The organism is Streptomyces sp. CC228A (assembly GCF_021390935.1).
Taxonomy (GTDB): Bacteria; Actinomycetota; Actinomycetes; order Streptomycetales; family Streptomycetaceae; genus Streptomyces.
Genome location: NZ_JAJPUI010000011.1, coordinates 1 through 54,140 on the forward strand (window position 1 = coordinate 1; position 54,140 = coordinate 54,140).

Here is a 54,140-nt window from a genome sequence, read left to right on the forward strand (position 1 = left end):
CTGGAGCTCCGCAGCGAGCGCGGCCGGGTCGGTGAGCGCCCCGTCACCTGCGGGCGGGCGCAGCCAGTGCGGCCCCGGCGGGACCGTCACGGTCGGCGCGGGGGCCGACAGCCACGTCCCGGCGCTCAGGCATTCCGTCCCGTCCACGGCCCATGTGCCGCGGGTGCCTGGCGGCACGAGGAAGTACAGGACCGCGCCGTGGGGGTCGTGGATCACGGGGCCCGTGATGCGGGCCAGCTCGATGCCGGCGCCCAGCTCGCGCGGGACCTTCACGGCGTCCCACGAGGTGCCGACGGGGAGGACGACGACGGCGGCCTGGGCGAGCCAGCGTGACGCGCGGTCAGGGTCGGGGTCGGCCTGGGCGAGCCAGGCGGTTGGTGAAACGGACACGGCACGATCCCCTCTCGGTGAGTGAGGGAATCGTGCCGGACGGTAGTGGGGCCGTTCGCCCCAAAGTGGGGGGATGATTCTTCCGGGAACGGCTTGACAGGGTGTCAGACGCCAGCCCAGCGGGCGAACCCTGCGAGGGTGTCGTCCTGGCTGCGGTCCAGACGCACCAGCGCCGCCGCCGTCGATCGCACCGTCGGGTGGAAGCGAACGTGGTTCGGGGACAGCTCGCGCGCCTTCACCAGGTTCCTGTGCGCGCCGACACGGTCCCCTTCCGCCAGCCGCGCAGCAGCGACATCGATGTGGTGGTGGCTGGCTCGCTCCGCCACGATCCCGGCTGGCAGCTCCCACTCGTCCCGGTCCTGCTCGGCTCCCCACTCCCGCAGCCGGGCGAGGGCCTGCTCGGTGTCCCCCATATCGATCATCGCGGCCACTTCGTGGATCCGAACGTTCGTCGGACCGAACGACATCTCGTAATGCGTCGTGTCCCGCCGCAGCCACTCCGCGTTGACCCGTGCCTGCGCGAGCCGCTGCTGCGCTTGCTCCGGCCGGCCGTCGCGGGCCTCCAGCACGGCCAGCTTCAGCAGGACCGCGCCCTGCACCGCCATGTACGCCGGCGGCAGCGACCGCTCTGGAGCCATGCGCTCAATCTCGCCCTCCAGCGCCTCCAGCACTCGCCGTGCTGATCCGTAGGCGCCCATGCGCACCATGGCGCCGGCCTTCAGGTAGGCGCCCGTCGTCTTCAGCATGGGGTCCGCGGTATGGCCTGCGGCCCAGCGGAAGCGCTCGATCGCGGTGAGGCTGAGGTCGTGGTAGCCCAGCTTGTGGGCCAGGCTGTTCGTGGCACGGTAGCCGCGAGCGAGCCACCAGTACGCCTGCGCCTGCTCGCGCGAGTCACGGGCCTCAAGGGCGGTATGCGTCAGCTCGGATAGAAGCCCCGGCAGCAGCGGCCCCATGGCCACGTACTTGCCGTCCTGACGCATCTGGGAGATGTGATCCATCTCGGCGGCCAGGACGGCCAGTGGGCGGGGCTCCAACAGGAGATCGTCCGGGTTGTCGTAGGTGAGGAGTACGCGCCTCAGATCGGGGATGACTGCCTGGATCTGCTCGGCGGTTTCGGCTCCGTTCCAGTAGGGCTGCCCGGTCAGTCGGTCGGGGCCCACGTTGAGTGCGCGGGCGATCTGGGCGATCACGCCGGGAGCCGGGTTACGTTCTCCGCTCTCGTACTTCCCCAGCGCTCCCGGGCTCATGTGGATTTTCCCGGCGAGCTGCCGGACGGTCATCTGCCTGATCTTGCGGACTTCGCGGATGCGCTGTCCGATGTGCTCTGAATTGCTCATCGTGCCCCCATCGCGGTGCGGACTGCCAGAGTAGGACGCGGCAGAGATCGTCCGACAGGGGTGTTGACAGCAGGCTCCTGCCCCCGGGCATGACGAAATCGCCCCCTGCCCTCCCAAAGGAGAGCAGGGGGCGAAGCGAATCCCCGCGAGAGCGGGGAGCAGTCGGGACTCAGCGCATCAGCCGAGGTCATCGACGGGTCATCCCCGCGCGTGCGGGGAGCAGCGCTCCGTTGCCGGGGCCAAATCGACGGTAGCACTGAAGGTGGCGGTGATGTGACGCCTTGACACTTTGCCGCACGTGCGGCAAGGTTATGGGTGTCAGGGACCACCGCCCACCAGGGAGACACCATGACCACCGAGATCTACGCCCAGACCCACGGCCGCACCATCGCCACCTACGACCTCCTCGACGACATCCAGGAGGCCCACAACCTCAGCCGCCAGGACGCCCACAACGCCATCCACGCCATGCTCGACGACCTCATCGCCGCCGACGGCGAGGGCATCATCCTCCACCGCCGCCCCGCCCGCCCCGAGCTCGACGCCTACAACCCCAGCGACCTCGACCGCGACCACTGGCTCGTCATCTCCGACGAGACCGCCCAGGAGATCCGCGACGCCCTGGCCGCCACCTATGCCTGAGCTGTGGACCATCGACCAGGTCAGCGAGTACCTCGGCATCAAGCCGGCCAGCGCCCGGCGCCAGCTCGGCCGGTGGGGCATCGGCCCGGCCGAGTTCCGCCCGCACCCGGTCAGCCGTCGCGCACAGGCCCTGTACCCGGCCGACGACGTCCAGTCCGCCCACCGCGGCCGCCCCGGGCAGGGCGCACGATCCGGCCAGGCACCGACATGACGAAACCGCCCCCACTCTCCCCATGAGGGGAGGGCAGGGGGCGGAATCACACCGCTCGCGCGGGCAACAGGTCACGCAGGCCGGCCCCTCGTGTGCACCGCACGTCCTGTCGCGGCAGTCCGGGTCACCTCCGCTCGCGCGGAGAGGGCCGACCGAGGACCACTCCACGCCTAATCGGCCTCCTCGGGGCAGAGTCGGGCGGTGCGGATGTCCACGCGGTCCACGGCGTCCCGCAGGCTCGCCCCGGAGTTGGGGTTCAGCTCGTGCTCGACCGCGGTGAGGCGCTGCTCGATCCCGCCCAGCCGCTCCATCACCCCCGGCCGGGCCGGGACCCCGGGTCGCGGCGGCGTGCCGGACCAGTCGTCGATCACCTCGTTCAGGCGGCCGGCGAGACGGCGGGCGCCCGCGACCGACCGCCACGCCATCGTCGCCGCCCCGCCCAGCACCGTCGCCGCACCACCCCACACCAGCAGGAAATCCACCGCGGGTATCCCGGTTGGGGACGGCGTCACGAGCGGTCCCCGAGGTAGATGTTGCGGCGGATCGCCTCGCGCAGCTCCTCAGCGAACGTGTCCGCGTTGAGGTGCACGCGCATAGTCCCCGCGGGCGGCGGCGCCTCGTAGGACGGCGGCCGGGCCCAGCCCAGCAGCACCCCCGCCGCCAGCCGCAGCGGTTCCCACTCCAGCCGTTCGGCCAGCTGCTCGGCGAGGCGGAGCAGCAGGTAGTAGGCCGCGGTCACCGCGGCCATCACGCCGCCGGCCACCGCCACCGAGTCGACCTCGATACCGAGCGCCTCGGTCACGGTCACTACCCAGCCCACCAGCAGCGGGACCAGGGTGCGAAGTGCGGATGCGAGCAGATTCATGATGGTCATCCCTCCGGCCAGTACAGGCCCTCGATCGTGCGATGCGACACAGACACCCCGTCCACCTCGGCAAGCGCCTGGACCTTCAGGTACTGGCCGCGGGGCAGTCGGCCGGAAGCCGACACCTGCCCTGTCACCTCCCCCGCGCGCTGCGGCAGATCCACCGCCAGCCGCCGGTACCGGCGCCGCGTCGCGATGTCGACGTGGCTGAACATGAGCCGCGGCCGGGCGCCCGCCGGCACCCCGGACAGCTCCACCGTGGCCGTGACCGCGTACACGCACGGCCCCCGCAGAATCACCGTGTCCTCCGCGGCCGGCAGCTCCAGCCACTCACCCCCAGGCAGTACGGGGCCGCCCGGCAGGGACTCCAGCAGCACAGCGGGTACGGGCATCAGGTCCTCCTCGACAGGGGCGGGATCCGGCGGCAGGCCCGCGACGGGTGTGGGGTCAGCCGGCCGCGGGGCCCCGGCCCGCACCCACGCGTACAGCGGCTCCCCGGGGCACGAGGTGGGGTGGCCGTCGCGGTGGCCGAGGACCTCGTCGCCCGCGGCGCCCTCGCGGCGCAGGTAGTCGATGGCGTCCCGCAGCCCGCGCAGCATCGCGTCGGGCGGCTTGGTGAGGCCGGAGGAGCCGAGCAGCGCGCACACCGCGTAGTGCGCGCGGTTGAGGTCCGCGCTGCCGTTGGCGCCGCTACGGCGGTGCGCGCCCCGCCCCTCGAACACCGCGCCGTGCTCGCACACCAGCAGGTTGTACGCCACGTCCACGTAGTTCTCGGCGGTGTTCGCCAGATGCGCGGACCGCACCTGCCGCACGTAGGCCGCGCACCCATCGTGCGTCCGGGAGGTGTAGGCCGTGCCGAGGTAGTGGACCTTCACCCCCCGCGTCGACGCGAGGTACGCCGCGGGACTGGTCGGGGGAAGCCCCAGATCTTGGCGGGAGACGAAGTCCATGAGGCCCTCCTTGGGCATCAGGAAGCCCCGGCGCCAGGCGGCGGCGGGGCGGTCGGCAGGGTGACGATCAGGCGGGCATGAGGACCTTGAGGGCCTCCACAATCCGGCGCGCCAGGTAGGCGTGGCCGTCGTCGGTCGGGTGGACCCCGTCCCCACCGACGTACGAGGATGCGTTCTCCGTGGTGATCCACTCGCCCTGGGAATCCAGCAGCACGCCCGTCGCGCTGTAGACCTCCCCGGTGATCGGCGAGATGAACGGCACCCCCGCGGCCAGCGCCGCCGCCTTCAGCGTCGCGTCCGTGCTCCGCAGCGTCCCCGGGTCCGGCGGGCTCCCGACCGGCGACCAGCAGCCGATCACGACCACCTCACCACCCGGCACCACCTCGCCGAGCAGCTGCCCGTACAGCGCCTCCGCCGCGGTACCGATCGCACCCTGGTCGCCGCCGGAGTCGTTGTAGCCGCCCCACACGATGAGCCGGTCGAAGCTGTACGGCGCGATGTCCCCGGCGACCCGGTTCGCGAACGTCGTGTAGCTGCCGGGGGTGATGTAGCCGGTGCCGCCCCGGGCCTGGTCCCACACGTCCGTGCAGCCCAGCAGCCGCCCAGCCCGGTAGACCCAGGTGCCGATGCCCGCGCCGGTGTTCTCCGACGAGCCGTCGCTGATGCTGTCCCCGAGGACCCCGAGCCGGCCGCCCTGCGAGGTCGGCCGCCACGCCGTCGCGCCCGGCTCCAGGTAGAGGCCACCGAACGGCATCGTCGTGAAGTCGAACCGGATGCGCCGCGGGGTGGCGCTTGCGAACGCGACCTTCAGCACGTGGCGGGATCCCGCGGAGCTTGCCCCGGTGAGCTGTGCGAGATCGGTGACCTTCCGCCCATCGACGGTGAGCCGGTACTTCGTGGCGGACGAGATGTACTTAAACATGATCTCGAACTCGGCCGCGTCGGTGGCGAACTCGACCGCCCAGTTCGACTGTCCGGACGAGTACGTGTTGGGGTACCTCGAAGTCGGCAGGTACAGCGTCGTGTCCGGGAACGCCGCCCCGAACTCGAAGTCGCCCGCGCCCAGGTAGAGGAACGGGCCCGTGTCCGGCGGCAACAGCGCCTGCGCCGACGCGATCGTCGAGGTCGACTGCTGCGTCACCGTGATGGTCGGCGCCTCCGCCGACACCGCGTCCGCCAGCAGCGGATCCGGCAGGTCCCGGCGCCGCCACCCCGCCCCCCACCGCACCCCCGCCGCCTGGAGCGAGTCCGCCAACAGCAGCATCCCGTCCGACGCCACACCCACCCGGGCCGCCGTCGCCGCCGCCGTACCGACCAAGATGTCGCCCTTCGCGGCGATCGTGGTCTTGTCGAGCAGACTGCCCTGGAGGGCGGTGATGCCGGACTCCACGTCCGTCAGGTCCTCGCCGATGTCCGTGGCGACGCTGCGGCGCCGCGGCCCGGCACCCCCGTTGGCGTCCAGGTACAGCGACCGCACCCCGTCCGGGCCCATGAACTCGGGCACCGCGCCCTCGGTATCGGCGGTGAGGGTCACGATCGGTGTGACCCCGTCGACCTCGGTGAGGTCGGTGTACTGCGTCCCGCCGGACGACGCGTTCCAGCAGGTCACTACGGTGCCGGGTTCGAGTGTCGCCACGTCGTCGGTACCGCGGGAGATCACGTAGTCGGCGATGCCGCCGAACCGATGCCTAGCCACAGATCGTCACCTCTCAGTACCGCAGGTAGGTCATGGTCAGGCTCAACGTGATGTCCGGACTGACATCCGCGGACAGGCAGTTCACCCACATGCCGCCGTCGGTCAGCACCTCCACCCGGCCCGAGGCGCCGTTGGAGAACTGGCACGCGTAGTAGTGGTTGCGGGCGATCGGCCGGAGCGTCGCGGGCACCTGAGCCAGCAGCGACGCCGCATCGTCCCGCCGCAGGTAGGCGAGTTTGCGGATCTTCGAGATGCGCAGCGTCACCGTGTTGCCGATCCTCCGGCCGACCGCACTGCCCTGGTCCTGCCACGACGAGTAGCCGGCACCCAGCGCCACCTCGCCCGTGTCCTCGTAGGTCAGCACCCACGACGCGCCCGTCCACCCGTACCAGCGGCCCGTGTCCGTCTCGTAGATCTGGTCGCCGCGCCGCGGGTTCGGCGGCCGAGTCGACGACGTGCACGGCCGCGACCGGCCGCCGACGTACTGCTCACCCCGCGACACCGTCACCGACGCCGCAGCATCCGGCACCGTGACCTGCGCGAGGGGGATCTCGTACTCGCCCGACGAGCCCGTGTCCTGCGTCAGCGCCGGAGCCCCGGACCCAGGCGTGCCCTGCACGACGACTGCGCGCACGTCCCACGTCGCCCGGTCCAGCTGCAGCACCACCCGGTCCACCCGCGTCGACCCGCTGGAGTTGGAGGCGATGGCGAGGGTGTCATCGACCGCCCCCGAGTACCAGGCGTGGCCGCGCACCGACGCGTACACCCCCGAGCGCACCACCACCTGCAGGCCGACCCCGGCCGACACGACCGCAGTATCCGCCGGCGAGCCGTCCACCCCATCGTCCGAGAAGCGGGCGGCGATCCGCTCGTACTCGGCGTCGGTGACGTTCCTGCTGCTGTGATTCGGGGACGGCCAGGAGTCCTGAGCCATGATCTACCTCGCTTCCAGGCGGCCGAGCCTGCGGCCCAGCTCGCGTACCAGCCGCACCATCTGCGGGTCGGATGTGGCCTCCGGCGACCCCACCAGCGACGACACGTACTCGCCGCTGTTCGGCGTGGCCTGCAGGTGAATCGATCGGACCAGGTCCGTGACCTCCAGCCCGGACCGCAGCTCGACCGTCACCCGGTCGCCCAGGTCGAAGTCGACGCCGGCCCGCAGGTCGGGGGTGTCGACGGTGACGGTGGCGAGCTCGACGGGGGCGGCGCCCTCCGCCAGTGCGGCGGTGCCCTCCTGGGTGAGCTCGCCGTTGGTGTCGTCGTCGGCGGAGGCGCTGATGAGCTTCTCCACGCGCCACCAGGCGGACGCCGCGGCCGAGTCGTCGACCTCCACGTAGGTGCGGGGGGTGGCCTGATCGGAGCCCGTGACCAGCGCGTGGGTGACCGTCGGCGCGCTCTGCTTGTAGGTGACGGCGCGCAGGTTGCCCAGGCCCCTGCTGAACCGGGCGGTCGCCGTGAGGTCGGCCGGCTGGTACACCTCGAACTCCACCTCGGTGGCGGTCTGGCGGGTGTGGAAGCCGAGGCCGCCGCCATCGATCGCGACCCTGCGGCAGGTTTCCAGCAGGCCCTCGAAACGGGTGCTCACCGAGGTCGTCGTGCCGACACCTGCCGCGGCCGCGAGCGCGAGGTTCGGGATCTGCCGGGCCGTCAACGCGCCCGGCCCGCAGTTCTCGCTGATCAGGGTGCGGATGATGGTCTCGGCGTTGGTGCTGGTGATCTGCCGGTGGGTGTCCGGCTGCGCCGACCACGCCGCCGCCGGGTCCGGCCACGTCAGATACCCGGCCGGGCGGACAAGGTCGTCGCTGAAGTACAGGGTGACCTCGCCGGGGTCAGCGCCGACCGTCCAGGTGTAGTCCTGCGGGATCTCCAGCGGCCCGGCACACCAGATCGTGCCGTCCCGGATCACGACGAGCCGGGCGCCGGGCTGGAGCTGCTCCATGACCGCGTCGTCCGCGGGCAGGGTCACCGACCCGGACGCGGGCTCGTTGAACCGCCGGGTGACGTCCACGCTCGTCCAGCTGGCCAGCGGGTCGCCTTGGACGGCGAGATCCTCGTCGGTGATCAGGAGCTGTATCGCCACCAGGGCCTCCCCTCGTCAGGCGGTCTCGTAGCGGGGGTTGAACGAGAGGTCCACGGCCGAGCCAGTCCCGGCGCCGTCGAGCTGGAACACCACGTCGTTGTCGCCGGGGTCCAGTGGCCACAGCACCGCGGACGGCCAGTTCAGGGCGCCCACCCAGTTCGCGGTGCCGCCCTCGGTGACGGTGGTGACGGTGACGGTGCCGCCGGTCAGGCCGGTTGGAGTGACAGTCACCTCCGGCACGTCCACGCCGAGGTACTGCCCAGCGAACGACAGGGTCACAGCCGCGGGCAGGGGCCCGCCGGACACCGTCACGTCCCCCGGCTCGACGTTGGGCAGGGCCTCCAGCGCGGCCTGCACGGTCGCGGCGTCCGCGTCGTAGGCGATGCTGCCCGTCGTCTTCCCATCGAACTGAATCGTGACGCTGCCCGCGGACGCGGCGCCCAGGTCGACCGTCTGCACCTCCGCCGTGAGCTTCCGTACCCGCGGCGGGTCAGTGGTCACGACGACCTGCTCCGTCGCCAGCAGCGACCCCGACACCAGCGACGGATCCAGCACGAACTCGTCGCCCGTGTCGCTGCGGGTGAACGTCACCAGCGAGGCGGGTCCGGTGATCGTCCATTCCGGCCACACCTGCTCATCACCCGGATTGGTCACCGTCGTGGCGCCGAGGACCTGCGAGGAGGACACCGACGGGTACGGCTGCAGGTAGTCCTCGCCGCTGCCGGACTCGCGGTGCACCACCCGCGGCGTCGGGTCGTACCAGAACGGGTCCTCGCAGTACAGGGTGATGATCGCGCTGTCGTAGGTGCTGCTGGACGCGTTACGGCTGCCCTGCCCGTCGAAGCCGTCCTGGTAGTACACGTCGATACGGCGGCGGCCACCGTCAGGGCGGGCGATCTCCAGGACCCCGGGCCCCTCGCGCAGGGTGCGCGCGAAGGCTCGCGCAAGCGACCGCCACCGGTCCACGAACTCCAGGTGCGTGTCCCCGTAGACGTGCAGGGGCCACACGATCGCCCGGGACAGGGGCTGCGCGTGACGCAGCCGCGACCCGCCCCGGGGGTGCGGGTCCGTCGTCAGTTCCCTGGGCGCCGCGCCCAGCCCCGACACCCCGTCAGCCAGGGTGTACCAGCCCAGCTGCCGGGAGGTCAGCGGCCACACCCCGCCGGCGGGGTCGTAGTAGGTGGCGGAGATGTAGCCGATGCTCGGCACGAGGACCGGGGGCTGCTCGACCACCCCGGCCGAGGTGATGATGGGCATCTATCGCGGCCTCCCCACCCTGGCGCGGGCCTCCTCCTGCCGCTGCAGCAGCCGCAGATCGGAGGCGTCGATGACGGATTTGCGGGGGTACACGTTGTAGGTGACCTGGGGGCCCGGCGGTGCCCCACCCGTGGTCGCTGCCGCGGGCTGGGCGGGGAACATGCGGGCCGGCAGCGGCGCCGACATCTGGTTGAGCGAGTCGAACAGATGCATCCCGTACCGGCGCACGGCGGCCGCGCGGATCACGAACTCACCGTTCGACAGCATCGCGGGGATGCTGTCGGACGTGCTGCTGCCTGCCCCGAAGACAGCGCCGCCGCCCGGGAAGCCCTGCACGACCCCGCCGGCGGCGTAGCGGCGGACGGGCCCGCCACCCGCCTTGAACTGGAAACCGCCTGTGGGCGAGTGCCCCCGGTCCCCGGTGATGCGGTAGTGCGTGGTCACGGTGATCTGCCTGTCCCGCAGCTTGTTCAGCTCCCGCCACAGGGCCTGGGCGTTCGCCACCGCGGTGCCGGTCGGCGCCGTCACCTTCACGTTCTTGCTGCCGGGGATGGCCTTGACCTCGTAGCCTGCTGCCCGCAGGGACGCGATCGCGTCCTTGGTCGGCGCCTTGATCACGACCGTTTTGCCGGGCTGGAGGTGCGCCACCTCCATGAAGAGCCGGTCCACCTCCTGGGCAGCCTTGACCGCGCCGGGCGCCGATACGTGCGTCCGCGCGGAGTCCGGCAGCCGGGCGTAGGCCGCGGTCAGCTCGTCGATCTGCTCCTCGGTGAACCCGGCCTGCGCCATCGTCTTGCGCAGGGACGCGACGTTCGCGGCCAGCACGGCGTTGCCGGCCTCGACCGATCCGGTCTCCTCCGCCACCGCCTCGGCATGCGACATCGCGGCCTTCGCCGCGTCGAGGTAGGCGCCCTTGACCTGGCGGCCCTTCTCCGTCGTGACATCGAGGCTCTTGCCGTTCTCCTTCACGGTCTCGGTGAGCTGGTCGAGGCTGCTCTCGAACCCGATCTGCGCCTCGGCCGAGGCGATCGCCACGCCGCTGAGGGCCTTGAGTTCGTCGGACAGTTTCTCGGCCTCGGACCGCTCGTCCGCCATCGCGTCCGCGGTGATCAGCGAGGCGTCAGCCAGCTCGCCCTGGCTGCCGGCCGTGAGCTTGTTCTGCGTGTCGACGGCGGTGAGCGCTTCGGCGTACTTCGGCAGTAGGGTCCGCAGCTTCTCCGTGGAGGTTCCGTTTGCCTCTGCCTGCTCCGCCATCGACTTGAACGCCTTGGCGGCCTCTTTCGTGGCGCCGGACTGCACCAGCGAGGCGAGCGCATCGTCCAGGGCCGTGACCTTCTGCCGGGCGGCCTCCAGGCTGGGCCCGCCCTCGGCCATGGGGTCGAACGTGGACATGAAGTCCTCGACGCGGTCGAGCATGCCCGGGTGGGCAATGCGGGCGACCGCCTCACCGAACCCGTCCAGATCCTTGCCGAACGTCGCCGTGAGTTCGCCAGCAGCCTTGCCCTTCTGGGCCAGGTCCACCAGAGAGTTGGCCATCTTCGTGACGTTGGGCGGGCCCTTCTCGAACGCTCCCACCACCGTGTCCACGCCCCACGCCACGGCGCTGAGCGCCCCCAGCACCAGGCCGAGTCGGCCCAGGGTCAGCAGGGCAGAGCGGGTCGCCGCCGCGGTGACGCCGAGCGCGACGAGCTCGCGGCGTACCAGCATCAGGCGCGGCAGGAGCAGCAGGATGGAGGCGCCGACGAGGCCGAGCACGCCGACGATGCCGGTCATCATGCCGACCGTCTGCTGCACGGACGGCGGCAGCCCGTTGTAGGCGTTCACCAGCCGGGTGACCCACTGCACCATGTCCCGAAGGGCCGCGTTCGCCGCGGTCCCGGACTCGATCAGCGCCCCCTCCAGCGCGCTCTGCAACAGCTGCAGGTCGCCCAGCAGGTGGTTCATCTTGGTCTGGGCGACCGCGGCCGCGTACCCCTGGTCGTCGACCGCGTCCGTGTAGGTGCGCACGCCTTCGGCGCCGTGCTTGTAGAGGATGCCCGCGGCGCGTACCGCGTCGGAGCCGAAGATCACGCCCATGGCGGCGTTGCGGGCCTCCGGGGTCAGACCGCTGAACGCGGTCTTCATCCGCTGGGCGACCTCTTCGAGGCCGACGAAGTTTCCGTTCGCGTCGTAGGCACTGAACCCGAGCCGGTCCATGGTGGCCTGGGCCTCTTTGGACTGCGGTGTGAGCCGCTGCAACATCACCTTGAACGACGTGCCGGCGTCGGAGCCCTTCAGGCCCTCGGACGCGAACAGTGCCATCGCGCCGGTGGTGTCCTCCAAGGTCAGGCCCGTCATTGCCGCGACCTGCGCCGTCATCTTGAAGGACAGGCCGAGCTGGTGCACGTCCGTCGCGGACTTGTTGGCGGCAGCGGCCAGCACGTCGGCGATGTGACCGACATCGCGGCCCTTCAGCCCGAACACCGTCATCGTCGTCGCGGAGATCTCCGCGGCCTCGGACAGGTCGATCTGCGCCGCCGCCGCGAGGTTGAGGGCGCCCTTCAGTGCGCCGCCGGTGATGTCTGCGACCTTGATGCCGGCCTTCGCCAGCTCGAACTCCGCCTCCGCCGCCTGGGTGGCGCTGTACGCCGTGGTGCGGCCCGCCTCCAGGGCCGCGGCGCGCAGGCCGGCCATCTCCCCGGCCGACGCCTGCGTGACCGCCGCGACCTGCGCCATGGCCTTCTCGAACCTGGCGGATGCGGCCACGGCGAAACCGAACGCGGCGATCAGCCCGACGGAGGTGTTGCGGATGGCGGTGAGGGTGGTCTTCTGGTTCTGGGCGACCCGGTTCATGGAGGCGCCCGCCTCCCGCATCCGGGTGCGGATGTCGGTGGACGTGCGGGCCGCAGCCCGGGACGCATCCCGCATCCCGGCCCGGAATGCGGTGATGTCCGCGAAGAGGGTCACGCTGACGGTACGGACAGCCACGGGTCACCCCCTTCTGACGTGGACGTGCAGGCCGCGTGTGTCGCCGCCGTCCTTCTCGAACCGGCCGACGGCGGCCGCTGCGGTGGCGCAGGAGTGGCAGCGGATCACTTCCGCCCGCCAGGTCCCTTCGCTGTCGGGGTCGGTGGCTTCGCCCCAGGGCTGGCGGCAGTCGGGGCAGCGGTCCGCTTCGACGGTGTGCAGGGCGTAGGCCCATGCCCGGTCGTCCTCCAGCCACAGCGGCTCACCGGGGCCGGGCATCGGCCGGCCGAGGAAGATCGAGCGGGGCACGCCCCAGGCCCGCGCGGTCTCTACCTCTCGGCGGTGCGGGAGGCGAGGATCGCGGAGGCGTGCAGCGAGAAAGGGACGCTGGTGGCCTCCCCGTTGACCTGCCAGGCAGCGTCCATGAGCGCCTGCCGCTGCCCCATGTTGAGGGCCTCGAACAGCTCGTCCACGTCGTCCTGGGTCATGACCGGATCGACGGCGGAGGCGGCGACGAGGGCGGGAGCGAGCGTGTCGGGGTCCCACGCGTCGCCGTCGGTCTTGCCGGGGTGGGCTGCGACGAGGTCGCTCCACGCCTGCGCGCCCAGCGCCCGGAACGTGAACTCCACCTCGGCGTCCTTCATGCGCTCGCGGGCGGCCGCGATCTGCTCGGCGATCGCCAGCCCCGGGTGCTCGTCGGCGATGCTGTCCGCACGCCACTCCGACACCGCGGCCAGCTGAGCTTCGAGCCGATCGACGTCGGCTGCCAGGTCGCCCGCCAGGCACACCCGGACGGTGAGCTCACGCGGCCGGGCCTTGGCGAGGATGTCCTTGATGTCGGGCATCAGGCAGCCACCACCGCGCGCGTGTCCGGCTCGCTGGTGAGCTTCATCGGCGACATGAACTTCGCGACCTCGTTCGCCGCGGGCGGGGTCTGCTGCGGCTCACCGCACTCCACCGGGTACACCTCGCACTCCTGCGACGCCGCCCACGCCGTGGTGTACGGCAGGATCCGCCGCACCACGAGGTAGCCGGTCGCCTGGTAGGTGAGCGTCGTCCACGGCAGGTCGTCGCCCGCGGTGTCGCCCCGCTTGAACGTCAGCTCGATGGAGAACGCGCGGCGGCCGGCGCGGTTGGTGGTGAACGTCGAGGCCAGGCTGGAGTTGTCGACGTCCGCGGTCTCCGGGCTGATGGTCAGCCCGTCCGGGGTGATCCGCTCGGTGAAGTCGGTGCCGGCGTCGAGCTCGGCCACGGTCGGTGCGGAGATGGACGAGATGGTGGTGACCCAGTACACCCGGGTCTTGCCGTCGACGATCACGTCGGACATGGCGTGCCTCCTTCAGGGCATAAGGAAAGCCCCGGCCAGAGGCGGGGCATACGGGGATCGCGCGGCAGGTCAGATGCGCAGGGCGGCGACCGTGACGCTGGTGACGGAGCTGTAGGAGACGCTCGCCAGACCCGAATCCGCGGGGTCGCCGTACAGGTCCGCGGGGATGGGGATCATCTGCTCGTCCGAGGCGTCCACCGTCACGGCCCGGTCCGCGATCGCCAGCCCCGACACGGTGCCCGGCGTCGCGATGGTCACCGTGATCGGGGAGGCGTCCGCGTTGATGACGTGGAGGAAGGTGGTACGGCCGGGCTTGAGCTTGTCGCCGGCCACGTCGGCGGCCGCGTAGGTGGGGCTGAGCCCGCCCGCGCCGATGGTCTGCACGGTCAGTGTGGCCACAGGGTCCTCCTAGGACGTGGACCGGATCATGTACTGAATCGGGACGAAGTACAGCGGCGGGGACACGTCGTCGTCGCGGACGATCGGCGGCCCGCCGAGCTCCTCGGGCCGCCACGCCTGCCGCCCATCCACGGAGAGCCCCGCATGCAGGGCCGACCTCACCTTGTCGGCCACCCACAGGCAGCGCTCCTCCGTCGGCCCGACGGCGGTGACCTGCATCAGGCCCTCGTAATTGGTGCGCTGGTCGGCGAGGGACTCCGGCCGGCTCCGCCCGGGCGACATGTACACCACCGCGTACATCTGCGTCGCCGGCGCCGGATCCGGCGCCCGCCCGGCCCCGACGGTGAGCCCGATGTCCTCCAGGGCCGCCACCACCGCGTCCCGGTGCGGCAGGACGGCCGGGCTGCTCACCCGCGCCCCATCTGCGCGCCGATCGCGGCCACGTGCGCCATGAACGCGGCCTGCTCGGCAGCCAGCGCCCGCGCCCCGTCCATGTGCGGCGGGTTCTTCACCGACCCGAACTCCAGCAGGTTTCCCAGCGCCCCCTGCGGTCGGGTCTTGTCGGGGCCGATCTCTGCCGAGGCGCCGCCCGGGTGCGGCCGCATGTCGTAGGAGACGCTCGCCGGGTACAGGCGCGCGTGCCGCCCCGCGGTCGCCCGAGCGTTGGCCTGCCAGCCGCGCTTGACGTTCAGCGCGCCCCGGTTGACCACGGCGACCGCCTGCGCCTGCGCCCGCACCGCGTTCGTGCGGAACACAGCCGCGAGCGCGTCAAGTTGCCGAGTGTTCGCGTTGATCATGCTGATCTGTCCTCCGCAGTGATCCGCCACGCCGTGGCCGTGCCGCTGTACTGGACGCCCGTCACCCACAGCCGCAGCCCCACCAGCCGGGGGTCCTCGGACGCCGTCACGTCGACCACGTCACCGGGCCGAGGACGCTCGCCCGTCGCAGGCAGCAACGTGGAGAACGGCACCGTGACCCGGTACTGGCGCGTCACAACCTCCTGCTCGCCGGCCTGCACGTCGCTGTCCGCGAGCTGCGCCGCCCGCACCCGCGCCACCCCGGTGTAGAACGTCACCTCGGGCGGCCCCGCCACAACCTGCCCGGTGGTCCGGTCGAATACCTCGTCGCCCGGCCGGTACAGCGTGATCGTGTCGAGCATCAGCGCCTCGGCGGCACGCCGCCCCGCAGCCAGGGCAGACTGGAGCGTCATGCCTCCTCCTCCGTAGCCGGGGCACCAGGCGTGATGCTGAAGACCACGCCGAGCGTGGACCTCAGCGTGCGCGCTTCCTCCTGCGTCAGGTACAGCTCCCCGGCGGACCGGGACGAGTCGATCGTGTAGCTGTAGTCGTCGATGGCTTCCGTGCGCAGCCCGGACGGATTGCGCAGGACGCGCAGCACCATCGCGCAGCACACGCCGACCGCCACGGGCGGTGGCGCCAAGGGGTCCAGGTAGGGGAAGCGGGCCAGGATGATGGCTGTCGCGTCGGTCAGCAGCGCCGGCGCCTTGGCCTCCTCGTCCGTGGTGAGGTCTCGGCCGAGGAGGCGGGCCCGCAGATCCTCCACGGTCGCGAAGTCGGCCATGCCGCCACCTCCTACTCGTCTCGGCCGCCAGAGCGCCGCCTGGGCGCCTTCTTCGGGGCCGCGTCAGGCGCGGGCGGCGGGGTGGTCTCGGTGATGCCGTAGTCGGGGTGCTGCCGGGCGAAGTCCCGCAGCGCCCGAGCGTCAGCCGCGTCGACCTCGGCCACGCCGTCGGTGAACCGGACGGCGTGGCCGATGCGGAGATGCGGGTAGCGGCCGCAGGTGAAGGTCGCCATCCTCAGCCTCAGTTCGTGGTCAGGTTGGTGATCTTGCCGTGGGCGCGCTCGTTGCCGTACTTCAGGCCGACCTCCCCGTACAGCTGCACCTTCTCCTTCGCGCCGGTCTTGGCCAGCGGCTCCGCGAAGAAGTGCCCCTTGCCGGGGATCTCCTGGTAGACCGGCATGCACTGCTCCAGCGACACCACGGCGACCTCGTCGGTCGGCATGTGCCGGTTCAGCATCAGGTTCAGCCGCCCGAAGTCCGTCTCGATCGTCTGGACCCGGACGCCCGCCATGTTGCGGGACTCCTCGCGGTAGTTCTTCTGCGTGATGAAGATGTCGGTGAGCTGCCGCTTCTGGAAGGCGTTGCAGATCAGGGTCGCGGTCTCAGACTCCTGGATGCCGCCGTTCTCCCACACCGTCTGCAGCAGGTTCAGGACGTACGCCTCGGTCAGGGCGTCCGCGGCGCCTCCGCCGGCGTCGGCGGCGATGACGTTGGTGGTGATCGCGGCGAGGATGCCGCGGGTCTGCCGGGCGGTCGTGTTGTCGACCGGCTTCTGGTAGGTGCCCTGGATGAAGGAGTACTCGATGTCCCGGACCATCTGCTTGAGCATCTGCTCGGTCTGCCAGTCCAGCTCGTTGAGCACCGGGTTGCGCTCGGCGTTGTTGATGCCGGCCTTCGCCTGGGTCGCGGCAAGCTTGGTGTAGGAGACACCCACGGTCTCCTGGTGGATCTGAACGATGTTGGAGACGTTCGCGCGGACGCGCTCCTCCTCGGTGGGGGCGTCGGCACCCTCCAGGCGGGTGTTCTGCCCGGCCGCCCGCAGGTCGTAGCTCTGCCACTCGAACTCGATGGCGTCGGTCTGCCCGCCCCCCGTCAGCCCGCCGATCGCCGAGAAGAACGGGGTGTCCGACGGGGTGAGCTGGTAGAGGATGCCGGTGTAGTTGGGCAGGTTGTACGTCGTGCCCAGCGTGGTGATCCCAGCCATGGGAACTCCTTACGGTCTCGGGGGCTCGGCCGTACGCCTGCCCTCGCTGATCAGGTGGTGGTCTTGCCCGCGTCGGCGAGCTTGCTGTTCTGCAGCCGCAGCACCGTGCGCCAGTCGCCCTTGGCCTGCGCGGCCGCGATCTGCTCGTCCACGCCGCCAGGCGTGCCGTTCGGCCGCGGGCCCTGGGAGGGGTCCGGGCGGGGTGTGCGAGGCCCGGTGCCCCGCGCCCAGTGCGGCTTGCGCTCCAGCAGCGCGGCCAGGTCGGCGCGGATCGCATCGGCGTCGATGACGCCGGAGTCGTCCACGTACTTCGCCGGGTCCAGAGCGCCCACGGCGTCCTCCGGATCGGCGAAGGTACCGGCGGCCAGCGCCTCGACCTTGGCGGCCACGGCCGCGCGGGTGGCCCTGGCGGCGCGCTCCTCGGCCGCCTGAGCAGCCTCCGTGAGCCGCTGGGCCTCGGTCTTCTCGCGGTCCTCGAACTCCTTCAGGCGCGCGGCATGCTCGGCCCGCTCCTTCTCCGCCGCCCGGGCGCGGGCCTTCCACTCCGCCAGCGCCTTCTCCCCGGCCGGGCCGAGGGGCTTGTCCTCCGGAAGGTCGCCGCTCGGGCCCGCCGGAGTGCCAGGCGGCTGCGGCGGGTCGCCGGCAGGGTTCGGCGGCGGGTCTGCCGCCGGCGGGGCCGCGGGGTTCGGGGTCGGTTCGTCGGGTGTGCTCATCAGGTGCTCCCGTTGCAGGAGGTGGGGACCGCGGGCGTTGCGCCCGGGTCAGGTCAGGTAGCCGAAGCGGCGCAGCATGCGGATCGCGTCCTCGCGGTCGTCGGCCAGTCGGTAGATCTCTTCCGGCATCAGCCGCGGGGCCCGTAGCCGGAACGCGGCTCGGGTGGTCTGCCCGGCGGCCACGGCCCGGGCGCGTTCCAGCCGGAAGAACTCGCCACGGCGGGTGGTGCCCTCGCGTGTCGCGCTCACGCGGCGCCCGTAGGCGTCGGCGGTGTACATGCCGCGGCGGGCGTTGACCACGCTGGAGATGTCCGCGCCGTCCCGGATAGCCTGCGCCCCGGCACGGGTGAAGATCCGGTCCTGCTCGGCCCGCGACAGGCCGCTGAAATAGGCACGCGCGTCGGTGACCAGGCCCGGAGCGGCCGGTACGCGCAGCCGCCCGCCGCGGCCCCGCGCCACCAGGGTCGCCGGAACGTGGATGCAGTCGCACCGCGGGTGACGGGCGAAACCGGCGTTCCACCCGAACTCCTTGCCCGACAGAATGGCGCAGCGCGCACAGCACGGCGCCGCAGCGACCCGGATGTAGCCGCGGATCGTCCGGTTCCCCGCCATCGAGGCGCCGACCGCCGTACGCCCCGCATCCGCGACCTGCGTGGCCGTGATCCGCAGCGCCCCGGCGAGGGCGCCCCGCTGGGCGTCGCGCACCGACTGCCCCGCGGCGATCCGCAGTTTCCAGTCGATGACCGGCTGGTACAGCAGCGACGACAGCGGCCGCCCGTCGGACGCCTGCCCCGCGAACGCCGCCGCGCTCACCACGCCCGACGGGCGGCTCTCGGCGCCCTCCGCCTCCAGGACCGCCGCCACATACGGATCGGCCATGCTCGCCGCCTCGAACTGCCCCGCGGCGACCGTGCCCACCAACACGGGCGCCACCGCAGTCCACGAACCGGTGATGTCCGCCGGGTCGATCCGCCTCCACAGTCGCTGCACAGCCCCCACCGCGCGCCGCACAAGGCGCTGCTGCCGCCGGTAGTGCCCCACGGCGAGGGCATCCAGGTCCGGCACGCCTCAGCCCTCCGGCGTCGGCTTGGGCCCGAACTCGGCAGCCAGGTCCCCCACCGAGCCCAGCCTCGTGAGGGCGTCGGCGTCCATCTGCCGCATCCGCTTGAGCTGCCCGGCCGTGTAGCCCAGGTCCTCGCGGGCCTGTTCCACGGGGATGATCCCGGCCTGCACCAGCTTCACCGAGGCGTCCGCCTTCTGCGCCACGGTCGGCGTGGCAGGGTCGCGCCACAGCGTTTCCAGCTGGGTCAGCTGCGGGTCCCACTCGCCGGTCTTGATGCGCATCACCAGGCGGTTCATCCGCTCATACCCGCCCGACAGCGGCACCTGCTTGCGCTCGCACCGCTTGATCAGCCGGGCCTCGCGTGACCGGATCGCGTCGGCCGAAGCGGCATCGTCCGCGACCAGGCCGAAGTAGTTCGGGGGCAGCGCGGCCAGGGCCGAGGCGACCCGCGCCAGCAGCTCGATCGTGTCGTGGAAGTTCTTCAGCTGGGCCTCGGGGAACTGGATGACGTCGGCGCCGTCCTCCTTGCGGCCCTTCGCCGTGGCCCAGATCCGGCCGGCCAGCCGGGACCAGACCGACACCGGCTGTCCCGTCTCGTCGGTGAAGTCCTCCTGGTCGAAGCCGAACGCGACCCTGCGGGGCATCGCGTGGTACTCGGCGGACACCATCATGTCCGTGGCGATCTTGCACGCCGCGTCCGAGATCGGCAGCACGTCCGCCAGCTCCGACACCCCGCCCGGCCACAGCAGCCGGCCCCGGTTCGGCAGCACCGCGACCGGAGCCTCGCCCAGCTCGTGGTCATCGCGGTCCACGACCCGCCATGTCCCGGGCGCCGCAGCCTCGTAGTGCACCGTCGCGTTCGGCCGGTACAGCGTCGCCTGCCGGTGCAGCACCGCCCCCGTGAACGGGTCCACGTCGTTCCAGCGCTTCAGCGCCGCCCGGACCTCCCGGGTAGCCGGGTCGAAGTCTGCGTACATCTGCAGCGGGGACTCGGCGGTGACCAGCGGCGTGTCCGCGTCCCGCGGGTTGCTGCCCACGGTCAGGAACGCTCGCCGCATCACCAGGGCGTCCACGTGCGCCATCTGCGACTGCTCGTCCATGCCGTTGGCCTGCCAGATCCGCCACAGCTCAGCGTCCGCCTCGTCGGCGCCCGGGTAGCGGAACCCCTCAACGTCAAGGCGCTCCTCCACCGCATCAACCACCAGCCGCGGCCAGTTGACGACGACCTGGCGGATCTGTTCGCCGATCTCGGCCAGCAGCTCCGGGTGCATGTACGCCAGCGGCTGCCCGCCTTCGTAGGACGCATTCAGGGCCTGGAGCTGCGCGAGCTCGCCGTCGTGGCAGCGGGCCAGGTAGGCCGCCCACTCGTCGTCGGTGAGATCCACCACCGTCACCTCACCTCATCACGATCATCCGGCTCGACTTCTTCGGCTTGTTCAGCCCTGCGGCCACGGCGTCGCCCGCGGCCTCATGCGTGATCACGGATGTCACCGCGCCATCGATCTTCAGCGCTGGGCCCGCCTTGCGGAGCACGTACCGGCCGCCCGGCCGCGCCGCCGCCCGCGCGTTGCGCACGTGCAGGGAGGTCTGCTCGCATCCGTCGTGCCGGAACGGGCTGTCAGCCTTCGCCACGTCCGTCAGCAGCCGCTCGCACGCGGCGTGCATCTGCACCACCCGGTTCGTGTACCAGCGCACCACCCGCTTCTCTCCGTACCGTGCGGCCCAGGCGTCCATCTCGCTCTCCCAGTACGGCGGATCACCGTAGAAGCGCACCACGTCGTAGCGGGACATCAGCTCGTCCACCGCCGCGTCCACCTCCAGGCGCGGCGTCTGCCCGTTCCAGTCGGCCGGGTCCCACATCGTCGGGAGCGACCGCGGCCCGTACACCGGAGTCCACTGGTACCCGTCGAGCGTCTCCGCCCGGATGACGGTCCAGTCGTCCATGTCCGACCCGTCGAAGCCCAGGACGATCCGGGCCCCGTCCGGCACCTTCCGGGGCTCCGCGCGGGCGTCCCACCGGTCCTGCATCATCCACGTGCCCGACCCGGCGACGATGCGGTTGCCGAAGAACCGCTCGGCCTCCGCCGGCTCCTTCTCCAGCAGCTCCGCGGCCTCGCCCTCGATGGCGTCCAAGTCGATGTGCGTCGACCCTGCGTACACGTGCCGGTGGATCTTCCTCCGCTCCGCCTTGTTCGCGTAGGACAGGCCACCCGGCGGCAGCCGGTGGAACCGGTACACGTCCCGCACCTTCGACTCCGCGGTCCGCTGGGCCACCGAGTCCTCAGTCGGGTCCCAGCCGTTCGTCGTCTCCAGCGACCGGCCCGACATGCCGGCCAGGCCCCGGCGCTGCGTCGTGGCGACCTTGGTCATCTTGTTCGTCTCGGTCCAGATGCCGGTCTCGTCCTGCACGGCGAACGTGATCGGGTTGCCGAGGCGCGACTGGGCGCTGCTGGTGACGACGTCGATCCGGCCGTCGTTCGGCAGCCGAATGAACTGCTCGCCGACCCGCATGAGCTCGCCGAGCGGCCCGTTGCGGATCATCGCCTGAAGCGGCCGGTACACGTTGTCGGTCTGGTCCTCGGACGTGGCCGTGATCTGGATCAGCGGCAGCGTCCACGGCCGGCCCATCGGCTCACCGGGCTCGTACTCGTAGCCCCAGCCGCAGCCGCAGCCGTACTGGCGGCAGTCGTAGACCTCGCCGCCCTCAGCCCAGCCAGCGAACAGCACGGGCCCAACTGCCTCCGCGGCCACCAGCGTCGCCGTCCACGGCCCCTTCCCAGACTTCTGCGGGGCCACCACCTGCGAGCGCCGATAGTGGAACGCCGTCGACAGCTGACCCACCTCAGCTGTGGGCCGGACCCGGTAGTGGTGGACGGTGCAGCGCAGCTGCCAGTCGTACATCTCAAACGGCTGCGGGCCCACGCCCAGACCGCCGACGGACTCGATCCGGCAGTGCTGCGTGATCCAGTCCGGCACCACGAACAGCGCGGGGAAGTCGACCGGCCAAGACCCGTCGTCAGCCCTTGCCACGGCGCTTCAGCCTGGCCATGTCGATGTCGCCCGTGAACAGCACCACCTCAATGCCCAGGCGCTCGTGCAGGTACTCGCTGAGAAACCGCGCCGATTCCTGGTCGACCTCGCCGATGTTGCCGAAGACCAGCAGGTCCCCTGGCTTCGCCAGCACGACGTGCCTTGTCTCGGTCACCGCGCCTCCCCCGGGACGACCTTGAACCGAGCCCGTGCCGACACCCGGCCAGCCGGTTGCCCCGTGGCAGGGGCTGGCGCCTCGTCAGCACCAGCATCGATCCGCCAGCGAGCCGCCCGCATCCCCGGGGTTGTCAGCCCCAGCGAGTCGGCCATCTGCCGCACCAGCGTGTTGAGCGTCACCGCGGCCTCCGGCTCCTCCGCCTCAGCCAGGCGCCGCACGTACAGAGCGACCTCGATGTCCTGCCCGTACCGCTCCCACATGACCGCCTGCGGCATACGCCACAGCCGAGCCCACAGCTCCGCCTCCCGGTCCGTCTGCCCGGTCAGCGGCCAGTCCGGCGCGGGCCCGGGACGGCCCTCCGCCGGCAGGATCTTCCACTCCCCGGCATCCCGCTCGCGCCGCAGCGCGCCCGGGTCGGGCGCCGGTCCGGAACGAGCTCGGGCACCACCCTTCGCCATCGTCATCATCCTCCAGCCGCGTTGCACGGCATCGAGTCGGCCATCACGTTGCGTGACGGCCTGGGGGTCTCTGAACCTGGCCGACCAGGCGCGGCCCTCCCCGGCGGTCCCCTGGGCATGATCATTGGGGGTCTCCCCCCACCCGATCATGAACTCAGAGCGACGACCGGCTGTGATCAACCACGTTCGGTGCTCTCCTGGGCTGCTGCTGCCGCCCGAATGGGGCGCGTGCGAGCCGCGGTTGGCGCGCTGGGGCTGCTGTGGTGGTGCGGTGCGGCAGCTCAACGTGGGCGGCTTCGCGCCGCGCCCTGCCGGACGGCCCGCTGAAGCCCTGTCCAAGACCCGGGGGTGTGCGGTGGTAGCTCGGGTGCCGCATGGCCGAGGGCGGGCGGGGTGCGGCCTGCTCTGCGTGCGGCTGTGCGCGGGCCCGGGTGGGGGCCGGGGGTGGGGGAGGGCGGTGGGGCTAGGTGGCCCATCCTCCGGGCTGGTTGCGTGCGGTCTCGCGGTTGTGGCACGGGGCGCATAGGCCGCGGCCGTGGCGCGGGTCGTTGGGGTCTGCGCCCTGCTCGGCCAACTCTCGCCGGGAGAGGGGATGGTGGTCTGCGTGCACGGACGGGGCCTGGTGGCACAGGACGCAGATCGGGTCGCGGGCGAGGACGCCGGCGCGGAACCGCTGCTCGTGCTGCCGGCCGTAGCCGCGTTGCCGTGCGGTTCCGCGCCGCCGTTCGGCTTCGCGCCGGTGGTCGGGGCATCGGCCGCCCTGGTTGGTGTACTCGGGGCAGCCGGGGACCGTGCAGATGGTGTAGCGGGTGCGGGAGCTCATGGGGCCTCCCGGGTGTCTAGTTGGTGGTGCCGCCGCTGATGCCGAGGCCGTCGGCGATGGTGCTGATGACGAGGAGGTCGTAGTTGTCGGCTGTGAGCCCTTCGCATTCCTTCGGCTTGCTGGTGTCGCCTTCGGGGCGGGCCTTGAGAGCGGGGGCGCAGAGGGCTGCGATCTCCTCTTGGGTCTTCGGCTGCTCGCTGCTGCTGCATCCGGTGAGTGCGGCGAGCAGCAGCACGGTGGCGGTGGTGGTGCGGGTGCGCATGGTGTCCCCCTGGGGTGGTGTGGCTGTGGGGGTCATGCTGCCGTCAGTGGTGGGGGTGTGTCTGGGGAATGGCGAAGGCCCCGACCGGGTGGGTGGTCGGGGCCCTGCGGGAAGCCTGTGCGCCTGCCGCTTTTGGGCATGGCTGTACGGGGAAATCGTGGCGCATGGATCGCTGCAGGTCAAGCGGCCTTGACGGCGCGCTGTCCTGGGCGGGATGGCTTGGCCGCGCGGAGAGCGGCTTCGATGTCTTCGATGCGGTAGACGGGGCGCTTGGGGGTGCCGCCGCAGCGGGTGAGGATGCCGCGCCGTACCCAGTCGCGGATGGTGGCCGGCTGGACCCCTGCGGCCAGGGCTGCCAGGGAGGTGGTAAGGGTGCCGCGGGGCGGGCTCAGGTACTCCATGTAGCCAGTGTGAATCACGTGTCAGCGGTGGTGCCTGTGCAGGTACGGAGGTTGTTCTACGCGGTTGGCTACGGGCGGTCTACAGGCTGCTCTGGGGTGGCTTGACCTGCATCTACACCCTCAGAAGGGGGGTCTACGAGGGTGGGGGAGAGGAGGTTGTCGATGTCGGCGGCCTTGATGCCGCTGCGGCCGGTGACATCGCCGATGCGCAGGCTCTTGTGGATGGGGACGTTGCAGTGGTTGAGCAGGGCGCGCAGGCGTGCGTCGTCGAGGTGGGCAGCGGCGGGGCGGGCCTGGAAGGCGTCGTAGAGCTCGCGGAGGTGGATGCCCGGGCGGTCGCCGATGAGGTGCCGGACGCCGGTGAGGAAGCGGCGGCGTAGCTCCTCCTCGCTGAGCGGTCGGGGGCGGCCGGCGCGCCAGGCGGCGAAGGCGTAGGCGCCGGCGGCGGCGAGAGCGAGGCGGGGTTCTTGGTTGGCGGCGCGGGCGGCGAGGAGGGCGCCGAGGGCGAGTCCGGCGGCGCGGCCGGCGCGGTTCTCGGCGAGGACCCAGCCGCGGAGCCGTGCGTAGAGCTTGAGGTGGCCGACGGCGACGCGGCGGGGGTGGATGCGGTGGGTGGCCCGGCGGGGCCTCCCGCGCCCGAAGTGGGGCACGGGAGGCAGTTCGACGGTGTCGGCGTCGGGGTCGGTCATCAGGCGTTGCCGATGAAGGTGGCCAGCATCTGGCCGATGCTGCCGAAGAGGATGCCGAGCATGGTGCCGACCTGGGTGCCGGAGAGGGACAGGCCGAGGGCGAGGCAGACGAAGCCGGGCAGCAGGTGCAGCTTCTTGGTGTCCTTGCCGTGCTTGTGCATGTTCCAGGCCCACAGGCCGAGCACGATGATCAGGAGGACGGAGACGGGGACGGATCCGGTGGGGGCGGCGACGGCTGGCGGGGCGGCCATGGTGTGGGTGGCGGCGGTGTCGATGGCGGCGAGCAGGTTGGTGTTCACGGGTGGGTTCCTCAGGAAGACAGGGCGGTGGCCGCGGCGATGAGCAGGAGGGCGCCGAGGGCGGCGCGGGTGAGGGTGCGGCGCGCGGGGCTGCCGGCGGGCAGGAGACGGGCGGCGAGAAGCGCCGGGGGGATGGCGAGGAGGCCCCAGTAGCCGAGGGCGTGGAAGGTGATCACGCGTAGCCGCCTTCCATCGGGTTGCTGCTGTCGCTGGGGTCGGTTTTCTTCTTGGCCTCGCGGGACAAGACGGTGCGGACGTAGGGCGCGTCGACGGTGATGCGGTTGATGCGCTGGACGCGGTCGACGATGTCGGCGGCCTTCGGCTTGGGGCCGAGCGCGGCGGCGGCGTCGAGGATGGCCTGCGCTTTGAAGCCGCGGGGGAGTTCGTTGACCTGCGGCGCATCATGATGCGCATCGCCGTTGTCGTCCCGGTCGAGGGTGGTGTGCGGCGGGGGGCCGTTGAGGACGAGGGCGACCTGTACGGCGTCGACGATGACGCCGTAGCCGATGAGGAGCGAGGCGAGTTCCGCGGGCGGCATGTCGGGATGCGCATCGTGGGCGATGCGGATCGCATCAGCGGGATCCATCTCGGCGAAGCGGCGCCGCAGTACCTCGGTGGCGGAGTGCCGCGGCGGTGCGGGGGCGGCGGTCGGCGTGGTGGGGGAGACGGTGAGCATGTCGGCGAGGGCGGTGTCGGCGCCGTGGCGGAGCCGTTCGCGCTGCACGTCGATCAGGTCGGCGCCGAGCTCGGTGTCGCCGATGCCGATGCGCTTGGCGAGGCGCCAGGAGATGCGTTCGGAGCGCTTGCGGGCGTGGCTGCTGGGGTGGTTGGCGGCGCGGGCCTGGTGGTAGGCGAGGCGTTGGACGGCGGCGGCGTTGCGGCGGAGCGCTTCGGTGTCGGCGCCGGTGCGGTAGACCACGACGCGGCGGGCGATGAAGGCCGTGCCCTCGGCGGCCGCGGACATCGCCATCGGCGTGATGGCGTACACGACGGCTTCGCGGACCGTGTCGGCCACGGTGATGCCGGTGGCGGCGGCCGCGGCCGGGGCGAGCCACAGCCCGGCCCGCACGGGGGCGGGGGCGGTCTGGCCGAGCATGGTCACGCCGAGCATCACCAGGGCGAGGATGAGGACGACGCCTTCGCCGGCGGCGACGACGCCGGCGGCGGTCGCGGCGCGGCCGAACTCGGTGGCGATGTTGGTGTAGGTGCCCCAGGCGCCCAAGCCGCCGACGGCGGCCATGAGCAGGGCGGCGGCGATCAGGACGGCTGCCTGGCCGCGGGTGAGGCGGGTGCTGGCGGTCACCGGTCCTCCTCGGCGGCGTGCAGGGCGGACAGTTCCCGGGCGAGGTGCCGCAGCCGGGCGGCGTGTGCGACGAGGGCGGCGGCGAGCCCGTCGACTCCGACCGGCGTGAGGGTCTGGGCGAACCCGGACTGCTCGACGTACAGGCCGGTCGTGTTCGGCCGGGCGCCGTAGGGGAACCTCACGAGCTGGGCAACGTGCAGCGGCTCGCCCTCGTGGACCAGGACGTGCTCGGGCCCGGTGTGGGACAGGTCGGCGCGGTACCCGGCCGGGTGCCCGGTGTGGCCGGTGCACCAGGCCGGGCAGGTGAGGGTGACGGGGCCGTGGTCGATGGTGCGCACCGTGACGGTGCGGCGGGCGGTCATCGGGCATCCTCGACGTCGAGGGCGCTCAGGAGGTGCCGCAGGCGCTGCTCCAGGGTGACGGCGGCGCGGATCATGGCGGCCGGGTCGTGGATGTCGGCGCCCTGCTGTTCGGCGAGGGCCTGCCGGGCGAGGTAGCGGGCCAAGTCGAGGGGCGGGGTCCAGCCGGTGTCGTCTCGGCCGGCGTCGTAGAGGGCCTGGGCGTGGATGGTCACTGGCCACCGCCGTAGCGCGCGGGGTCGCAGATGCGGCAGACGTGCTCCGCGCCGCCGTCGTGGCAGTTGTCGACGCACATGCGGCACCACGGCGTCTCGCGGTAGCGGGCCTGCCCGTCAAAGCGGGGGTCCGACGGGGCGAAGTCGCGAAGGCACCGCCGGCACCGCCGCTGCTCCCGCTCGGCCGCCGCGGCCTCTTCGGCGGCCATCCTCCGGTGCAGGTAGTCGATGTACCAGGAGAAGTCGGCCGGGTCCTCGGCCAGTGCGGCGCTGGCCACGCCGTGGACCTCCGTGGCACGGGCGACGATCCGCGCGTCGTAGTCCGGCACACCGTAGGGCAGGGTCAGGGCATCGATGACGGCCTGGAGGAGTTCGCGTGTGGGGTCCTGGCTCACAGGTGCTCACCCCTCGCGATGCGGCGGAGGACGAGGGCGTACTCGCCGCGGGTTGTGTCGCGTTCGACGCGGGGGGCGTGCTGGAGGACGTCCTGCTCGACGGTCCGCGAGGCGCGGGTGTCGGCGCCGTGGCGGGCCTCGGTGTAGCGGAGGGCGAGGGCGAGGCGGGTGGCCTCCCGCATGGGGTCGCCGGGGCGCTCGGTGGTGAGGCGGTCGGCGATCAGCAGGAGAACGGCGCGGGCGTCGACCCAGGCACGGAGCTGCGCGCCGAGCTGGGCGGCGGCGGGGCCGTGAACGGGGTGGTTGTGGTTCACCGGGACACCTCCGGGCGGATGGTGCCGGTGATGCCGGCCGCGGTGGCGCGCACGGTGGTGGTCCGGCCGCCGTGGCGGCGGATGATGCCGACGGCGATGAGGCGCCGTGGGGGTTGCGGGGTGCTGGTGTGGGTGGGCATGGCAAGGTTGGCCATAGCCGACTCCTTGGTAGGTCAGGGAGTACGCCCGGCGTGCCGGGCTCGGTCAGGCCCTCGTTCGGTGTTCGCTGCACCGCACGGGGGCCGCATTGTTTGCGCACTTCAAGGTGGCTAGCCACCACTGTAGCGGGGGGATAGACCGGTGGCAAGCCACCATGAGAGACTGGCGGCATGCCGTCAGTCCACAAGAACCCCGCGAAGACGTTCCGTCCCGAGCCTGAGCTGTACGAGCGGGCCAAGGCGGCCGTCGCCGAGGTCGGCTCGGACATGAACGGCCACCTCGTCGCCTTCCTGCGGTGGCTCACCCACGAGACGGATGAGCTGCCCCCGCGGCCGGCGAAGCCGCGCGAGCCTCGCTGATCGTCCGCATCACCTCGGCGGCGTGCCGCGCACAGATCAGCGCCTCACCGTCCGGCACCAGAGCCTCGGCCGTACAGCGGTCACCGCGGAAGTTGGTCATGCGACAGGTCACGATGCGCTCAGCCACGGCTCCTCCTCCTGCTGCTCGTCACGCTTGATCAGCTCCTTCAGTCCTGTCCAGGTCGCGGGTGGGAACGCGCACCCGCACCAGCGGCACGTCACCGCCTTCTCGCCCGGGTAGTGCCGGAGGACCGCGCCGCAGATGTTCCCGCTCGGGTCGGCCGCCGGGCATGCGCCGAGGCGCCGCCCACGCTCTGCTGGCTCGGGTGGGTTCACGATCGAGGCGACATCGCGCTCCAGGTCGCGGATCTCCTCCGCGAACGCGCCGGCCGCCGGCCAGCTGCTGGCGATCCAGTCGAGGTTCATGGCGAGGGCCCGGGCGGCGCGGACGACGCGGCGCTCCGTCAGCCCGGTGCAGTCGGGTTCGCTCCAGCCGCGGTCGGCCTGCATGGCGGTGCGCCAGTCCTCCAGGACGCCGACTATGCCGCCGGGGCCGCGGAGGTTCAGGGCGGGCTCGTACACGGGCAGCGGCGCGTCCACAGCCTGTGTGCGGCCGTACTGGGCGGAGCCGTGGGCGCCGGGCGGCAGGAAGGCGGCCAGCGCGTCGTACAGCTTCGGTATGCGGTCGAGCCGGCGGGCGGTGGCGAGCGTGCATTCGGGGCACAGGTAGCCGTCGGTCTCGTTCCGCTCGCAGAGCAGGCAGTCGGTCATGGGGTCACTGCTCCTCGCAGGGGTGGGGTGAGGGGCGGCCCTGGGAGGGCCGCCCCGGGAGGGCGGGTCAGAAGGGCGTTCCCTCGGAGTGGTGGGCCCCCTGCTGGGGGGTGGGCCGCGGTGGCTGCTGGCCCCACCCGGCGCCCGCTGTGGCCTGCTGGGCGGGCCTCGCGCCGCCCCGTCCGCCGCTGGTGGGCGCCGGGTCGGGCTGTCGGCCGCTGGCGGTGTTCTTCGTGACCTTCGCGGAGGCGCGGAGGAGGGACGGGCCGACCTCGTCGGCGTCGATCTCGAACACGGTGCGCTTGACGCCTTCGCGGTCCTCGTAGCTGCGCTGCTTGAGGCGGCCGTGGACGATGACGCGCATGCCCTTGGTGAGGGTCTCGGCGGCGTTCTCGGCGGCCTGGCGCCAGACGGAGCAGGTGAGGAACAGAGCTTCGCCGTCCTCCCACTCGTTGGTGGTCTTGTTGAACTGCCTCGGGGTGGAGGCGATACGGAACTTGGCGACTGCGGCCCCGGCCGGGGTGAAGCGGAGTTCGGGGTCGTCGACCAGGTTGCCGACGACGGTGATGGCGGTCTCGCCTGCCATGGCGGACTCCTTCTGAGGTGGGCTGCTGAGCCGGATGACTCAGCAGCGGGTGCTGGGCAGAGGGCCGGGCCGAAGTCCGTGGGCCCGGCAGGAGGTGTGTGCGTTAGACGGACGCCTCGGCGGCGGGCGCCGCTTCGGCCTCGGCGCTTCAGGCGCGGCCTCCGGCTCGGTCTCGGTCGTGGGTCCCGGTCGAGCGGCGGGGCGCTCCCGGCCGTCGAGAGACAGCACGCGGTCCGGGACTGTTCCATTTGGAACAGTCGCCAGCTCCCGGTGGACCGTGCCGATGCCGATGCCGGTAGCTGACGAGATAGCCCGGACGCTCAGCCCGGACTCTCGGAGGGACGCCACGACTTCCTGCCGTTCCTCCCTCGGGAGCCGGAGCCGTGCCGTGCCGAATTCAGCGGTGCAGTAGGCGTCCCACGTCTCGTAGCCGAGGGCGGGCCAGGCGACGGTTCCCTCGCGCGTGCCGAAGATGGCTGCTGCGCGGTTGTGGAAGTCGTTGGTCATCTCGTTCTCCTCGAGGAGTGGGCCGGTCAGGCGTCGCTGGCGGGGTCGTGGTCGGGCCTGTAGACAACGCTGCGTGCGTGGTCTGCGAAGGAGCCCACGGTCAAGAAGATCGGCGGGTAGCCCTGCCCGCCCTCGACGGCGGGCAGGAGGATGTCGCCGTCGTCGTCGTCGGTCGAGGCCTTCCAGGCGATGACCGGGTCGAGGTACTCGCCTTCGTCGTCGGTTTCACGGACGTACCAGCCGGGAGCGGCGGGGAGAAAGGTGCTCATGGGGTCCTCCGGTTGATGTGGACGTGGACGGTCGATGTGGACGTGGACAACGTGGACAGCCGTCCACGTCTGCCTGTCTCGCGTCGCGTGAGTGAGATTGGTGTTTGTTTTGTCCCTTTATGTACTAGTTAGGAGAGGGTGAGCTATCTCGGGACAGGTGGACGTGGACAGCTGTCCACACGTCCACATGTCCACATCGCTCACTCCGTCTGGACACAGACCCGGTCACCTTCGACGAACACCCACTCGTGGGCTTCGGCAACCTCCACGGCGCGACGGAGGAACTCCCGGTCGCTGCTGCGCAGCCGCCTGTTCAGCTCACCGAAGGTGATGCCGCCGACCGCGGACGCGTGCTTCTTCACGAGCCGGGCGATGCGCTGCAGCGTGCGATCCGTATCGGTCTTGGCCTGGTGTGCACGGAGCTCCTGGGCGACCTTGGCGTCCTGCTCGCGGCGCCGTGCGGCCTCCGCCTCGCGCTCTGCTCGGCGGATGAGCGTTGCGCGAACGGCGCAGGAGGACTGCCACACGACCTCGGCGAGGCCCCAGTCCTCTTCCGTCGCCTCGGTCCTGCCACCGTCGAGCAGCGCTAGCAGGGCGGTCAGCTTCACCTTCATCAGGTTCGCGTGGCCGTCGAGTTCGTCGATCTCCAACTCGCCCCGGTTGCGAGCGACGTGTTCGGCCCACAGCATCCGGCGGATCCGCTCGGGCAGCACGATGTCTAGTTCGCTGGTGGGCTGGAGCGAAGCAGGGTTCACCGGCAGAGGCCCCGGAGAGGCCGGCGGTTCGTCCGGGATCGACGGGTCGGCGGCCCACGCCCACAGGAATCGTTGTGGTGTGCCGGTGCTCGCGTCTGCGATGACCGGCATTGCCGTTGAGGGCTGGAATCCGACGACCATGCCCAGGCTGTACGACCCAGCGGCCACATACCGAGTTCGTTCTTCGGACGCGTTGGTCTGGCCGAGGGTCTCGCCGATCGCCGCGCGGCGCAGGGTCTCACCAAGGACGCTGCCCGCGCGCTCGGCCAGGCGGGCCAGGGTCTGGCCTTCGTCGACGTAGAAGTAGGCGTTGTGCCGGACCTGCTTGCGGACCTTCTTCGTGACGGGGTCGCCCTTGAGTGGGCCCTTGGCGTGGATCTCGCCTGTCTCCTCGTCGACAGTGCCCATGAACGCTTCGGCGATTCCTTCGCCCGAGCCGATGGGCAGGCCGTCCCGGAACTCGGGGTCGAGCGGAGGGAGCAGCGCGCGGGCCACCTTCGTGCCGATCGACTTGCCTCCGCCGGACGCGGCGACGATCGCGACGAACAGGTTGAGGGAGGCGCGGCCACCGATCCCCGAGACCGCGGTGATGCGGTGGGAGATCATCGCCGACATCCGGGCGAGCAGTGAGTAGAACAGCACGTCACCGCTGGAGCCCTCTGCGTGCGCTGCCTGCCGGATGTGCTGGTGCACGGCACGCCTCGTCCAGAATTCCTCGGGCAGCAGGCCACGGGGCCGCTTGGGGTCGTCGTCTGCCTCCGATTCATCCGCCGGCGCTGCATCGCTGAGAGGGTCCCCTGTCCACATGTCGTCCGGCGGAGGAGGCGGGGCGTCGCGGCGCTGCGCGGGAGGACGGCAGTGCTGCCGCACGCGGGTGAGTACTGCGGCGGGAAGGGCGCGGGCGGGCGCCTGGGCGTCCTGGTCGAACGCGGCGCGCAGCACGTCGCGGGTGGCCTCGCGCTCGTCGCCGCCGTAGTGCAGGTGCGCCCACAGGGTTGGGACGGTGAGCTTCCGTCCCGTCGGCTGCTGGCCAACGGGCAGGCCAGACCGCTCGGACCAGTTCACCGCCACGTGGTCATCGCAGACGAGGCTGTGCTCGCTGTCCGCTGCGCCCTCGGCGCCGGCCGGGCGCAACCACTTCTCCCGGCCGTCAGCGGCCGTGCCGCGGTACGTCCAGCCCTCGGGCTCCAGGACGTCCCGGAACGTCAGCTCGGCCGCGAGGATGTCGAAGACGCTGGTGCCGCCGCCGGAACGGGGGAAGGCGGCACGACGCGGCGGCGCGGCCGCCGTGGTGCGGCCGGTGCGCGCGTCGTGCCGGGCCCGCTTCTCCGCAGCGGCCTTCTCCAACAGGGCGCGGGCATCCGGTTCCAGGCGCTGGACGGCCGCGCACATCACAGCCAGGTCGACGGGTTCGCCGGTGCCGGGGAAGCTCCCCGTCGGGCGGGGTTCGGCCTTGCGGTTGACCGTGCCGGGAATCCGCATGAGCCGGTCGAGGTTGCCGATCTGCGTGTCCCATGAGCAGCCGTGAGAGTACGCGGAACCGCCGAGGACGGCCTGCAGGCCCATCGTGAACTGCTCGACTGCCGCGCGGTCCTCGTTGCTGCCGATGATGTGCGGCTCGGCAAGGACCCAGATCGGGTTGTAGCCGCCGCCGGACAGCCACCAGCCCGACGGCTCGGGCAAGCCGGACGCCAGGACGATCTCGCGGACGTGGTCCGCGTCGGCGGGGTGCGGCATGTCGTCCAGGCCGGGCTTGTGGCCGGCCGTACCGAAGTCGCCGTCTGCCCACAGGAACGTCAGCCCGTGTGCCAGATCCTTGCCACCGCGCCCCTTCGTCGGGTGTTCGCGCAGGGTGGTGACCTGGGTGTAAATCCCCTTCGGGGAGCGCGCGTCGAGGGCGGCCACGTACTCGGTAGCCGCAGTGATGCCCGCCTCGTCGGTCGTGAAGCGGCGGCCGACCCACCGGTCCGCGTCGGAGCACACACTGAGCAGGCCGGGCACGTCCTGGAAGTGGTACACCAGCGACGCGTGAACCAGCTGCTGGTCGGCGGTCAGTTCGACGGGGGGTGCCTGAGTCACGGGTGCACCGCCGGAAAGTAGTAGACGCCGGTCGGACGGCCGACGCACCGCGACCGCCTGGGGCAGACACGCGGCGCCGACGCGAGGCCGGCAGGGTGGATGTGCTGGTGGTCGCAGAACGGGCAGGCGACGACGAGGAGAGCCTGCGGCTGGCCGTCTGCGTGCTGGGAGTCCTCGTAGGTCACGAGGCGGGCCGCGGCGGCGGCCATGCCGAGGCGGACCTGCGTCTGGGGCCCGGCCTCGGTGTTCTGTGTGTCCTCCCCGAAGAGGGGGAGGGTGGTGGTGCTGTTCACGAACGTGCTCTCTTCTACGAGCGGGGCCAATGCGGTTCGTGAGTGCGCGCGCGGCCCCGGGCCGGGGGATTGGCCCGGGGCCGCGCGCTTCCCGGGTCAGCCGGTGGGCCGGATGTCGGCCTGCATCCGGGCGTGGTCCGCGGCGAAGTAGCGGAGGTGCTGCTGGACCTCGCGGGCCAGGTAGGCCCGGCGGGGGCCGGCCGGGATGTGGATCTCGACGTTGCGCGCGGAGAGGAAGAAGCGGGAGGCGATCGCGTGTCCGAGAGTCGGGTGGTGCCGCAGGGCGTCCTCGCCGACGCGGATGATGGCGGTGTGGCAGTCGGTGGAGTACCAGGTCTGCTCGTGCAGGTCGGCGGAGACCTCGCTGCTGTTGGTGTACGGCCCGGTGAGGTCGACGGTGATGACGAGGCGGACCTCGGGTACGGGCACTGCCGCGGCGGGGGTCGGCTGCTCGGCGGGTGCAGGTGCCGGGGCCGGTCCCAGGGGGATGGGGTTGGCGACCGGCCACTGGCCGGGACGGTGCTTGGTCATGCTGCCCCCTTGGCGGCTCGGGCGATGGAGATGACGATGTCGGCCTCGTGCCGGCGGCAGGCCGGGAAGTCGTAGCGGATGTGCGGGCCCGCGAAGGCGCTGACGACGTGCTTGGCCGGGGCCGGGCAGCCGGCGCACCGGTAGCCGGCCTGGTTGTGCGGGGAGTCCGGGCCGTCGGGGCACTCGCACCAGCTGCACCGTTCGCCGTTCGCCGCGGTGAGCGCGACGGGGATGGTGGCAGGATCGGCCGCGGCGTCACGGGCGGCGGCCAGCGCCTGGTCGGAGAGGAAGGTGTCCTGTGGGGTGCGGGTCACCGGGTGCCTCCGTCCTCGTCGAGGGTGGGTCCGCGGCGGGCCCGTCGCAGGGCTTCCCCTTTGGTCAGGCCATCGGTGGAGAACAGGTCGTCGAAGGCGTTGCCGCCGGTCGGCGTGCCGTCCACGGTCACCGCGGGGATGTCCTTGAGCTTGTCGCCCCAGACCTCCCGCATGGCGTGCCCGAACGCGGGGAGCGCGTTGTTCACGAACTCCTGGCCCCAAGGCGAACAGGCGAGGAGCAGCGGGAGCCTGTCCGTGGACACGAGCCAGTCCCCGGCGAAGGACCACCTTCTGCCGCCGGCGTCAGGCCGGGCTTCGGGGTCGTCCTGGACCAGGTCCAGGTGCAGGTCGATGTAGTCGAGGAGGAGGTCCCAGCCGAGGCGGCCGTCTCCTCGTTCTTCGTCACGGTCCCGCTGGTCTTTGATCGCGAAGCCGTGCTCCAGGCGGGCCCAGGCGTCAGCCTTGTGGAGGGGCCAGCCCAGGGCGTCCGCAACGTCCGAGAGCAGCACGTAGTCGTGGCCCTCGGAGGCATACACGATGGGTGCCGTACCGAAGCCGGCCAGGTCGACCTCGGTGTCGGCGACCGGGGTGAGTGCGGTGACGGTGCTGGCGCGCTGGAGGGCCTGCAGGACCCGGCTGGCCTGCTCGTCGGGTCCGTCGTTCAGCAGGAGGGCGTCGTGCTTGGCGACGAGCCGCGTGGCGAACCGGGTGTGGATGGAGGTCACGCCGCCTCCCTGGTGGTGCGGGCCTGGTGGAAGATCGTGCGGAGGGCGGCGCGCTGCTCGTCGCTCAGCGGCGGGGCGGCGGCGACGATGCGGTCGATGCGCTCCCAGTAGCCGGCGGGGCGGGCCGGGCGGCCGGAGGGAGTGCCTCCGGCCGTCACGGTGGTCTGCTGGGCGGTCACGCGCGTGCCTCCGCAGCGAGGGCGGCGCGGAGCTGGGCGAGGGTGTCGCCCGCGCTCTGGCCGCGGGGGATGACGAAGGGGCGCAGCCCGTCGGCCTGCTCCTCGATGAGGAGGCCCTCGGTGAGAAGGGCGGCGCGCGGGCCGGTGGCCGCGACGATGCGGACACGCTCCCGGGTGCACAGCTCGGCGAGGCGGTCGCGGTCGAGGGCGTCGACGATCTGTCCGGCCACCGCCGCGGGGTCGCCGGTGCGGTCGAACTCCTCCAGGAGCACGTCGAGGAACTCGGCGTACTTCCCTGTGGCGGTGGCGCGCTCGGCGCGGAACTTCGCCACGATCGGGTGCTCCTCGTGTCCCGCGGAGTGCTGCGCCTGGTTCAGCAGGGAGAAGGCGCGGCGGGCCTCGGCCTCGGTGAGGTGTCGCGGGTCGTAGGCGATGCGCCAGTACGTGGCGAGCTGCTTGAAGAGCATGACGATGCCGTGGTCCAGCTCGGCGGCCTCGTACTTGGCGGGCTTGCGCGCGTGGTGGATGAGGCCGGTGTCGACCAGGGCCTTGGCCATGATGTCGCCGAGCTCGGCGAGGCTGATACGGCGGGCGAGCTGCGGCACCTCGTCGAGGACGCCCGCGGCCATCTCGGCGCCGAGCAGCTCGGGGTCCGGGTGGCTGGTCTTCGGCTGGGGTGCGGGGCGGGTGGTCGGTAGACTCGTCACTGGAACGTGTCCTCTCTCTGCTTCTCAGGTGGTCGGGGTGACTCGTTCGCTCGAAGCCGCCGCGGGTGCAACCGCGGCGGCTTCGCTGTTCTCTGCCTTGGCCTCCTGTACGAGGTCGCCCAGGGAGACGGCGTAAGCCTCTGCAAGGGTCATCAGGGACTTCGTGGTGGGCGAGGCGAGCCCACGGGCCAGCCGCGACAGCGTGGACTCGGCCAGGCCGGTCCTCTTCGCGATGGCGTACCGGCTGTGGTCGCCCTTCTCGGCGGCAGCGCGATTCAGCGTCTTGGTGTGCAGCACGTACCTGGGCACAAGCCTTCCTTCCTGGGTTGCACGCCCTGCGTGCATCCTGGGAAGGACTGTAGACCGCCATTAACTTCCTCGCAAGGAAGCTAGCGAGGTGGGTGCTTCCGCCCTGTCTTCTCTGGAGCGCCTCGCGAGGGGGTCGTAGCGCCGCATTTCTCACATCCAGGGCAGACTTCACGCCATGCTGTGCCTGTCGGGCGCGCGGCAGTGGACCTACTTCTAGCTGTGCACGTACTTGCTTGCTAGCGTGTACGCATGACCACCGACGACAGTGCGACCCGCACGCGTGCCCAGCGCTTCGGTGCGCATGTGGCTGCTGCCGCCCGCGCCGCCGGTTACGACATCGACAGTCCGCGGGGCGGGGGAAAGAAGGCCCTCGCGGAGAGGTCTGGCATGTCTCACGCCAGCGTGAGTCGCATGCTGGCTGGCCAGACGATCCCGGACCCCACTTTCTTTGAGCCGCTGGCGGAAGCACTTGGGCTCAACGTTGCCGAGTTGCTTGTGCTCGCTGGCGTCGTATCCGAGGCGAAGTTGCTGGAGGCCCCGACGGAGGCGTCTCGGCGCGCCAAATCGCCGCGCGAGGCTGCCGCAGATCTCGGGATTACGGATCCTTCGAAGGTTCACCTCTTCGAAGCTATGGTTCGAGCCCTGATTTCTGGGACGGACCAGCAGGGAAACGGTAGGCACCGATCGGAGGTGGCGTGAGTGGAAGATATGTCCGAGCACCTGACTGCCCGCGCAAGGGTCATGTCAAAGCAGTCCAAGGTCGCGATATGCAACGGAGTGGTCGGACTTCTTATCGGTCTAGGGGCAGTCGCTGTAGCCTTGGTGGAACTTGCCCCTGACGCTCCTGAGTACTATCCCTACCTCCTCGCGGCTTTCTCCGCGGTTTCAAGTGGAGCCACCTGGATTATGGCAGGGGTGTACTTCGGTCGGCTCGGGAAGACCTTTGCAGAATCGTCCAGAGATCTAACCTCCGCTCGCATGCAGCGCGAACTGCTTGAGCTGCGACTGGCTGCCCTGGTCGAGCAGGAGAGGCAGATGAAGGAGGCCGTCTCGGACTTGCGCAAGGGGTTCGAAGTGGAGAAAGAGCGCCTTCGCGAAATCCGGGAGGAGCGGGAGTACGAGCTAAAATGGAGCGCTTACCGCGCGGGGCTGGACGATAGGTTGGCCGTGGAGGCGTACCTGCGTGATCGCCGACATGGCCTTCGGGCTCTTCCCGACCCTCCCTCGGAGCTTAGGGGGGCGTAACAGCACCGGCGGCTTGGCGGACATCGCGGTTCCTTAGCGGCGTTCCCGCTTCCACTTGAATTCGATGGCTTCGTAGTCGAAGTAGCCGCCGTCCGGCATCCGGCCGACCCGCGGCGGCCGCAGCGTCACCACCAGCAGCTCACGCAGAACCGCGCGACGCCGCGCCAGCTCCATGCCTTCCCATGCCTTTCGGACATCAGGCGCGCCGACGAGCGGCACCAGCGGGTCCCGCGTCGCGGCCCGGGCCAGCTGCCGGTTCACACCCTCAAGCTGGACCCGCGCGGTGTCGGTGCCCTCGGTGAACTGGACCATGTCGATCTGCCCGGCGCCGAACATGCCGGCCAGGTCGGTGAGCCGGCGGCGGATCTGCTCGCTCTCCGCCTGCAGGGCGGCCACGTCGATGTCGTTCGGGCCCGGCAGCAGGAGGTCGGCGGCGTCCGGTCGGCTCAGGCGCTCGACGATCAGGTCCACCACGTAGGCGTCGACCCGGTCCGCCCGCCGCCCGCCGCCGTGCTGGGTGGGGCAGCGGTAGCTGGGCAGCTTCGCCCCGCCGACCTTCGTCACCCGCACGGTCGACGTGCAGTCCCCGATCCCGCACCCGTAGATCAGCGACCCAAACCAGCGGGGCTGCCCGCCCGGCGTGGTCCGCCGCGCGGGGTTCGTGAGGATCGCAACGACGGCCCTGTGCTTCACCTCAGACACGATCGGCTCCCACGCTCCCTTGCCGACCTCCTCGCCCTTGTAGACGGCGATTCCGGCGTTCCTCGGGCGCAGCAGCATCTCCCGCGCCTCGGCATGCCCGACCGGGTTGCCGCGGGTCGTCGTGAAGCCCTTCGCGGCGAGCCAGCGCACCCAGCTCTTCAACGACCCGCCGGACAGTATGATCTCGTGCCCGGCCTCGATCGCCGCGGCCTCCTCGGGCACCAGCTTGCCCATGTCGAGGACGGGCACCTCGATTTCCTCGCCGGTCTTGCGGTCGACCTTCTTCGTCAACTTGCCGGTCGGCACGCCCCACCCGAACGGGCGGATTCCGCCGCCCCACTGTCCGGCCTTCGCCTTCTGCATGCGGGCCCGGGCGACACGGTGCCCCTTGTGCTCGGACTCCTGGCGGGCGACGGCGCCGAGGATACGGGCGGTCATGCGGCCGGAGGGGGTGGCGAGGTCGAGTGCGCCGGCCTGGACGGTGTGGGTGGACACGCCGTGCCGCTCGCACAGGCTGATGTACTTCTCCAGCTCGGTGGGGGAGCGGTGGAGCCGGTCGGTGTGCCAGGTGATGACGACGGTGGCGGTGCCGTTGGCGAGGTCGGCGAGCATACGCTCGTAGTCCTTGCGCTTCTTGCCGGAGAACGCGGAGACGTCGTTGTCGACGTACACCTCGACGACTTCCCAGCCCATGCGGCTGGCGAGGGTCTCGCAGTCCTCCCGCTGTCTGTCCACACCGAGGCCGGCGCCTGTGCGGTCCTGCGAGATCCTGCAGTAGATGACCGCGCGCGTCTTCATGCCGGAGGCGACGTCGACGGCGGAGTGAAGTTGAGGACTCATCGGACGAGCCGCCCGGACTGCACGCTGTAGGTCGTGACCCCAAGCCGCGCCGACATCTCGGTGTACGCCTTCTGCAGTTCGAGGCTGCGGTAGAGCCGGTCCTCCGCGAAGACGAGGACCGTGTCGGCTTCGCCGCAGTCGAGCCCGGCGAGCATCTCCTCGTAGGCCGGGCGCGTGGAGAGGCCGGAGCCGCCGTCATCCTGGAAGACGCGGACGACCTTGTACTCGGCGGCTGGGCTGGACAGCGACTCGGCGAGGGCGCGGGCGTCTCGGATCTGGCGCTCGATGGCCAGCGGGTTGCTACGAGCGACGTGCGCGTAGATGTAGCAGCGGATGACCTGGGGCTCTGTTTGGGCGGCGCCCGTCTGGGTGGTGTCCATGTCCTGAGTCTGCCTCAATAGAGGTGTTATTGTCCCCGGTTCGGAAAGACGACCTTGCTGTCCAGTCTGCTGGGGCTCGTGGGGTCACGGGAGCGAATCGTGCTGGCCGAGGACTCGGCGGAGCTGCGGCCGGACCACCCGCACGTGGTGCGGCTCGAAGCCCGGCCGCCGAACCAGGAGGGCACGGGCCACGTCACCCTGCGGGACCTCGTGCGCCAGGCGCTGCGGATGCGCCCGGACCGGCTCGTCGTCGGTGAGGTGCGGGGGCACGAAGTGTCGGATCTGCTGGCCGCGCTCAACACCGGCCACGAAGGCGGGTGCGGGACCGTGCACGCCAACACCGCGGCCGACGTGCCCGCCCGGATGGAAGCCCTGGGGACGGCGGCGGGTCTGGACCGGGCGGCGCTGCACAGCCAGCTCGCGGCGGGCCTCACCGCCGTGGTGCACATGGTACGCGGCCCGCACGGGGCGCGCCGCGTGGCCGAAGTGCACGTCCTGGAACGGCGCCGTGACGGCCTCGTGGCCACCCTGCCAGCCCTGCGCTGGGCGCCCCAGGGGTTCCTCCGGGAGCCCGGTTGGGAACGCCTGCGGGCCCTGCTCGGAGGTGGACCGTGGTGACGGGACAGCCGCTGTATGCGGCAGCGCTCTGCGCGGGCGCGGCGGTCTGGCTCTGCGCCGGGGGGCGAGGCGCCGCACACCGGCGGCACGTCGTGCTGAACGGGGAGGCGCGGCCGCACCGCCCTGGGCCGGGATGAGGCGGCCCGCGGTGACACAGCGGTGGCCTGCGCTCGGCGCGAGGCTGCGGGTCCGGGCTCGGCCGGAGTGGCTGTGCCTGGCTGCGGCGTTGGTGCTCGCCGTGCTGGGTGAGTCGCCTCTGCCGCTGGTCGCGGGAGCGGTGGCGGTTCCGCTGGCGGGCCGGCACCTGCGGGCGAGGGCACGGCGACGGGAACGCGACCGCCGGGAGGAGGCGGTGATCGGCTTCTGCGGGGCGGTCGCGGCGGAGCTCCGTGCCGGCTCCCAGCCGGGCCGGGCACTCCGGTTCGCGGCGGACGCCACCGGTGCGCTGGGTGACGAAGAGGCCGCGGTGCTGGCCGCGGCGCGGTTCGGCGGAGACGTGGCGGAGGCACTCCGCCTGGCGGCGCGCACGGACGGTGCCGAGGGGCTGGCGGGGCTGGCGGCGTGCTGGCAGGTGGCCGTGGACAGTGGCGCGGGGCTGGCCACAGGGCTGGACCGGCTGGAGTCGGCGCTGCGCGAACGGCGCGAACAGCGCGAGCGGTTGCGGGCCCAGCTGTCCGGTTCGTGGACGACCGTCGTGCTGCTGGCGGTGCTGCCTCTGGCCGGTCTCGCCATGGGGGCGGCCCTGGGCGCCGAACCGCTGCGCGTACTGCTGCACACTCCTGCGGGTCTCGCCTGTCTGCTGATCGGAGGCGCACTGGAGACCGCGGGGCTCTGGTGGGCCGGCCGCATCGTACGGGCGGGTGAGGGGCCGTGAGCGACGACCTTCTCCACTGCCTGTGGACAGCGGCAGTATGCACGGCGGCCCTGTGGGCCGTCTGCGCCCTGGGCGACGTGCGACGGGGAAACCGCGCACGGACCCGCCTCGCGGCGCCCACGGGAAGCGGCGGGGCGGCGCCCAGGAGGGCCCGGAAGCGTCCGGCGCTGCCGGCGGACGCCCGCCGCTGGGGTCCTCCGGTGGCCGTCGCGTTCCTCGGCTGGGCAGTGGTCGGCGGACCCGCCGGCTGGGCGGTCGGCGCCGCCGCAGGCTACGGCCTGCACAGATGGCGGCGGCGCCCCCGCACCGCTGCCGCAGCGAACGACGCGGCCGAGGGGCTGCCGCTCGCCGCGGACCTCCTGGCGGCGTGCCTGTCCGCCGGTGCGAGCCCCCGCGAGGCAGCCGAGGCGGTGGGCGGCTCGCTGGGGGCCCGGTCGGCGAGCAGTTGCGCCGGACGGCAGCGGAACTGGCTCTGGGCGGTGACCCGGCAGAGGCGTGGGGCCGGCTGAGGGCAGTGCCCGGGGCGCAGCCGCTCGCCCGCTGCCTCGAACGGGCCCTGGCGTCGGGAGCCCCGGCCGCGGGGCCCGTGGCGCGGCTGGCGGCAGGACTGCGGGCCGACCAGGCGAGAACCGCGGCAGCCCGGGCTCAGCGGGCACAGGTGCTGATCACCGCGCCTGTCGGGCTGTGCTTCCTTCCCGCCTTCCTGGCCGTGGGGGTGGCGCCGGTGGTCATCGGCCTTGCGGCCCGCCTCCTGTGAGCGACGAACCTGACGACACGAATGCACACAGCACGAACCGAACCGTACGAGAAGAGGAGGTCGCCATGTGGCGGCGTGTGAGGAACTGGACGGGGACCACCTGGGAGGCGGTGAGGGCGGCAGCCCGCCGCGATGCCGGGATGAACACGGCCGAGTACGCCATGGGCACGATCGCTGCCTGCGCTTTCGCGGCGGTCCTGTACAAGGTCGTCACGAGCGGCGCCGTGTCCTCCGGGGTACAGGCCGCCATCGGGAGGGCGCTCGATGCGCCGTTCTGATGGCGGAGGCGCATGCCGGTACCGCCGGGGCCCGACGCGGTCACGGAGGCCGAGGGAGCCGGGGCCGGAGCGCCCGACATGGCAGCGGCGGCCGGCACCCGCGCCGCGCAGCCCGGCCGACCTCGGGTCGGTGACAGCGGAGGCGGCGTTGAGCGTGCCCGCGCTGATGGTGTTCACCCTGGCGCTCCTGTGGGGGTTGGCTGCCGCCGCCGCGCACATCCAGTGCGTGGACGCCGCCCGGGCGGGTGCGCGCGCGGCGGCGAGGTCCGAGGCAGCAGCCTCGGTGGTGGCCACCGCCCGGGCAGCCGCACCGCCGGGGGCGCGGGTGGCCGTGCGGAGGGACGGGGAGCTGTGGCGGGTCCGCGTCGAGGCCCCCGCCCCCGGACCCGCCGCCTGGACGTTGACCCTGACGGCCGAAGCGGCCGCCCTTGCCGAGGACACGGTGGGTCCGGACCCGGCGGAGGCGCTGTGATCACCGCGGCAGACCCGGGCAGGCCCCCTGGTGACCGGGGCTCGGCCACGGTGTGGGCCACGGTGGTCGCGGGTGCACTGTGCGTCGTCTTCGCCGCCGTCCTCGCAATGGCGCAGGCCGTGGCGGCTCGGCACCGGGCAGGAGGCGCGGCGGACCTGGCCGCGCTCGCCGCGGCCGACAGGGCGCTGCACGGCCTGGCTGCCGCGTGCGCGGCGGCTGCCCACGTCGCCGAGGCGCAGCGGACGGAGCTGGTGCGGTGCGCCGTACACGGCGAGATCGCGGAGGTGACGGCCCGGGCCCGCTTCGGCCCCTACGCCGCGGACGTCCGGGCGAGGGCAGGACCTGCGGTGCCGGACGCCCTGGCGGCTCCCGGTACGGCGGCGCCGGACGCGCAGGGCGCATGGCGTCGGACGCGTGGGCAGGCGAAACCCCCGACGGCGGGGACGGTGTCGTCGCCTCGCGTGTCCCGTCGGACGGGTGCGGCCCGGTATCGGAGACCTGGCCTGGCGGGTGCGGCCCGGCATCGGATACCTCGCCCGGCGGGCGCGGCCCGGTATCGGATACCTCGCCCGGCGGGCGCGGCAACGCACCGCGCGTCTCTCATCCAGGGGGGATAGCGCCGCACCGCGCGTCCCGCCCCGCGGACCCGGCGACACGCCTCATGCCTCGTCCGGCAGGGACGAAGCCGCATCGGACACCCCGTCCACCGAGGACGGCATCGGACTGCACCTCCCGGGCACCCCGCCCGGCGTGGGCGGCACCGGGCCCACGCTTCCGGCAGGCGCCGCGGGGGTGGCGTCCCCCTCAGGGGCCTGAGGGTCCTGAGGGTCCTGAGGGTCCTGAGGGGCGCACCGCAGCAGCTCCGTGAGGAGGCGTACGGCACCGCGCTTGTGCAGGGGGTCGTTGCCGTTGCCGCACTTCGGTGACTGGATGCAGGAAGGGCAGCCGGCCTCGCACTCGCAGGAGGCGATGGCCTCACGCGTGGCGGCCAGCCAGGACCGGGCGGTGTGGAAGGCGCGTTCCGCGAAGCCGGCGCCGCCAGGATGGCCGTCGTACACGAACACGGTCGGCAGCAGCGTGTCGGGGTGGAGCGGCACCGACACGCCGCCGATGTCCCAGCGGTCGCAGGTGGCGAACAGCGGCAGGAGGCCGATGGAGGCGTGCTCGGCCGCGTGCAGGGCGCCGCCCAACTGCTCCGGGTTCACCCGTGCGGCGTCGAGCTGGTCCTCGGTGACCGTCCACCACACGGCGCGGGTGCGCAGCGTGCGGGGTGGCAGGTCCAGCTTGGTTTCGCCCAGCACCTCACCTGTGATGAGACGGCGGCGCAGGAAGGAGACGACCTGGTTGGTGACTTCGACGGAGCCGTAGCAGAGCCGGCCGTCCCCCCAGGGGATCTCGGTGTCGGTTTCCAGGACGGAGACGGAGGTGGTGTCCCGGGCGGTGGTCGAGTACGGCGGACTCGCCTCCTCGACCAGTGCGACGGAGTCCTTCAGGTCCAGGTCCCGCACGAGGTAGGTGCGGCCCTGGTGGAGGTGCACGGCGCCCTGGTGGACGGTGGTGTGCGCGGCCGACGCGTCCACGGTGCCCAGCAGTCGGCCCGTGGCGGCCTCCACGACGCGTACGGGGCTGCCGCCCCCGCCTCGGATGTCGGCCAGGTCGGCGGCGCGCTGCCGGCGGGTCCAGTACCAGCCGGAGGCGCGCTTCCGCAGCAGGCCGGCCGCCTCCAGCTGCGGCAGCAGACCGGGCGCGGCGGGGCCGAAGAGCGCCAGGTCGGGTTCGGTGAGGGGGAGTTCCGCCGCCGCCGCACACAGGTGCGGGGCGAGGACGTACGGGTTGTCGGGGTCCAGCACCGTCGATTCGACGGGTTGCCGGAACAGTGCCTCGGGGTGGTGGACGAGGTACGTGTCCAGGGGGTCGTCGCGTGCGACGAGGATCGCGAGGGCGCCCTGCCCGGAGCGTCCGGCACGGCCCGCCTGCTGCCACAGCGAGGCGCGGGTGCCGGGGTAGCCGGCGATCAGGACCGCGTCGAGGCCCGAGATGTCGATGCCGAGTTCCAGGGCGGTGGTGGCCGCCATGCCGAGCAGTTCACCGGAGTGGAGGGCCTGTTCCAGGGCACGGCGCTCTTCGGGGAGGTAGCCGCCCCGGTAGGCGGCGACGCGGCGCGCCAGCGAGCGGTCGACCTCGGCCAGGCGCTCCTGGGCGATCACCGAGATCAGCTCCGCGCCGCGCCGGGAGCGCACGAAGGCCACCGAGCGCACCCCCTGCACTGTCAGGTCGGTGAGGAGGTCGGCGGTCTCGGCGGTCGCGGTGCGGCGCACCGGAGCGCCGCGTTCTCCGTGCAGCTCGGTCAGCGGCGGCTCCCAGAGGGCGAACAGCAGCTCACCGCGGGGTGAGGCGTCGTCGGCCACCTCCTGCACGGGCAGCCCGGTGAGGCGTCCGGCGGCGGCGGACGGCTCGGCGGCGGTGGCCGAGGCGAGGAGGAAGACCGGCGCGGAGCCGTAGCGGGCGCACAGGCGGCGCAGCCGGCGCAGGACCTGGGCGACGTGCGACCCGAACACGCCGCGGTAGGTGTGGCACTCGTCGATGACCACGAAGCGCAGCGCGCGCAGGAAGGAGGACCAGCGGGCGTGTGAGGGAAGTATGCCCCGGTGGAGCATGTCGGGGTTGGTGAGGACGTAGTTGGCGTACTGGCGGACCCATTCGCGTTCCTCGACGGGCGTGTCGCCGTCGTACACGGCCGGGCGGATCCGGGGGCCGAGGGGCGACGCGAGGGCTGTCACGGCGCGCCGCTGGTCGGCGGCGAGCGCCTTGGTCGGCGCGAGGTACAGCGCTGTGGCGCCGCGGCCGTTGGGCGCTTCGGAGCCGTCCAGCAGCGAGGACAGCACAGGCGCCAGATAGGCGAGGGACTTGCCGGACGCCGTGCCGGTGGCGATGACCACCGACTCGCCGTCCAGGGCGTGCTCGGCGGCGGCTGCCTGGTGGGCCCACGGATGGTCGATCCCCGCCTGGTGAATGGCGTTGATCACTTCTGGGCGGATGCGATCAGGCCAGAGGGCATGCCGACCCTCTCTGGGGGGCAGGTGCTCCGTATGAGTGATGCGCGCAGCCCGGTTCGCCGACGCGGTGAGCCGGTCGAGCACCGTGCCGGGAGAGGGGCTGCCCGCCCCGCTCCGGGCGGGGCGACGGGGGCGGTGATTCCTTGCCATCGGCACCGAGTGTGTCACCGGCGTGACGGACAATGCTCCCAAGGCGTCGTGCATGGCTGCTGGTAAGTGATTGAATGCCATGGCGGCTGGCGATCCGTCCCCAGGCTCCGTCGGGGAGACCCGGGGGGCGGCCGCTCGATAGCAAGGTGCTGGAGGATCCGTGGACCTGTCCCTGTCGACTCGCACTGTGTCCGGCCCGGGTGGCGACCGCACGGTCGTCGAGGTCGGTGGCGAGATTGATGTGTATACCGCGCCCAAGCTGCGCGAGCAGTTGGTCGAGCTGGTGAATGACGGCAGCTACCACCTGGTCGTCGACATGGAGGGTGTGGATTTCCTGGACTCGACCGGCCTCGGCGTGCTCGTGGGCGGTCTGAAGCGCGTACGTGCCCATGAGGGTTCGCTCCGACTGGTCTGCAACCAGGAGCGCATCCTCAAGATCTTCCGGATCACGGGCCTGACCAAGGTGTTCCCGATCCACACGACCGTCGACGAGGCGGTCGCGGCCACCGACTGAGGCGGTCGGCCGACGCGGCCCGCAGTGCGCGTCGCCGAACGGCCTTCCGGACGGCGTCCCGAGCCGGGTGGAGAGCCCAGCTCGGGGCCCGGTCGCGGGGCCCGCACGCCGTGTGCCGGCCAGGGACCGGCTCGGTCCCGTGCCGCACCGGCTTCCGCCCCGCGCGTGCCGCACCGGCCACCGTCCTGTCCCGCAGCGGCCACCCGTGTGCCACCCGTGTCTCCCGCGGACCGATCTCCCGTGGACCGAGCGGCTCTCCCGCAGACCGACCGGCTGATCCGGCGAATCGGCCGAACGGGCCTGTCGGGTCTTCTCGCAGCGGGCCCTCGGGAAGGCGTCCGGTGGGACGGTCGGGGCCGACTCACGGGCGGCAGCCGCGTCGGTACCGGGTTCGCGGGGCCCGGGAGGGGCCCGAGGCCCAGGTGCGGGCTGCCCGCGGGCGGCCCGTCGCACCGGACGCTCCGGGCACGCCCCGGCGGTCCGTGAGGAACGGCGGAGGGAGCCGGAAGCGCACCCGGTCCTCCGAGAACCACGCTCGTAAGCCCGAGGGGGACAGCATGGCCACCGTGGAACTCCGCATCAGCGCCCAGCCCGAGCACGTCAGGACAGCGCGGCTCGTGGCGGCCGCCGTGGCGCGCATGGCCGGGGTGGACGAGGCCGTCCTGGACGAGGTCAGGCTCGCCGTGGGCGAGGCCTGCTCCAGGGCCGTCGGGCTGCACCGCAGCAACAACGTCCTCGCCCCCGTACGCGTGCTGCTGACGGAGGAGGAGAAGGCGTTCTCCATCGAGGTCGGCGACGAGGTGCCCGGCGCGGGAGTCGCCGCGGCCGACGCCGCGGGGGTGCCGGGGGAGCGCGGCCGCGCCTCGCAGCCCGACTTCGACGACGCGGAAGGCGAGGACGAGATGGGCCTCGCCGTCATCAGCGGTCTCGTCGACGACGTGGAGGTCTCCGCGGGCGAGCGCGGTGGCGTCATCCGGATGAGCTGGCCCCGGGCCGGTTCCGCCGCCCGCGGCTGACGCGGTCCGCGCCACGCCGACCAGGGGGAGAAGTCCGATGAGGCCCTGCTGAGCAGGGCCTTCTTCCTTTTCCCGCGCAGCGCACCGGAGCCGCGCGTTCCGCCTGCACGGCCGCACGCCCTGGACCGGTCGCGCTGAGCGTTTGCCGAGCGACGCTGTGCAGCCGATTCTGTTCCTCAGCGCCCGTTTCCTCCGGATGCCGCCGGAGGGAAACACCGCGAGACGCCAAGGAGGACGCATGGCGGGACTCCTCGACCCACCGCCTCCCGTGGCCGCGGAGCTCACCTCGGAGAACCGGGTCATCGTGGTCGTCATCGCGGGTGTCGCCCTGCTGGCCCTGATCGTCGCCCGGCTGCTGGTCCGCCAGGTGCTCGCCGCCGGCGAGGGCACCGAGGCGATGAAGAGGATCGCCGCCGCCGTCCAGGAAGGAGCCAACGCCTACCTGGGGCGGCAGCTGCGCACCATCGCCGTCTTCGCCGTCGCGGTGTTCTTCCTCCTGATGCTGCTCCCCGCCGACGACTGGCCGCAGAGAGCCGGGCGCTCGCTCTTCTTCCTGGTGGGCGCGCTGTTCTCCGCCGCCACCGGGTACATCGGCATGCGGCTCGCCGTGCGCAGCAACGTACGGGTCGCGGCCGCCGCGCGCGAGGCCACACCAGGGCCGGGCGAACCCGAGAAGGACCTGACGGCCGTCTCGCACAAGGCGATGAAGATCGCCTTCCGGACCGGCGGCGTCGTCGGCATGTGCACCGTCGGGCTCGGCCTGCTCGGCGCCGCCTGCGTCGTGCTCGTCTACGCCGCGGACGCGCCGAAGGTCCTGGAGGGCTTCGGACTCGGCGCCGCCCTCATCGCCATGTTCATGCGGGTGGGCGGCGGCATCTTCACCAAGGCGGCCGACGTCGGGGCCGACCTCGTGGGCAAGGTGGAGAAGGGCATCCCCGAGGACGACCCGCGCAACGCCGCCACCATCGCCGACAACGTCGGCGACAACGTGGGCGACTGCGCGGGCATGGCCGCCGACCTCTTCGAGTCGTACGCGGTGACGCTGGTCGCCGCCCTGATTCTCGGCACGGCGGCCTTCGGCGACCTCGGCCTGACGTTCCCGCTGATGGTGCCGGCGATCGGTGTCGTCACCGCGATGATCGGCGTCTTCGCTGTCGCTCCGCGCCGGGCCGACCGCAGCGGGATGACCGCCATCAACCGCGGCTTCTTCCTCTCCGCGGTGATCTCCCTCGCGCTCGTGGCCGTCGCCGCCTTCGCCTTCCTGCCGTCCACGTACGCGGAGCTCGACGGCGTCACCGACGCCGCCGTCCGCGGCCACGCGGGCGACCCGCGCGTCCTGGCCGTGGTGGCCGTCGCCGTCGGCATCGTCCTGGCCGCGCTCATCCAGCAGCTCACCGGCTACTTCACGGAGCCCGGCCGGCGCCCCGTCAAGGACGTGGGCAAGTCCTCCTTGACCGGCCCCGCCACCGTCATCCTCGCGGGCGTGTCCCTCGGCCTGGAGTCCGCCGTCTACACCGCCCTCCTCATCGGCCTCGCCGTGTACGGGGCCTTCCTCCTGGGCGGCGCGTCGATCACGCTGGCGCTGTTCGCCGTCGCGCTCGCCGGAACCGGACTCCTCACCACCGTCGGCGTCATCGTCGCCATGGACACCTTCGGCCCCGTCTCCGACAACGCCCAGGGCATCGCCGAGATGTCCGGCGACGTGCGGGGCGCCGGCGCGCAGGTCCTCACCGACCTCGACGCCGTCGGCAACACCACCAAGGCGATCACCAAGGGCATCGCCATCGCCACCGCGGTCCTCGCGGCGTCCGCGCTCTTCGGCTCGTACCGGGACGCGATCGCCACCGCGGTCGCGGACGTCGGCGCCAGGGCGGACGAGCTGACCCTCAGCATGGACATCTCGCAGCCCAACAACCTCGTGGGTCTCGTCCTCGGCGCCGCCGTCGTCTTCCTCTTCTCCGGCCTGGCCATCAACGCCGTGTCCCGGTCCGCGGGATCCGTGGTGTACGAGGTGCGCCGCCAGTTCCGGGAGCACCCGGGGATCATGGACTACAGCGAGAAGCCCCAGTACGGGCGCGTCGTCGACATCTGCACCAAGGACGCCCTGCGCGAGCTCGCCACGCCCGGTCTGCTCGCCGTGCTGGCGCCGATCGCGGTCGGCTTCACCCTCGGGGTGGGCGCGCTCGGCGCGTACCTCGCGGGAGCCATCGGCACCGGCCTCCTCATGGCCGTCTTCCTGGCGAACTCCGGCGGTGCCTGGGACAACGCGAAGAAGCGCGTGGAGGACGGCCACCACGGCGGCAAGGGAAGCGAGGCGCATGCGGCCACCGTCATCGGGGACACCGTGGGCGACCCGTTCAAGGACACCGCCGGGCCGGCGATCAACCCGCTGCTCAAGGTCATGAACCTGGTGGCGCTGCTCATCGCCCCGGCCGTCGTCCGCTTCGGGTACGGCGACGACGCCAGCCCCGGCGTACGGGCGGTGGTGGCAGGCGTCGCGATCATCGTCATCGTGGCGGCGGTGTACGCCTCCAAGCGGCGGCCGGTCGCGGGGGACGGCGGCGGCCCGCCCGACGGGCCACGGCGGGTCGCCGGGTCTCCGGACGAGGCACCGGTGCAGTAGCACCCGCTGGTGACGCGTCCCGGTGCGGTCCTGCGGACCCGCCGCGCGCGCCACGGGGGCTGCGGGGTTCGCCGCGCGGCGGCGCGAGGAAGCGCGTCACGGGGCGGCGCCGGTGGTGCTGCGCGTCGTGAGCCTTGTCTCTCTTGGTGCAAATGGCTTCAATGGGGTACGAACCGGGCGTACGGCCTGCGGGCTTCACCTACCGGGCGTGTATGTTCCGGGGCCGAGAGCCTTGGAAGGGACCGATCCGGTGAACAAGAAGCTTGCAGCCGCACTGTCCGGCGGCGCGGTGCTGGTACTCGTGCTGTCGGGCTGCGGCGACGACGGTGACGACGGCAAGGCGGACGCCTGGGCGAAGACGTTCTGCGACCAGGCGAAACCGCAGTTCCAGAAGCGGGCCGACGCCCAGCAGGCCATCATCTCGACCCATGCGGACAGCAAGCCCGCCGAGGTCCAGGCGGCCGACTCGAAGGCGTTCCAGGCCATCGCGGACACGGAGAAGGCACTCGCCAAGGCCGTGCAGAGCGCCGGCGTCCCGCCGATCGAGAACGGCGAGCAGCTCCAGAAGGACGCGGTCAAGGAGCTCAACGCCACGGCGGCGGCGTACGAGGGGCTGCGCAAGCAGGTCGACGCCCTCGACCCCAAGAACCAGCAGGCGTTCGCCGACGGCCTCCAGGACGTCGCGGCCGGGCTGAAGAAGATCGAGAAGATGGATCAGGACGCGCTGGCCAAGCTGCAGTCCGGCGAACTGCGCGACGCGATGGCCCGCCAGCCCGGCTGCCAGAAGGCCACCCCGTCCGCGGTGCCGTCCGCGTCCGCCGACGCGGCCAAGCCCGGAGCTGGCGCCTCGTCGCCCGCCGCCGAGGCCCCCGCCTCCGCCTCCCCGTCCGCCAAGGCCTCGGAGTAGGCGGCCGGGAAGCCCGAGGAGCCGTCCGCTGCCGACCGGTACGGGCCGCCGAGCACCTGCGCGGCGGCCCGGTTGTCCACAGGCGGCCGGGCGGTTTCGCCGTCTGTCCGTGGTGGCGGTCACAATGAGCAGGTGAGTACGACCAGCCAGACCACCAGCCTCCCGGCGCCCGACCACGCCGACCGCCTCCGAGCGGCCTTCCTCGCCGCCGGCTTCACCGCCGACGGGCTGCTCGACCGGCTCGGCGCCCCCGCCTACGCCGCCCTCGCCCGCAGCGAGACGGTCCCCGCCCTGCGCGCCACCCGCGGGCCGGGGGCGCTGGACACCCTCGTACGGCTGTTCCTGCTGCAGCGGCCCGTCCCACTGGAGCGGGCGAAGGCCGCTCTCCCGCTGGACGAGGCCCTTGCCGGCGGGTGGGTGGTACGGGACGGCGGCGACGCGGCGGAGACCGTGCGCGCCACCGTCGACGTACGGCCGTACGGCGGCCCGCAGGGCCAGGACTGGTACATCGTCTCCGACCTGGGCTGCGCCGTGGGAGGCGCAGGCGGTGCGGGCGGCCGGGGCGAGGGCGTGGTCCTCGGTGTCGGCGGCGCCTCCACCACGCTCGCGGGCCTCACCGTGCGGGCGCCCGTGGCATCCGCGCTCGACGTGGGCACCGGCAGCGGCATCCAGGCGCTGCACGCCACCCAGCACGCCACCCGGGTGACGGCCACGGACCTGAACCCTCGGGCCCTGGACTTCACCCGGCTCACCCTTGCCCTGTCAGGCGCTCCGGAGGCCGAACTGCACACCGGTTCGCTTTTCGAGCCGGTGGGTGCGCAGACGTACGACCTGATCGTCTCCAACCCGCCGTTCGTGATCTCGCCTGGAGCCCGGCTGACCTACCGGGACGGCGGCATGAGCGGCGACGACTTGTGCCGCACCCTCGTCCAGCAGGCGGGGGAGCGGCTCAACGAAGGGGGGTACGCGCAGTTCCTCGCCAACTGGGAGCACGTCGACGGGGAGGACTGGAAGGAGCGGGTCCGCTCGTGGGTGCCGCGCGGATGCGATGCCTGGATCATCCAGCGGGAGGTCCAGGACGTGACGCAGTACGCCGAGCTGTGGCTCAGGGACGCGGGGGACCACCGCTCTGCTCCTGAGGAGTACACGGCGCGGTACGAGGAGTGGCTCGACGAGTTCGAGGCCCGCCGTACCAAGGCGATCGGCTTCGGCTGGATCACCCTGCGCAAGGCCGCCGGGGAGCAGCCGTCGGTCGTCGTGGAGGAGTGGCCCCATCCGGTCGAACAGCCCTTGGGCGAGACCGTGGTGGCGCATTTCTCGCGGCAGGACTACCTGCGGAGGCGGGACGACGCGGGGCTGCTCGCCGACCGGTTCGTCCTGGCCCCGGAAGTGGTCCAGGAGCAGGTGGGCCTGCCGGGCGCCGAGGACCCGGAACACGTGATCCTGCGGCAGAACCGCGGCATGCGGCGCGCCACCAAGGTCGACACCGTGGGGGCGGGCTTCGCGGGAGTGTGCGACGGCACCCTGTCGGCGGGGCGGATCCTCGACGCGATCGCCCAGCTCATGGGGGAGGATCCGGTCGTCCTACGGGACCGTACGCCCCAGGCGATCCGCCTCCTCGTGGAGGAGGGCTTCCTGACGCCGATCGAGGAAACCGCGGACCCGACCGCGACCGTCTGAGGGCGGGCCCCCGCGGGTGTGCCGGCCGGGGGCCCCGCCGGTGCGGCGGACCCGCACCCGGCGAGCGCCGGCCGCCCACGGTGGTGCGGCGGCTCCCGCCCAGGGGGAGCGCCGACGGTCCACGCCGGGTGGTGGCTGGGGCCGCCGGTGCGGCTGCTGGGCGTCGGCTCGAACGCCTCGGCGTGACCAGTGCCGGTCGCCGGTGCGGCGTCCGCGGGAGGCCCGTCGTGGGCGGCCGTGTACCGGCCGGGCGTCCTGGCCACCGGCGTGTTCGCCGCGTCCGCAGGCGCGCCGGCCGACATCGTGCCGGTGCGGTGCGGTGCGGTGCCAGCCGGCGCGGTGCCGACCGACGTCGTGCCGGCCCACATCGTGCCCGGCGGGGCCGCCTCCGCCCCGCCGGCCGCCTCCGCCCCGCCGGGCGTGAACAGCGCAGGATCGCTGCGGTCCGCGTCCGGGGTGCCGCACCGGAGGCCCCGGGTCCGTGGTGCCGCACTGGAGGCCCCGCGTCCGTGGTGCCGCCCCGGAGGCCCCGCGTCCGGGGTGCCGCACCGGAGACCCCGGGTCCGGGGTGCCGAGTCCGAGCTGCCGCGTCCGACGCGTCTCGCCCGATGTGCCGCCTCCGAGGCGTCCCGGCCGAGGTGCCGGTGCGCCGTCAGGAGGATGTGCGCCCGTGGAGGCGGCAGAGGCCCGGAGCGGGCCACGCGCCCGCAGGTGGCGGGCCGGTCGGGTGAAGGGCGGCGGCGGGTACCGCGCCGTTCACCCGCAATTCGTGCTCCCGACGTCCGGAAGTGCCAGCCTCGGCCTCGGGGGGACCCGCGGCCGCCGCCCGGCGGCGGCGCGCGGGGTACCCATGACGCGGATCACAGACGGAACGGGGTACGGGCATGGAGAGCGGACCGGCCATTTTCGCCGGCACGGCGTTCACGCTGTTCGGGGCCGGCCTGCTGGTGTGGACCGCCGCCCGGGTGCGGCACCGCGCCCCGGTCGCGCACGGGGCGGACCCGGCGGCCGCGGTCGTGTTCGCGACGGCGTTCGGCGCCGTGCTGCTCGCCCTCGGCGTGTGGTGCTTCGGCCGCGTCTGAGCAGCCCGTCCTCGGCGCGGCGCCCTCCCGGCGGCCGCCGCTGAGGCGGTGCGGCAGCCGGTCGGGGACCGGGCGGGGAACCGTCCGGGGCGGCTCGCCGGAACGTGGCCCTCCGCACCACGGGGAGACTCCGGGCGGCAGGAATGCCAGAAGTCGGGTTACCGTTCGAGTGGCCGTTGCGGGCTTTTGCCGTTTGACACGGGGGCGGGTTGTACCGTCACACTCCGCAGCGACAGCAGCGCCACAGCCGTGGCGCAGTGCCCGCGGTGCGCGCGGAAGCCCACGTCACGGGGCACGCACCACGTCGCACGTGCCACCGAGCGTCGACCGGAGAGAAGAGCGAACGTTGTCCCCGACCAGCGAGACCGCGCAGGGCGGCCGCCGACTCGTCATCGTCGAGTCGCCTGCCAAGGCGAAGACGATCAAGGGCTACCTCGGCCCCGGCTACGTCGTCGAGGCGAGCGTCGGGCACATCCGCGACCTTCCGAACGGGGCCGCGGAGGTCCCCGAGAAGTACACCGGCGAGGTGCGCCGCCTCGGCGTGGACGTCGAGCACGACTTCCAGCCGATCTACGTCATCAACGCCGACAAGAAGGCCCAGGTCCGCAAGCTCAAGGAGCAGCTGGCCGCCTCCGACGAGCTTTACCTCGCCACCGATGAGGACCGCGAGGGCGAGGCCATCGCCTGGCACCTCATGGAGGTCCTCAAGCCCAAGGTCCCGGTCCACCGGATGGTCTTCCACGAGATCACCAAGGACGCCATCCGCGAGGCCGTGGCCAACCCGCGCGAGCTGAACAAGCGCATGGTCGACGCCCAGGAGACCCGCCGCATCCTCGACCGCCTCTACGGCTACGAGGTGTCGCCGGTCCTGTGGAAGAAGGTCATGCCCCGGCTGTCGGCCGGCCGCGTCCAGTCCGTGGCCACCCGGCTCGTCGTCGAGCGGGAGCGCGAGCGCATCGCGTTCCGCTCCGCCGAGTACTGGGACCTGACCGGCACCTTCGGCACCGGCCGTACCG

At 72.2% G+C, this 54,140-nt stretch carries 67 protein-coding genes and 3 pseudogenes (1 of these 70 running past the window's edge); 18 read left to right on the top strand and 52 right to left on the bottom strand.

The window, feature by feature from the left end:
- Positions 1-390: hypothetical protein (locus L6E17_RS25915; protein WP_236243120.1), on the bottom strand; the 390-nt coding region annotated here is incomplete at its 3' end.
- 104 nt (positions 391-494) lie between these two features.
- Positions 495-1,727 (bottom strand): helix-turn-helix domain-containing protein, encoded by a 1,233-nt coding sequence (locus L6E17_RS25920; RefSeq protein WP_236243121.1) that lies wholly within the window; start codon positions 1,725-1,727, stop codon positions 495-497.
- Between the two features lie 348 nt (positions 1,728-2,075).
- Here L6E17_RS25920 and L6E17_RS25925 point away from each other — a divergent pair, with 348 nt between their 5' ends.
- Positions 2,076-2,369: a hypothetical protein gene (locus tag L6E17_RS25925; RefSeq protein ID WP_236241178.1), complete on the top strand. Its 294-nt coding sequence runs from the start codon at positions 2,076-2,078 to the stop codon at positions 2,367-2,369.
- On the top strand, positions 2,362-2,580 hold the full coding sequence (locus tag L6E17_RS25930) for a hypothetical protein (RefSeq protein WP_236241177.1): 219 nt from the start codon (positions 2,362-2,364) through the stop codon (positions 2,578-2,580). The genes L6E17_RS25925 and L6E17_RS25930 overlap by 8 nt, the downstream gene beginning before the upstream one ends.
- A gap of 170 nt (positions 2,581-2,750) precedes the next feature.
- On the opposite strand, the gene L6E17_RS25935 is transcribed toward L6E17_RS25930, so the two are convergent.
- From L6E17_RS25935 to L6E17_RS26110, 36 genes are all read right to left on the bottom strand, one after another.
- Positions 2,751-3,062: a hypothetical protein gene (locus L6E17_RS25935; protein WP_236241176.1), complete on the bottom strand. Its 312-nt coding sequence runs from the start codon at positions 3,060-3,062 to the stop codon at positions 2,751-2,753.
- 26 nt (positions 3,063-3,088) lie between these two features.
- Positions 3,089-3,445 carry a hypothetical protein gene (locus L6E17_RS25940; protein WP_236241175.1) on the bottom strand — a complete coding sequence of 119 codons (357 nt, stop codon included), beginning with the start codon at positions 3,443-3,445 and terminating at the stop codon, positions 3,089-3,091.
- A gap of 5 nt (positions 3,446-3,450) precedes the next feature.
- Entirely contained in the window at positions 3,451-4,395 is a 945-nt protein-coding gene (locus L6E17_RS25945; RefSeq protein ID WP_236243122.1) for a peptidoglycan recognition family protein, read from the bottom strand.
- Between the two features lie 67 nt (positions 4,396-4,462).
- A complete protein-coding gene (locus L6E17_RS31210) occupies positions 4,463-6,091 on the bottom strand; it encodes an SGNH/GDSL hydrolase family protein (RefSeq protein WP_236243123.1) in 1,629 nt (542 codons plus the stop codon).
- A 13-nt stretch (positions 6,092-6,104) separates the two neighbouring features.
- On the bottom strand, positions 6,105-7,025 hold the full coding sequence (locus L6E17_RS25955; RefSeq protein WP_236243124.1) for a hypothetical protein: 921 nt from the start codon (positions 7,023-7,025) through the stop codon (positions 6,105-6,107).
- Between the two features lie 3 nt (positions 7,026-7,028).
- Complete coding sequence (locus tag L6E17_RS25960; RefSeq protein WP_236243125.1) at positions 7,029-8,171, bottom strand: siphovirus ReqiPepy6 Gp37-like family protein; 1,143 nt, start codon at positions 8,169-8,171, stop codon at positions 7,029-7,031.
- A 15-nt stretch (positions 8,172-8,186) separates the two neighbouring features.
- Positions 8,187-9,428, bottom strand: coding sequence for a phage tail domain-containing protein (locus L6E17_RS25965; protein WP_236243126.1), 1,242 nt, complete (start codon positions 9,426-9,428; stop codon positions 8,187-8,189).
- Positions 9,429-12,395, bottom strand: coding sequence for a phage tail tape measure protein (locus tag L6E17_RS25970; protein WP_236243127.1), 2,967 nt, complete (start codon positions 12,393-12,395; stop codon positions 9,429-9,431).
- 3 nt (positions 12,396-12,398) lie between these two features.
- Entirely contained in the window at positions 12,399-12,683 is a 285-nt protein-coding gene (locus tag L6E17_RS25975) for a hypothetical protein (RefSeq protein WP_236243128.1), read from the bottom strand.
- Between the two features lie 20 nt (positions 12,684-12,703).
- Positions 12,704-13,219 (bottom strand): hypothetical protein, encoded by a 516-nt coding sequence (locus tag L6E17_RS25980; RefSeq protein ID WP_236243129.1) that lies wholly within the window; start codon positions 13,217-13,219, stop codon positions 12,704-12,706.
- The gene (locus L6E17_RS25985; protein ID WP_236243130.1) at positions 13,219-13,701 is read right to left on the bottom strand and encodes a hypothetical protein; all 483 of its coding nucleotides are present in this window, start codon (positions 13,699-13,701) and stop codon (positions 13,219-13,221) included. Before L6E17_RS25985 ends, L6E17_RS25980 begins: the two co-directional genes overlap by 1 nt.
- 69 nt (positions 13,702-13,770) lie before the next feature.
- A complete protein-coding gene (locus L6E17_RS25990; protein WP_151898275.1) occupies positions 13,771-14,100 on the bottom strand; it encodes a hypothetical protein in 330 nt (109 codons plus the stop codon).
- 9 nt (positions 14,101-14,109) lie between these two features.
- Complete coding sequence (locus L6E17_RS25995) at positions 14,110-14,511, bottom strand: hypothetical protein (protein ID WP_236243131.1); 402 nt, start codon at positions 14,509-14,511, stop codon at positions 14,110-14,112.
- On the bottom strand, positions 14,508-14,897 hold the full coding sequence (locus L6E17_RS26000) for a hypothetical protein (RefSeq protein ID WP_236243132.1): 390 nt from the start codon (positions 14,895-14,897) through the stop codon (positions 14,508-14,510). The genes L6E17_RS25995 and L6E17_RS26000 overlap by 4 nt, the downstream gene beginning before the upstream one ends.
- The gene (locus L6E17_RS26005; RefSeq protein WP_236243133.1) at positions 14,894-15,310 is read right to left on the bottom strand and encodes a DUF6093 family protein; all 417 of its coding nucleotides are present in this window, start codon (positions 15,308-15,310) and stop codon (positions 14,894-14,896) included. The genes L6E17_RS26000 and L6E17_RS26005 overlap by 4 nt, the downstream gene beginning before the upstream one ends.
- Positions 15,307-15,681 carry a hypothetical protein gene (locus L6E17_RS26010; RefSeq protein WP_151898278.1) on the bottom strand — a complete coding sequence of 125 codons (375 nt, stop codon included), beginning with the start codon at positions 15,679-15,681 and terminating at the stop codon, positions 15,307-15,309. The genes L6E17_RS26005 and L6E17_RS26010 overlap by 4 nt, the downstream gene beginning before the upstream one ends.
- An 11-nt stretch (positions 15,682-15,692) precedes the next feature.
- Positions 15,693-15,914: a hypothetical protein gene (locus L6E17_RS26015; protein WP_236243134.1), complete on the bottom strand. Its 222-nt coding sequence runs from the start codon at positions 15,912-15,914 to the stop codon at positions 15,693-15,695.
- An 8-nt stretch (positions 15,915-15,922) separates the two neighbouring features.
- On the bottom strand, positions 15,923-16,885 hold the full coding sequence (locus L6E17_RS26020; protein WP_236243135.1) for a DUF5309 family protein: 963 nt from the start codon (positions 16,883-16,885) through the stop codon (positions 15,923-15,925).
- A 50-nt stretch (positions 16,886-16,935) separates the two neighbouring features.
- A complete protein-coding gene (locus tag L6E17_RS26025) occupies positions 16,936-17,598 on the bottom strand; it encodes a hypothetical protein (protein WP_236243136.1) in 663 nt (220 codons plus the stop codon).
- 48 nt (positions 17,599-17,646) lie between these two features.
- Complete coding sequence (locus L6E17_RS26030; RefSeq protein ID WP_236243137.1) at positions 17,647-18,663, bottom strand: hypothetical protein; 1,017 nt, start codon at positions 18,661-18,663, stop codon at positions 17,647-17,649.
- A gap of 3 nt (positions 18,664-18,666) precedes the next feature.
- Positions 18,667-20,049: a phage portal protein gene (locus tag L6E17_RS26035; RefSeq protein ID WP_236243138.1), complete on the bottom strand. Its 1,383-nt coding sequence runs from the start codon at positions 20,047-20,049 to the stop codon at positions 18,667-18,669.
- Between the two features lie 7 nt (positions 20,050-20,056).
- Positions 20,057-21,691, bottom strand: coding sequence for a phage terminase family protein (locus L6E17_RS26040; protein WP_236243139.1), 1,635 nt, complete (start codon positions 21,689-21,691; stop codon positions 20,057-20,059).
- Positions 21,678-21,866, bottom strand: coding sequence for a hypothetical protein (locus L6E17_RS26045; RefSeq protein ID WP_151898279.1), 189 nt, complete (start codon positions 21,864-21,866; stop codon positions 21,678-21,680). The genes L6E17_RS26040 and L6E17_RS26045 overlap by 14 nt, the downstream gene beginning before the upstream one ends.
- Entirely contained in the window at positions 21,863-22,327 is a 465-nt protein-coding gene (locus L6E17_RS26050; protein WP_236243140.1) for a hypothetical protein, read from the bottom strand. The genes L6E17_RS26045 and L6E17_RS26050 overlap by 4 nt, the downstream gene beginning before the upstream one ends.
- A 463-nt stretch (positions 22,328-22,790) precedes the next feature.
- Complete coding sequence (locus L6E17_RS26055) at positions 22,791-23,150, bottom strand: holin (protein WP_236243141.1); 360 nt, start codon at positions 23,148-23,150, stop codon at positions 22,791-22,793.
- Between the two features lie 16 nt (positions 23,151-23,166).
- Positions 23,167-23,448, bottom strand: a complete 282-nt coding sequence (locus L6E17_RS26060; protein WP_236243142.1) for a hypothetical protein — start codon at positions 23,446-23,448, stop codon at positions 23,167-23,169.
- 143 nt (positions 23,449-23,591) lie between these two features.
- Positions 23,592-23,813, bottom strand: a complete 222-nt coding sequence (locus L6E17_RS26065; RefSeq protein WP_236243143.1) for a hypothetical protein — start codon at positions 23,811-23,813, stop codon at positions 23,592-23,594.
- 68 nt (positions 23,814-23,881) lie between these two features.
- Positions 23,882-24,502: a hypothetical protein gene (locus tag L6E17_RS26070; protein WP_236243144.1), complete on the bottom strand. Its 621-nt coding sequence runs from the start codon at positions 24,500-24,502 to the stop codon at positions 23,882-23,884.
- Positions 24,502-24,801 carry a hypothetical protein gene (locus L6E17_RS26075; protein ID WP_236243145.1) on the bottom strand — a complete coding sequence of 100 codons (300 nt, stop codon included), beginning with the start codon at positions 24,799-24,801 and terminating at the stop codon, positions 24,502-24,504. Before L6E17_RS26075 ends, L6E17_RS26070 begins: the two co-directional genes overlap by 1 nt.
- 11 nt (positions 24,802-24,812) lie before the next feature.
- Positions 24,813-24,977: a hypothetical protein gene (locus L6E17_RS26080; RefSeq protein ID WP_236243146.1), complete on the bottom strand. Its 165-nt coding sequence runs from the start codon at positions 24,975-24,977 to the stop codon at positions 24,813-24,815.
- Positions 24,974-26,104 (bottom strand): conjugal transfer protein, encoded by a 1,131-nt coding sequence (locus L6E17_RS26085; protein ID WP_236243147.1) that lies wholly within the window; start codon positions 26,102-26,104, stop codon positions 24,974-24,976. Before L6E17_RS26085 ends, L6E17_RS26080 begins: the two co-directional genes overlap by 4 nt.
- Positions 26,101-26,466 (bottom strand): hypothetical protein, encoded by a 366-nt coding sequence (locus L6E17_RS26090; RefSeq protein ID WP_236243148.1) that lies wholly within the window; start codon positions 26,464-26,466, stop codon positions 26,101-26,103. Before L6E17_RS26090 ends, L6E17_RS26085 begins: the two co-directional genes overlap by 4 nt.
- Positions 26,463-26,678 carry a hypothetical protein gene (locus L6E17_RS26095; protein ID WP_236243149.1) on the bottom strand — a complete coding sequence of 72 codons (216 nt, stop codon included), beginning with the start codon at positions 26,676-26,678 and terminating at the stop codon, positions 26,463-26,465. Before L6E17_RS26095 ends, L6E17_RS26090 begins: the two co-directional genes overlap by 4 nt.
- Positions 26,675-27,073: a hypothetical protein gene (locus L6E17_RS26100; protein ID WP_236243150.1), complete on the bottom strand. Its 399-nt coding sequence runs from the start codon at positions 27,071-27,073 to the stop codon at positions 26,675-26,677. Before L6E17_RS26100 ends, L6E17_RS26095 begins: the two co-directional genes overlap by 4 nt.
- Positions 27,070-27,387, bottom strand: coding sequence for a hypothetical protein (locus tag L6E17_RS26105; RefSeq protein WP_236243151.1), 318 nt, complete (start codon positions 27,385-27,387; stop codon positions 27,070-27,072). The genes L6E17_RS26100 and L6E17_RS26105 overlap by 4 nt, the downstream gene beginning before the upstream one ends.
- Positions 27,384-27,542 (bottom strand): hypothetical protein, encoded by a 159-nt coding sequence (locus L6E17_RS26110; protein WP_236243152.1) that lies wholly within the window; start codon positions 27,540-27,542, stop codon positions 27,384-27,386. Before L6E17_RS26110 ends, L6E17_RS26105 begins: the two co-directional genes overlap by 4 nt.
- 174 nt (positions 27,543-27,716) lie before the next feature.
- Here L6E17_RS26110 and L6E17_RS26115 point away from each other — a divergent pair, with 174 nt between their 5' ends.
- Positions 27,717-27,905 carry a hypothetical protein gene (locus tag L6E17_RS26115; protein WP_236243153.1) on the top strand — a complete coding sequence of 63 codons (189 nt, stop codon included), beginning with the start codon at positions 27,717-27,719 and terminating at the stop codon, positions 27,903-27,905.
- A 108-nt stretch (positions 27,906-28,013) separates the two neighbouring features.
- On the opposite strand, the gene L6E17_RS26120 is transcribed toward L6E17_RS26115, so the two are convergent.
- From L6E17_RS26120 to L6E17_RS26170, 11 genes are all read right to left on the bottom strand, one after another.
- Positions 28,014-28,676 carry a hypothetical protein gene (locus L6E17_RS26120; RefSeq protein ID WP_236243154.1) on the bottom strand — a complete coding sequence of 221 codons (663 nt, stop codon included), beginning with the start codon at positions 28,674-28,676 and terminating at the stop codon, positions 28,014-28,016.
- Between the two features lie 67 nt (positions 28,677-28,743).
- Positions 28,744-29,262, bottom strand: a complete 519-nt coding sequence (locus L6E17_RS26125; RefSeq protein ID WP_236243155.1) for a single-stranded DNA-binding protein — start codon at positions 29,260-29,262, stop codon at positions 28,744-28,746.
- 533 nt (positions 29,263-29,795) lie between these two features.
- On the bottom strand, positions 29,796-30,038 hold the full coding sequence (locus L6E17_RS26130; RefSeq protein WP_236243156.1) for a hypothetical protein: 243 nt from the start codon (positions 30,036-30,038) through the stop codon (positions 29,796-29,798).
- 200 nt (positions 30,039-30,238) lie between these two features.
- Positions 30,239-32,872, bottom strand: coding sequence for a hypothetical protein (locus tag L6E17_RS26135; protein ID WP_236243157.1), 2,634 nt, complete (start codon positions 32,870-32,872; stop codon positions 30,239-30,241).
- Positions 32,869-33,165, bottom strand: coding sequence for a hypothetical protein (locus L6E17_RS26140; protein WP_236243158.1), 297 nt, complete (start codon positions 33,163-33,165; stop codon positions 32,869-32,871). The genes L6E17_RS26135 and L6E17_RS26140 overlap by 4 nt, the downstream gene beginning before the upstream one ends.
- Positions 33,166-33,261: 96 nt before the next feature.
- Positions 33,262-33,696 carry a hypothetical protein gene (locus L6E17_RS26145; RefSeq protein WP_236243159.1) on the bottom strand — a complete coding sequence of 145 codons (435 nt, stop codon included), beginning with the start codon at positions 33,694-33,696 and terminating at the stop codon, positions 33,262-33,264.
- Complete coding sequence (locus L6E17_RS26150; protein ID WP_236243160.1) at positions 33,693-34,010, bottom strand: hypothetical protein; 318 nt, start codon at positions 34,008-34,010, stop codon at positions 33,693-33,695. Before L6E17_RS26150 ends, L6E17_RS26145 begins: the two co-directional genes overlap by 4 nt.
- On the bottom strand, positions 34,007-34,735 hold the full coding sequence (locus tag L6E17_RS26155) for a hypothetical protein (RefSeq protein WP_236243161.1): 729 nt from the start codon (positions 34,733-34,735) through the stop codon (positions 34,007-34,009). The genes L6E17_RS26150 and L6E17_RS26155 overlap by 4 nt, the downstream gene beginning before the upstream one ends.
- On the bottom strand, positions 34,732-34,914 hold the full coding sequence (locus L6E17_RS26160) for a hypothetical protein (RefSeq protein WP_236243162.1): 183 nt from the start codon (positions 34,912-34,914) through the stop codon (positions 34,732-34,734). The genes L6E17_RS26155 and L6E17_RS26160 overlap by 4 nt, the downstream gene beginning before the upstream one ends.
- A complete protein-coding gene (locus tag L6E17_RS26165; RefSeq protein WP_236243163.1) occupies positions 34,911-35,621 on the bottom strand; it encodes a hypothetical protein in 711 nt (236 codons plus the stop codon). Before L6E17_RS26165 ends, L6E17_RS26160 begins: the two co-directional genes overlap by 4 nt.
- A 24-nt stretch (positions 35,622-35,645) precedes the next feature.
- Positions 35,646-35,930, bottom strand: coding sequence for a helix-turn-helix domain-containing protein (locus L6E17_RS26170; RefSeq protein ID WP_236243164.1), 285 nt, complete (start codon positions 35,928-35,930; stop codon positions 35,646-35,648).
- A gap of 249 nt (positions 35,931-36,179) precedes the next feature.
- Between L6E17_RS26170 and L6E17_RS26175 the strand changes: the two genes are divergently transcribed.
- Together L6E17_RS26175 and L6E17_RS26180 are read left to right on the top strand one after the other, a co-directional pair.
- Positions 36,180-36,629 carry a helix-turn-helix domain-containing protein gene (locus L6E17_RS26175; RefSeq protein WP_236243165.1) on the top strand — a complete coding sequence of 150 codons (450 nt, stop codon included), beginning with the start codon at positions 36,180-36,182 and terminating at the stop codon, positions 36,627-36,629.
- A complete protein-coding gene (locus L6E17_RS26180; RefSeq protein WP_236243166.1) occupies positions 36,630-37,175 on the top strand; it encodes a hypothetical protein in 546 nt (181 codons plus the stop codon).
- A gap of 33 nt (positions 37,176-37,208) precedes the next feature.
- Here L6E17_RS26180 and L6E17_RS26185 read toward each other — a convergent pair whose 3' ends face one another.
- Both L6E17_RS26185 and L6E17_RS26190 read right to left on the bottom strand, forming a co-directional pair.
- Entirely contained in the window at positions 37,209-38,717 is a 1,509-nt protein-coding gene (locus L6E17_RS26185; protein ID WP_236243167.1) for a recombinase family protein, read from the bottom strand.
- The gene (locus tag L6E17_RS26190) at positions 38,714-39,097 is read right to left on the bottom strand and encodes a recombinase family protein (protein ID WP_236243168.1); all 384 of its coding nucleotides are present in this window, start codon (positions 39,095-39,097) and stop codon (positions 38,714-38,716) included. Before L6E17_RS26190 ends, L6E17_RS26185 begins: the two co-directional genes overlap by 4 nt.
- A gap of 42 nt (positions 39,098-39,139) precedes the next feature.
- On the opposite strand from L6E17_RS26190, the pseudogene L6E17_RS26195 reads away from it, so the two are divergent.
- The 6 genes and pseudogenes from L6E17_RS26195 to L6E17_RS31655 form a co-directional block, all read left to right on the top strand.
- Positions 39,140-39,715, top strand: a pseudogene (locus tag L6E17_RS26195) (ATPase, T2SS/T4P/T4SS family); the annotation flags it as partial.
- Positions 39,709-40,589 (top strand): annotated as a pseudogene (locus L6E17_RS26200) (type II secretion system F family protein). The pseudogenes L6E17_RS26195 and L6E17_RS26200, both read left to right, overlap by 7 nt.
- Positions 40,586-41,346: pseudogene (locus tag L6E17_RS26205) on the top strand (type II secretion system F family protein). The pseudogenes L6E17_RS26200 and L6E17_RS26205 overlap by 4 nt, the downstream one beginning before the upstream one ends.
- Before the next feature lie 65 nt (positions 41,347-41,411).
- Positions 41,412-41,624, top strand: a complete 213-nt coding sequence (locus tag L6E17_RS26210; protein WP_236243170.1) for a DUF4244 domain-containing protein — start codon at positions 41,412-41,414, stop codon at positions 41,622-41,624.
- A gap of 130 nt (positions 41,625-41,754) precedes the next feature.
- A complete protein-coding gene (locus L6E17_RS26215; RefSeq protein WP_236243171.1) occupies positions 41,755-42,096 on the top strand; it encodes a TadE family type IV pilus minor pilin in 342 nt (113 codons plus the stop codon).
- Between the two features lie 62 nt (positions 42,097-42,158).
- Complete coding sequence (locus L6E17_RS31655) at positions 42,159-42,713, top strand: Rv3654c family TadE-like protein (RefSeq protein ID WP_374109153.1); 555 nt, start codon at positions 42,159-42,161, stop codon at positions 42,711-42,713.
- Between the two features lie 42 nt (positions 42,714-42,755).
- Here the strand turns inward: L6E17_RS31655 and L6E17_RS26225 are convergent, their stop codons facing one another.
- Positions 42,756-45,383: a DEAD/DEAH box helicase gene (locus L6E17_RS26225; protein ID WP_236243172.1), complete on the bottom strand. Its 2,628-nt coding sequence runs from the start codon at positions 45,381-45,383 to the stop codon at positions 42,756-42,758.
- A 79-nt stretch (positions 45,384-45,462) separates the two neighbouring features.
- Here L6E17_RS26225 and bldG point away from each other — a divergent pair, with 79 nt between their 5' ends.
- The 7 genes from bldG to topA form a co-directional block, all read left to right on the top strand.
- The gene (gene bldG / locus L6E17_RS26230; RefSeq protein WP_071274042.1) at positions 45,463-45,816 is read left to right on the top strand and encodes an anti-sigma factor antagonist BldG; all 354 of its coding nucleotides are present in this window, start codon (positions 45,463-45,465) and stop codon (positions 45,814-45,816) included.
- A gap of 557 nt (positions 45,817-46,373) precedes the next feature.
- On the top strand, positions 46,374-46,832 hold the full coding sequence (locus L6E17_RS26235; protein WP_236243173.1) for an ATP-binding protein: 459 nt from the start codon (positions 46,374-46,376) through the stop codon (positions 46,830-46,832).
- A gap of 238 nt (positions 46,833-47,070) precedes the next feature.
- Entirely contained in the window at positions 47,071-49,455 is a 2,385-nt protein-coding gene (locus L6E17_RS26240) for a sodium-translocating pyrophosphatase (RefSeq protein WP_236243174.1), read from the top strand.
- 250 nt (positions 49,456-49,705) lie between these two features.
- A complete protein-coding gene (locus tag L6E17_RS26245; protein ID WP_236243175.1) occupies positions 49,706-50,362 on the top strand; it encodes a small secreted protein in 657 nt (218 codons plus the stop codon).
- 132 nt (positions 50,363-50,494) lie between these two features.
- Positions 50,495-52,042 (top strand): class I SAM-dependent methyltransferase, encoded by a 1,548-nt coding sequence (locus L6E17_RS26250; RefSeq protein WP_236243176.1) that lies wholly within the window; start codon positions 50,495-50,497, stop codon positions 52,040-52,042.
- Positions 52,043-52,926: 884 nt separating this feature from the next.
- Positions 52,927-53,124 (top strand): hypothetical protein, encoded by a 198-nt coding sequence (locus L6E17_RS26255; RefSeq protein ID WP_236243177.1) that lies wholly within the window; start codon positions 52,927-52,929, stop codon positions 53,122-53,124.
- Between the two features lie 346 nt (positions 53,125-53,470).
- Positions 53,471-54,140, top strand: partial view of a type I DNA topoisomerase gene (gene topA, locus L6E17_RS26260; protein ID WP_236243178.1) — the start only. 2,204 nt of this gene lie beyond the right edge of the window; only the first 670 of its 2,874 coding nucleotides appear in the window; the start codon lies at positions 53,471-53,473; its stop codon lies off the right edge, out of view.

Excerpts from the sequence above, each read along its gene's own strand:
- L6E17_RS26175 (WP_236243165.1), top strand. The coding sequence starts at position 36,180 with ATGACCACCGACGACAGTGCGACCCGCACGCGTGCCCAGCGCTTCGGT.
- L6E17_RS25940 (WP_236241175.1), bottom strand. The coding sequence starts at position 3,445 with ATGAATCTGCTCGCATCCGCACTTCGCACCCTGGTCCCGCTGCTGGTG.
- L6E17_RS26190 (WP_236243168.1), bottom strand. The coding sequence starts at position 39,097 with ATGGACACCACCCAGACGGGCGCCGCCCAAACAGAGCCCCAGGTCATC.
- L6E17_RS26235 (WP_236243173.1), top strand. The coding sequence starts at position 46,374 with ATGGCCACCGTGGAACTCCGCATCAGCGCCCAGCCCGAGCACGTCAGG.
- L6E17_RS26115 (WP_236243153.1), top strand. The coding sequence starts at position 27,717 with ATGCCGTCAGTCCACAAGAACCCCGCGAAGACGTTCCGTCCCGAGCCT.
- L6E17_RS26125 (WP_236243155.1), bottom strand. The coding sequence starts at position 29,262 with ATGGCAGGCGAGACCGCCATCACCGTCGTCGGCAACCTGGTCGACGAC.
- L6E17_RS26070 (WP_236243144.1), bottom strand. The coding sequence starts at position 24,502 with ATGACCGACCCCGACGCCGACACCGTCGAACTGCCTCCCGTGCCCCAC.
- L6E17_RS26020 (WP_236243135.1), bottom strand. The coding sequence starts at position 16,885 with ATGGCTGGGATCACCACGCTGGGCACGACGTACAACCTGCCCAACTAC.
- L6E17_RS26130 (WP_236243156.1), bottom strand. The coding sequence starts at position 30,038 with ATGAGCACCTTTCTCCCCGCCGCTCCCGGCTGGTACGTCCGTGAAACC.
- L6E17_RS26000 (WP_236243132.1), bottom strand. The coding sequence starts at position 14,897 with ATGATCAACGCGAACACTCGGCAACTTGACGCGCTCGCGGCTGTGTTC.
- L6E17_RS25945 (WP_236243122.1), bottom strand. The coding sequence starts at position 4,395 with ATGGACTTCGTCTCCCGCCAAGATCTGGGGCTTCCCCCGACCAGTCCC.
- L6E17_RS26065 (WP_236243143.1), bottom strand. The coding sequence starts at position 23,813 with ATGGAGTACCTGAGCCCGCCCCGCGGCACCCTTACCACCTCCCTGGCA.
- L6E17_RS26025 (WP_236243136.1), bottom strand. The coding sequence starts at position 17,598 with ATGAGCACACCCGACGAACCGACCCCGAACCCCGCGGCCCCGCCGGCG.
- L6E17_RS25980 (WP_236243129.1), bottom strand. The coding sequence starts at position 13,219 with ATGCCCGACATCAAGGACATCCTCGCCAAGGCCCGGCCGCGTGAGCTC.
- L6E17_RS26010 (WP_151898278.1), bottom strand. The coding sequence starts at position 15,681 with ATGGCCGACTTCGCGACCGTGGAGGATCTGCGGGCCCGCCTCCTCGGC.
- L6E17_RS26110 (WP_236243152.1), bottom strand. The coding sequence starts at position 27,542 with ATGGCCAACCTTGCCATGCCCACCCACACCAGCACCCCGCAACCCCCA.
- L6E17_RS26225 (WP_236243172.1), bottom strand. The coding sequence starts at position 45,383 with ATGGCATTCAATCACTTACCAGCAGCCATGCACGACGCCTTGGGAGCA.
- L6E17_RS26090 (WP_236243148.1), bottom strand. The coding sequence starts at position 26,466 with ATGACCGCCCGCCGCACCGTCACGGTGCGCACCATCGACCACGGCCCC.
- L6E17_RS25930 (WP_236241177.1), top strand. The coding sequence starts at position 2,362 with ATGCCTGAGCTGTGGACCATCGACCAGGTCAGCGAGTACCTCGGCATC.
- L6E17_RS26255 (WP_236243177.1), top strand. The coding sequence starts at position 52,927 with ATGGAGAGCGGACCGGCCATTTTCGCCGGCACGGCGTTCACGCTGTTC.
- L6E17_RS26120 (WP_236243154.1), bottom strand. The coding sequence starts at position 28,676 with ATGACCGACTGCCTGCTCTGCGAGCGGAACGAGACCGACGGCTACCTG.
- L6E17_RS25965 (WP_236243126.1), bottom strand. The coding sequence starts at position 9,428 with ATGCCCATCATCACCTCGGCCGGGGTGGTCGAGCAGCCCCCGGTCCTC.
- L6E17_RS25985 (WP_236243130.1), bottom strand. The coding sequence starts at position 13,701 with ATGTCCGACGTGATCGTCGACGGCAAGACCCGGGTGTACTGGGTCACC.
- L6E17_RS26185 (WP_236243167.1), bottom strand. The coding sequence starts at position 38,717 with ATGAGTCCTCAACTTCACTCCGCCGTCGACGTCGCCTCCGGCATGAAG.
- L6E17_RS25925 (WP_236241178.1), top strand. The coding sequence starts at position 2,076 with ATGACCACCGAGATCTACGCCCAGACCCACGGCCGCACCATCGCCACC.
- L6E17_RS26005 (WP_236243133.1), bottom strand. The coding sequence starts at position 15,310 with ATGACGCTCCAGTCTGCCCTGGCTGCGGGGCGGCGTGCCGCCGAGGCG.
- L6E17_RS25920 (WP_236243121.1), bottom strand. The coding sequence starts at position 1,727 with ATGAGCAATTCAGAGCACATCGGACAGCGCATCCGCGAAGTCCGCAAG.
- L6E17_RS25955 (WP_236243124.1), bottom strand. The coding sequence starts at position 7,025 with ATGGCTCAGGACTCCTGGCCGTCCCCGAATCACAGCAGCAGGAACGTC.
- L6E17_RS26210 (WP_236243170.1), top strand. The coding sequence starts at position 41,412 with ATGTGGCGGCGTGTGAGGAACTGGACGGGGACCACCTGGGAGGCGGTG.
- L6E17_RS26060 (WP_236243142.1), bottom strand. The coding sequence starts at position 23,448 with ATGACCCCCACAGCCACACCACCCCAGGGGGACACCATGCGCACCCGC.
- L6E17_RS26055 (WP_236243141.1), bottom strand. The coding sequence starts at position 23,150 with ATGAGCTCCCGCACCCGCTACACCATCTGCACGGTCCCCGGCTGCCCC.
- L6E17_RS26050 (WP_236243140.1), bottom strand. The coding sequence starts at position 22,327 with ATGGCGAAGGGTGGTGCCCGAGCTCGTTCCGGACCGGCGCCCGACCCG.
- L6E17_RS26145 (WP_236243159.1), bottom strand. The coding sequence starts at position 33,696 with ATGACCAAGCACCGTCCCGGCCAGTGGCCGGTCGCCAACCCCATCCCC.
- L6E17_RS26240 (WP_236243174.1), top strand. The coding sequence starts at position 47,071 with ATGGCGGGACTCCTCGACCCACCGCCTCCCGTGGCCGCGGAGCTCACC.
- L6E17_RS26015 (WP_236243134.1), bottom strand. The coding sequence starts at position 15,914 with ATGGCGACCTTCACCTGCGGCCGCTACCCGCATCTCCGCATCGGCCAC.